This is a genomic window from Chromatiaceae bacterium, from assembly GCA_024235395.1.
Classification (GTDB): Bacteria; Pseudomonadota; Gammaproteobacteria; order Chromatiales; family Chromatiaceae; genus Thiosocius.
Genome location: JACKMK010000004.1, coordinates 230,687 through 288,357 on the forward strand (window position 1 = coordinate 230,687; position 57,671 = coordinate 288,357).

53 protein-coding genes and 1 other RNA gene (1 of these 54 cut by a window edge) are annotated in these 57,671 nt (G+C 63.2%); 28 read left to right on the plus strand and 26 right to left on the minus strand.

The window, feature by feature from the left end; translation table 11 throughout:
• From H6955_19565 to mobA, 6 genes are all read right to left on the minus strand, one after another.
• Positions 1-1,066 carry the 5' portion of a hypothetical protein gene (locus H6955_19565; GenBank protein ID MCP5315766.1) on the minus strand. It extends 404 nt beyond the left edge of the window, so the window shows 1,066 of its 1,470 coding nt (coding positions 1-1,066); its start codon is at positions 1,064-1,066; its stop codon lies beyond the left edge, outside the window.
• A 10-nt stretch (positions 1,067-1,076) separates the two neighbouring features.
• Positions 1,077-2,000 (minus strand): hypothetical protein, encoded by a 924-nt coding sequence (locus H6955_19570; GenBank protein ID MCP5315767.1) that lies wholly within the window; start codon positions 1,998-2,000, stop codon positions 1,077-1,079.
• The gene (locus tag H6955_19575) at positions 1,997-3,181 is read right to left on the minus strand and encodes a cell surface protein (GenBank protein MCP5315768.1); all 1,185 of its coding nucleotides are present in this window, start codon (positions 3,179-3,181) and stop codon (positions 1,997-1,999) included. Before H6955_19575 ends, H6955_19570 begins: the two co-directional genes overlap by 4 nt.
• A 152-nt stretch (positions 3,182-3,333) precedes the next feature.
• Positions 3,334-4,617 (minus strand): molybdopterin molybdenumtransferase MoeA, encoded by a 1,284-nt coding sequence (locus H6955_19580; protein ID MCP5315769.1) that lies wholly within the window; start codon positions 4,615-4,617, stop codon positions 3,334-3,336.
• A 13-nt stretch (positions 4,618-4,630) separates the two neighbouring features.
• Positions 4,631-5,206: a molybdopterin-guanine dinucleotide biosynthesis protein B gene (gene mobB / locus H6955_19585; GenBank protein ID MCP5315770.1), complete on the minus strand. Its 576-nt coding sequence runs from the start codon at positions 5,204-5,206 to the stop codon at positions 4,631-4,633.
• Between the two features lie 2 nt (positions 5,207-5,208).
• The gene (mobA, locus tag H6955_19590; protein ID MCP5315771.1) at positions 5,209-5,847 is read right to left on the minus strand and encodes a molybdenum cofactor guanylyltransferase; all 639 of its coding nucleotides are present in this window, start codon (positions 5,845-5,847) and stop codon (positions 5,209-5,211) included.
• A gap of 337 nt (positions 5,848-6,184) precedes the next feature.
• On the opposite strand from mobA, the gene H6955_19595 reads away from it, so the two are divergent.
• The 3 genes from H6955_19595 (at position 6,185) to moeB (ending at position 10,529) form a co-directional block, all read left to right on the plus strand.
• Positions 6,185-7,603, plus strand: a complete 1,419-nt coding sequence (locus H6955_19595; protein MCP5315772.1) for a sigma-54-dependent Fis family transcriptional regulator — start codon at positions 6,185-6,187, stop codon at positions 7,601-7,603.
• A gap of 42 nt (positions 7,604-7,645) precedes the next feature.
• Positions 7,646-9,727: a cache domain-containing protein gene (locus H6955_19600; protein ID MCP5315773.1), complete on the plus strand. Its 2,082-nt coding sequence runs from the start codon at positions 7,646-7,648 to the stop codon at positions 9,725-9,727.
• Positions 9,728-9,788: 61 nt separating this feature from the next.
• Positions 9,789-10,529: a molybdopterin-synthase adenylyltransferase MoeB gene (moeB, locus tag H6955_19605; GenBank protein MCP5315774.1), complete on the plus strand. Its 741-nt coding sequence runs from the start codon at positions 9,789-9,791 to the stop codon at positions 10,527-10,529.
• On the opposite strand, the gene H6955_19610 is transcribed toward moeB, so the two are convergent.
• Positions 10,526-11,188: a class I SAM-dependent methyltransferase gene (locus H6955_19610; GenBank protein MCP5315775.1), complete on the minus strand. Its 663-nt coding sequence runs from the start codon at positions 11,186-11,188 to the stop codon at positions 10,526-10,528. The genes moeB and H6955_19610 overlap by 4 nt on opposite strands.
• A 10-nt stretch (positions 11,189-11,198) precedes the next feature.
• Positions 11,199-12,950, minus strand: coding sequence for a nitroreductase family protein (locus tag H6955_19615; protein MCP5315776.1), 1,752 nt, complete (start codon positions 12,948-12,950; stop codon positions 11,199-11,201).
• Positions 12,951-13,139: 189 nt separating this feature from the next.
• Between H6955_19615 and H6955_19620 the strand changes: the two genes are divergently transcribed.
• The gene (locus H6955_19620) at positions 13,140-13,928 is read left to right on the plus strand and encodes a dioxygenase (protein ID MCP5315777.1); all 789 of its coding nucleotides are present in this window, start codon (positions 13,140-13,142) and stop codon (positions 13,926-13,928) included.
• A 5-nt stretch (positions 13,929-13,933) separates the two neighbouring features.
• Here H6955_19620 and H6955_19625 read toward each other — a convergent pair whose 3' ends face one another.
• Complete coding sequence (locus tag H6955_19625; protein MCP5315778.1) at positions 13,934-14,911, minus strand: alpha/beta hydrolase fold domain-containing protein; 978 nt, start codon at positions 14,909-14,911, stop codon at positions 13,934-13,936.
• A gap of 187 nt (positions 14,912-15,098) precedes the next feature.
• Here H6955_19625 and H6955_19630 point away from each other — a divergent pair, with 187 nt between their 5' ends.
• From H6955_19630 to H6955_19640, 3 genes are all read left to right on the plus strand, one after another.
• On the plus strand, positions 15,099-16,670 hold the full coding sequence (locus H6955_19630) for a sodium/solute symporter (GenBank protein MCP5315779.1): 1,572 nt from the start codon (positions 15,099-15,101) through the stop codon (positions 16,668-16,670).
• A 143-nt stretch (positions 16,671-16,813) separates the two neighbouring features.
• A complete protein-coding gene (locus tag H6955_19635) occupies positions 16,814-17,395 on the plus strand; it encodes a carbonic anhydrase (GenBank protein MCP5315780.1) in 582 nt (193 codons plus the stop codon).
• Between the two features lie 178 nt (positions 17,396-17,573).
• Positions 17,574-18,860, plus strand: a complete 1,287-nt coding sequence (locus H6955_19640; protein MCP5315781.1) for a hypothetical protein — start codon at positions 17,574-17,576, stop codon at positions 18,858-18,860.
• A gap of 43 nt (positions 18,861-18,903) precedes the next feature.
• Here the strand turns inward: H6955_19640 and H6955_19645 are convergent, their stop codons facing one another.
• The 3 genes from H6955_19645 to moaA are packed head-to-tail and all read right to left on the minus strand — an operon-like array spanning position 18,904 to position 21,794.
• Positions 18,904-19,815 carry a helix-turn-helix transcriptional regulator gene (locus H6955_19645; protein ID MCP5315782.1) on the minus strand — a complete coding sequence of 304 codons (912 nt, stop codon included), beginning with the start codon at positions 19,813-19,815 and terminating at the stop codon, positions 18,904-18,906.
• Positions 19,816-19,843: 28 nt separating this feature from the next.
• A complete protein-coding gene (locus H6955_19650) occupies positions 19,844-20,764 on the minus strand; it encodes a formate dehydrogenase accessory sulfurtransferase FdhD (GenBank protein ID MCP5315783.1) in 921 nt (306 codons plus the stop codon).
• A gap of 7 nt (positions 20,765-20,771) precedes the next feature.
• The gene (gene moaA / locus H6955_19655) at positions 20,772-21,794 is read right to left on the minus strand and encodes a GTP 3',8-cyclase MoaA (protein ID MCP5315784.1); all 1,023 of its coding nucleotides are present in this window, start codon (positions 21,792-21,794) and stop codon (positions 20,772-20,774) included.
• A gap of 292 nt (positions 21,795-22,086) precedes the next feature.
• On the opposite strand from moaA, the gene H6955_19660 reads away from it, so the two are divergent.
• The 12 genes from H6955_19660 to H6955_19715 all read left to right on the plus strand — a co-directional run bounded on the left by H6955_19660 (position 22,087) and on the right by H6955_19715 (position 35,140).
• A complete protein-coding gene (locus H6955_19660) occupies positions 22,087-22,599 on the plus strand; it encodes a DUF3305 domain-containing protein (GenBank protein MCP5315785.1) in 513 nt (170 codons plus the stop codon).
• Entirely contained in the window at positions 22,596-23,210 is a 615-nt protein-coding gene (locus H6955_19665; protein MCP5315786.1) for a DUF3306 domain-containing protein, read from the plus strand. The genes H6955_19660 and H6955_19665 overlap by 4 nt, the downstream gene beginning before the upstream one ends.
• Positions 23,207-24,847, plus strand: coding sequence for a 4Fe-4S binding protein (locus H6955_19670; protein MCP5315787.1), 1,641 nt, complete (start codon positions 23,207-23,209; stop codon positions 24,845-24,847). Before H6955_19665 ends, H6955_19670 begins: the two co-directional genes overlap by 4 nt.
• Positions 24,848-24,894: 47 nt before the next feature.
• Positions 24,895-25,485, plus strand: a complete 591-nt coding sequence (locus H6955_19675) for a molecular chaperone TorD family protein (GenBank protein MCP5315788.1) — start codon at positions 24,895-24,897, stop codon at positions 25,483-25,485.
• 191 nt (positions 25,486-25,676) lie between these two features.
• On the plus strand, positions 25,677-25,880 hold the full coding sequence (locus tag H6955_19680) for a twin-arginine translocation signal domain-containing protein (protein ID MCP5315789.1): 204 nt from the start codon (positions 25,677-25,679) through the stop codon (positions 25,878-25,880).
• 24 nt (positions 25,881-25,904) lie between these two features.
• Positions 25,905-28,859 carry a formate dehydrogenase subunit alpha gene (locus H6955_19685; GenBank protein ID MCP5315790.1) on the plus strand — a complete coding sequence of 985 codons (2,955 nt, stop codon included), beginning with the start codon at positions 25,905-25,907 and terminating at the stop codon, positions 28,857-28,859.
• A 13-nt stretch (positions 28,860-28,872) separates the two neighbouring features.
• Positions 28,873-29,502, plus strand: coding sequence for a 4Fe-4S dicluster domain-containing protein (locus H6955_19690; protein MCP5315791.1), 630 nt, complete (start codon positions 28,873-28,875; stop codon positions 29,500-29,502).
• 125 nt (positions 29,503-29,627) lie between these two features.
• Entirely contained in the window at positions 29,628-30,677 is a 1,050-nt protein-coding gene (locus tag H6955_19695; GenBank protein MCP5315792.1) for a formate dehydrogenase subunit gamma, read from the plus strand.
• Between the two features lie 115 nt (positions 30,678-30,792).
• Positions 30,793-31,437, plus strand: coding sequence for a hypothetical protein (locus H6955_19700; GenBank protein ID MCP5315793.1), 645 nt, complete (start codon positions 30,793-30,795; stop codon positions 31,435-31,437).
• A 34-nt stretch (positions 31,438-31,471) separates the two neighbouring features.
• Positions 31,472-32,803: a (Fe-S)-binding protein gene (locus H6955_19705; protein MCP5315794.1), complete on the plus strand. Its 1,332-nt coding sequence runs from the start codon at positions 31,472-31,474 to the stop codon at positions 32,801-32,803.
• A 154-nt stretch (positions 32,804-32,957) separates the two neighbouring features.
• Positions 32,958-34,022: a polysaccharide deacetylase family protein gene (locus H6955_19710; GenBank protein MCP5315795.1), complete on the plus strand. Its 1,065-nt coding sequence runs from the start codon at positions 32,958-32,960 to the stop codon at positions 34,020-34,022.
• 275 nt (positions 34,023-34,297) lie between these two features.
• The gene (locus tag H6955_19715) at positions 34,298-35,140 is read left to right on the plus strand and encodes a glucosaminidase domain-containing protein (protein MCP5315796.1); all 843 of its coding nucleotides are present in this window, start codon (positions 34,298-34,300) and stop codon (positions 35,138-35,140) included.
• A 15-nt stretch (positions 35,141-35,155) separates the two neighbouring features.
• On the opposite strand, the gene H6955_19720 is transcribed toward H6955_19715, so the two are convergent.
• The 5 genes from H6955_19720 to H6955_19740 all read right to left on the minus strand — a co-directional run bounded on the left by H6955_19720 (position 35,156) and on the right by H6955_19740 (position 38,892).
• A complete protein-coding gene (locus H6955_19720; GenBank protein MCP5315797.1) occupies positions 35,156-35,860 on the minus strand; it encodes a hypothetical protein in 705 nt (234 codons plus the stop codon).
• A complete protein-coding gene (locus tag H6955_19725; protein MCP5315798.1) occupies positions 35,847-36,275 on the minus strand; it encodes a gamma-glutamylcyclotransferase in 429 nt (142 codons plus the stop codon). Before H6955_19725 ends, H6955_19720 begins: the two co-directional genes overlap by 14 nt.
• Positions 36,276-36,366: 91 nt before the next feature.
• On the minus strand, positions 36,367-37,377 hold the full coding sequence (locus tag H6955_19730; GenBank protein MCP5315799.1) for a LysR family transcriptional regulator: 1,011 nt from the start codon (positions 37,375-37,377) through the stop codon (positions 36,367-36,369).
• Between the two features lie 294 nt (positions 37,378-37,671).
• The gene (gene phbB, locus H6955_19735; protein MCP5315800.1) at positions 37,672-38,418 is read right to left on the minus strand and encodes an acetoacetyl-CoA reductase; all 747 of its coding nucleotides are present in this window, start codon (positions 38,416-38,418) and stop codon (positions 37,672-37,674) included.
• A 96-nt stretch (positions 38,419-38,514) separates the two neighbouring features.
• Positions 38,515-38,892, minus strand: a complete 378-nt coding sequence (locus tag H6955_19740; protein MCP5315801.1) for a phasin family protein — start codon at positions 38,890-38,892, stop codon at positions 38,515-38,517.
• A 161-nt stretch (positions 38,893-39,053) separates the two neighbouring features.
• On the opposite strand from H6955_19740, the gene H6955_19745 reads away from it, so the two are divergent.
• The 5 genes from H6955_19745 (at position 39,054) to H6955_19765 (ending at position 45,441) form a co-directional block, all read left to right on the plus strand.
• Complete coding sequence (locus H6955_19745; GenBank protein MCP5315802.1) at positions 39,054-39,617, plus strand: DUF2889 domain-containing protein; 564 nt, start codon at positions 39,054-39,056, stop codon at positions 39,615-39,617.
• A gap of 77 nt (positions 39,618-39,694) precedes the next feature.
• Positions 39,695-40,186 carry a hypothetical protein gene (locus tag H6955_19750; protein MCP5315803.1) on the plus strand — a complete coding sequence of 164 codons (492 nt, stop codon included), beginning with the start codon at positions 39,695-39,697 and terminating at the stop codon, positions 40,184-40,186.
• Between the two features lie 84 nt (positions 40,187-40,270).
• Positions 40,271-41,014, plus strand: coding sequence for a protein-L-isoaspartate(D-aspartate) O-methyltransferase (locus H6955_19755; GenBank protein ID MCP5315804.1), 744 nt, complete (start codon positions 40,271-40,273; stop codon positions 41,012-41,014).
• A gap of 40 nt (positions 41,015-41,054) precedes the next feature.
• The gene (locus H6955_19760) at positions 41,055-43,463 is read left to right on the plus strand and encodes a hypothetical protein (GenBank protein MCP5315805.1); all 2,409 of its coding nucleotides are present in this window, start codon (positions 41,055-41,057) and stop codon (positions 43,461-43,463) included.
• A gap of 373 nt (positions 43,464-43,836) precedes the next feature.
• Positions 43,837-45,441: a hypothetical protein gene (locus H6955_19765; GenBank protein ID MCP5315806.1), complete on the plus strand. Its 1,605-nt coding sequence runs from the start codon at positions 43,837-43,839 to the stop codon at positions 45,439-45,441.
• 139 nt (positions 45,442-45,580) lie between these two features.
• Here H6955_19765 and H6955_19770 read toward each other — a convergent pair whose 3' ends face one another.
• Together H6955_19770 and H6955_19775 are read right to left on the minus strand one after the other, a co-directional pair.
• Positions 45,581-46,468 carry an NHL repeat-containing protein gene (locus H6955_19770; GenBank protein MCP5315807.1) on the minus strand — a complete coding sequence of 296 codons (888 nt, stop codon included), beginning with the start codon at positions 46,466-46,468 and terminating at the stop codon, positions 45,581-45,583.
• Between the two features lie 147 nt (positions 46,469-46,615).
• Positions 46,616-47,431 carry a transglycosylase SLT domain-containing protein gene (locus H6955_19775; protein MCP5315808.1) on the minus strand — a complete coding sequence of 272 codons (816 nt, stop codon included), beginning with the start codon at positions 47,429-47,431 and terminating at the stop codon, positions 46,616-46,618.
• 209 nt (positions 47,432-47,640) lie between these two features.
• On the opposite strand from H6955_19775, the gene H6955_19780 reads away from it, so the two are divergent.
• Positions 47,641-49,104, plus strand: a complete 1,464-nt coding sequence (locus tag H6955_19780; GenBank protein MCP5315809.1) for a lipase maturation factor family protein — start codon at positions 47,641-47,643, stop codon at positions 49,102-49,104.
• A 13-nt stretch (positions 49,105-49,117) separates the two neighbouring features.
• On the opposite strand, the gene nfsA is transcribed toward H6955_19780, so the two are convergent.
• From nfsA to fur, 4 genes are all read right to left on the minus strand, one after another.
• The gene (gene nfsA / locus H6955_19785) at positions 49,118-49,858 is read right to left on the minus strand and encodes an oxygen-insensitive NADPH nitroreductase (GenBank protein ID MCP5315810.1); all 741 of its coding nucleotides are present in this window, start codon (positions 49,856-49,858) and stop codon (positions 49,118-49,120) included.
• Positions 49,859-49,871: 13 nt separating this feature from the next.
• Positions 49,872-52,004, minus strand: coding sequence for a TRAP transporter fused permease subunit (locus H6955_19790; GenBank protein ID MCP5315811.1), 2,133 nt, complete (start codon positions 52,002-52,004; stop codon positions 49,872-49,874).
• A 39-nt stretch (positions 52,005-52,043) separates the two neighbouring features.
• Entirely contained in the window at positions 52,044-53,057 is a 1,014-nt protein-coding gene (locus H6955_19795) for a TAXI family TRAP transporter solute-binding subunit (GenBank protein MCP5315812.1), read from the minus strand.
• A 130-nt stretch (positions 53,058-53,187) separates the two neighbouring features.
• Positions 53,188-53,616 (minus strand): ferric iron uptake transcriptional regulator, encoded by a 429-nt coding sequence (gene fur / locus H6955_19800; protein MCP5315813.1) that lies wholly within the window; start codon positions 53,614-53,616, stop codon positions 53,188-53,190.
• A gap of 147 nt (positions 53,617-53,763) precedes the next feature.
• Here fur and H6955_19805 point away from each other — a divergent pair, with 147 nt between their 5' ends.
• Positions 53,764-54,192: an outer membrane protein assembly factor BamE gene (locus H6955_19805; GenBank protein ID MCP5315814.1), complete on the plus strand. Its 429-nt coding sequence runs from the start codon at positions 53,764-53,766 to the stop codon at positions 54,190-54,192.
• Here H6955_19805 and H6955_19810 read toward each other — a convergent pair whose 3' ends face one another.
• The 3 genes from H6955_19810 to H6955_19820 are packed head-to-tail and all read right to left on the minus strand — an operon-like array spanning position 54,193 to position 56,365.
• Complete coding sequence (locus tag H6955_19810; GenBank protein MCP5315815.1) at positions 54,193-54,531, minus strand: RnfH family protein; 339 nt, start codon at positions 54,529-54,531, stop codon at positions 54,193-54,195. It lies immediately after the preceding gene.
• Complete coding sequence (locus tag H6955_19815) at positions 54,524-54,958, minus strand: type II toxin-antitoxin system RatA family toxin (protein MCP5315816.1); 435 nt, start codon at positions 54,956-54,958, stop codon at positions 54,524-54,526. The genes H6955_19810 and H6955_19815 overlap by 8 nt, the downstream gene beginning before the upstream one ends.
• Positions 54,959-56,365 carry a sodium-dependent transporter gene (locus tag H6955_19820; protein ID MCP5315817.1) on the minus strand — a complete coding sequence of 469 codons (1,407 nt, stop codon included), beginning with the start codon at positions 56,363-56,365 and terminating at the stop codon, positions 54,959-54,961.
• A 95-nt stretch (positions 56,366-56,460) separates the two neighbouring features.
• Between H6955_19820 and smpB the strand changes: the two genes are divergently transcribed.
• Together smpB and ssrA are read left to right on the plus strand one after the other, a co-directional pair.
• Positions 56,461-56,949 carry an SsrA-binding protein SmpB gene (smpB, locus tag H6955_19825; GenBank protein MCP5315818.1) on the plus strand — a complete coding sequence of 163 codons (489 nt, stop codon included), beginning with the start codon at positions 56,461-56,463 and terminating at the stop codon, positions 56,947-56,949.
• A gap of 55 nt (positions 56,950-57,004) precedes the next feature.
• Positions 57,005-57,380, plus strand: a transfer-messenger RNA (tmRNA) gene (gene ssrA / locus H6955_19830).
• Positions 57,381-57,671 lie beyond the last annotated feature (291 nt).

A 57,671-nucleotide genomic window follows, 5' to 3' on the forward strand; every position in this document is an offset into this window, starting at 1 on the left:
TGTTGTGCTCGAGCTGCTGACGCTCGGCTTCGCGCTGCAACATCCGGCTGACGATCACGTCGTCCTCGGGGTACGGTGTGCGGATCGCATCGTCGCGCAAACCGGAGAGATCGTCTCTTCGAAACTCGTTGACCAGGTATTCGATCGCGCGCTGCGTGTGTTCGTCCTCGCCGACCGCGTGGCGCGCCTGCTCGGCCTGCAGTGCCTGCTGCTCCTGTTCGTTTTGTTCGATCTGCCGATCGATGTCGTCGACCCGCGCCTGCTGCGTCGCGACCTGTTGCTCGAGCGCCGGGATACCGTCTGCCTTCCGCGCGTCTTCGTCGAGCCCGCGCAGGCGTTCGAACTCGGTGTCCGCGAGCCCCTGTTGGTGCTGTGCATGCTCGCGCAGCCTTACCGGGATCTCGTTGAGCCGATCGAAGTTCGCGCGTGCATCGGCATACCCGATCAGCCGGGCGACCTTGCCGTCAAGCCAGCGCGCCAGTCCGCTGGCCGTGTACGCCGGCAGACCGTATTGACGCCGCCAGAGGTACATGAACAAGGGGTCGTCATGGTAGGCCTGGCCCTTGCTCGAGCGCTCCTCCTCGCTGCGGGTGGCCTTGTCGTTCGCGTGCGCCGCCATGCGGCCGGCCTCCTCGGCACGCTCTCGCTGGGCACGATAGTCCGGTTGCGCGTCGAGACGTACCTGGATCGCCGCTTCGGCCTCGTCGACCCGGGCGACTGCCTGATCGACCAGCGCCGCCTGCTGGGCACGTTGTGCTTCCAGGGCGCGGTGCCGCTGAACCGCGTCTTCCACCTTGCGGCGCAACGCCTCCAACGCCGCGTTGCGCTGCTGCAGCAGTGCCGTTGCCTGTCGTTCCGCGTGATCGAGATGCTCGAGCATTGCATCGCGTGCGAGTTGGTCCAGCCTGACCCGGGCCAACCCCCGATAGTCTTCTGTCTGGGCGTCGTTCAACGCCAGCATGCGCTCGCCGTTTGCAGCCATCTCGGATTGCAGGCGATCGGCCTGCTGATGTGCCTCGGTCAATGCCTGATCGATCGAACCGAGTGCCTGGCGTCCGGAGATCATCGTCGCACCCTCACCAACGCGTGATTGCGCCGCCACTGGTCGGCATTTCGTACTGCGGCTGAAGGTAACCAGTCGGCTTGTAACCGAAGCGATCGTTCTCGATGATCCCATCGTCCTGCTTGTCACGCCGAATCGCGTCGAAGGTCGCATCGTCGACCCGTACGCCCCAGGTATCGACCGTCTCGGTGTTCCCGGTCTCTTCGTTTTTCACCGGCACGCTCACCGGCCGCCCGGTCGAATCGAGTGCCTGGACGATCAGGTAATAGTTGCGCGCCTGCCGATTGATATCCGGCACACGCCAGACGCCCGACGGTTCGCCCGGACGGTTGACGATCCGCAGCACATACTCCTGTCGAAGCACGTCAGCGAGCTGATCGAGTTGCGTCAGCGCCTGTTTGGCGATTGTCGGATCGTCCGCGGCAAGCGCGGCGCTGCCGGTCTGGTAGATGCGCTGCGCCGCCTGGCGTGCATCGTCGGTCCGCGCAAGCGCCGCGACCTCTGTATGCCGCTCGGTGAGTTGGCCCGGCAATGCCGCGCGTGGCGCGACGAATGCGAAATGATTGATCCCGGCGGCCAGCGACAGCGCAGCGACCGCTCCGCCCAGCCATTTCCCCCAGCGGCCACGCTTCACGTAGACCAATGCCAGGCGACGCGCCCACCCGCCTTCGATCGGTTTGTAGGTGAATCGATCCTCGCGCAATGCGGCGACGCCCTGCTCGATCACATGGTCCGGGACATCGATACCCTGCTGCGCATAGATACGCTTGAGGCGGGCCTTCAGATCCTCTTCACGCCCCAGCTCGTCGAGTTCCCGCGACACCAGCCGCTCGCGCCGGCGCAGCGTGTCGACCACGTCCATCGCCAGCATGATGTCATCCAGCGGCGGACGCTCCGCGGACCCGCCAGGCGGTACCGCGGCTTGCGCTGCGTTCATGCACGCGTCTCGAGCGTCAGACCCTTGCCCTCTTCCGCGAGGCGCGCCAGGCGACGCTTTCCATCCTCGACGGCATCACGGATCTCGCCGGCATTCTGCGTCGCGAGCTTGCGCATTTCATCGATGATCTCGTGTGACCGCTCCTGCCACGTCACTACGGATTCGACGAGCTTTTTCACCGACTCGGCCCGGACCGTCGGCCCATACCCCGCTTTGACGGCTGCTTCCTGTACCTTGCCGCCAACATCGGCCAGATCTTCCAGCGATCGGCTGACGCCATCCTTCATCGCCTCGATCGTCTGGGTTCCCTCATGCAAGCCGAACATGCCGGTGAACGAGGCACTGAGTGCGGTCAACACGACCTCGTTGGTACCAAAGAACGTGGTGGCCTGGGCGTAGACCCGCTCCTTGGCCGTAGTGGTCTGCAACAGCCTGGCCATGACCACCTCGGAGGTGTTGTAGCTCACGGTCAGGTTGTCGGAGAGATCCTTCGCGATCTGGTAGCGCTTGTCGGCCTGCTGCAGCGCACGCACCCGTTCGTCGCGCGCCAGCTCCAGCTTGGCACGTTCGGCGGCGTCGTCTCCGGTGAATCCCTCGATGGTCTGCATTGCCTGACCGACCGCGGCCTTGGCCTCCTGGAGCGCCGCCTCCGCCTTGCTCAGCACCTCGAGCGCCAGCACCTCGGACTCCTTCAACGCGCCGCGGAAGTCCTGGTAGGCCTCCAGGATCTTGTTCTCGCGCTGGATCTGGTCGTTGGTCGCCGCGGTGACGTCGAGATACACGTCCTTGATCTTGTCGAAGCGGCTCGCGATATCGCCGCGCGTGACCTTCATCCAGACATTGCTGATGCGTTCGAAGGTGTCCAGGCGGCCATCTTCAATCTGCTCTACCATTTTCTTAGCATCATCCCTTATGCTATTGAATGAATTGGTTATTTCCTCATATCTCTGACCGATCTCCATGGCCTGCACCTGCTCGCGTACGACGTCGTTGAAAAGCGATGCCTTGTCCAAGGTACGCGCGATCGCCGCCACCCGCTCCTCGTCCAGACCGGAGATCTGATTCAGCAGTGCTGTGATCGGTGCCTCCTGCCCGCCCTGCTCGGCCGGCAACAGGCCGAGGTCGTGCAGCGAATTCATCGCCTTGTCGAGATACCGCATCGGGCTCGTCATGGTCGTCATCCCGGCTCTCCTTCGTGGTGATTCGATCCGGCGGCGCAGCGCCCGGCGCCGCACGCCCCGTGTTGTTGTCGGCACAGTTATAACCGAAATCGGACCGGGAACAGCAGCCGGAGGACGCCGCCGATGTGCCGCAGTCCACACCTCTGCGCTGGCTATGCGCCGGTTTGCAGGAGCGTGGTGAAAGGCTCGACCTTGACGATATCGCCTTCGGACACGCCGTCACAGTCTTCCGGTAGCAGGATGAAGCAGTTTGCACGACTCATCGACGTCAGAATCCCCGAGCCCTGTGCCCCGGATGGGCCCGCAGTGAGGCGCCCCTGCTCGTCATAGGCGAGGATGCCGCGCACGAATTCGAACCGCCCCGCGCGCTTGCGCAATGCGGTTCGCGCGCGCGCCTCGACCACCAAAGGGGTTGGCCAATGGCCGCTGGCCAGACATCTGAGCGCCGGACGTACGAACTGCTGGAAGGTCAGCATCACCGCCACCGGGTTGCCCGGCAGACCGAAGAACAAGGCGTCGCCGAGATGACCAAAGGTCAGCGGCCGACCGGGTTTCATCGCGATGGTCCAGAACGCGACCTCACCCTGACCGGCGAGGATCTCTTTCGTATAGTCGGCCTCGCCGACCGAGACACCGCCCGAAGTCACCACCACGTCGGCCAGCTTCGCGGCCCGCTGAAATGCGCTGTGCAGTGCCTCGCGGTCGTCGCGCACCACGCCCAGGTCATGGATCTCGACACCGAGTTCGGTCAGCAGGGCATGAAGGCTGTATCGATTGCTGTCGTAGATCTCGCCCTCACCGAGGACCTCACCGATCGAACGCAGTTCGTCACCGGTGGAGAAGAAAGCGACACGCGGCCGTCGCCGCACGCTGAGCTCGGCAAAGCCGAGCGACGACAACACGCCGACATCCGCCGCGCTCAACAGGCGACCGGCCGAAAACAGGCAGGCACCGGCCGCGATGTCCTCCCCGGCCTGACGGACATTCTGCCCGGCACGGTGACGCGCATCGATGCGTACCCGACCGTCGTCGAGCACCTCGACCTGTTCCTGCATCACGACGCTGTCGGTACCCGGAGGCATCGGCGCACCGGTCATGATGCGCACGCATTCACCCTTCCGGCATCGGACCCCGGTGGTCTGCCCGGCCATGACGGTCGCCACGACCCGGTATTCGCGGACCCCCTCGTCCGGCAGGTCGCGGCTGTCGAATGCGTAGCCGTCCATCGCCGAGTTGGTGTGGCTCGGGACATCGATCGGCGAGACACAGTCCGCGCCGAGCACACGTCCGAGTGCGGCGCGGATCGGCACCTGTTCGACATCGCTGATCGGTACGAGCGCGGCGTGAATCGCCTCGCGGGCCTGTCGCACCGTTAGCGCCAGCGGGTCGCTGGCATCGGCGCACGAGGGCTGCGGACTCACCTTGACGGTCGACATACTTCTCCCACCACTAACAGGCCAGGTTGGAGCGAAGTCTCGCCTCCTCGCCGATGAATTTCAAAACGAATGCCGCGACTTCCGCCGGATCGTCGAGCGCCAGCAGCGGCAGGGGACCCGGATCCAGGGCGAGCCCCTGCCCGTCGGTCGCAATCGCGACGATATTGGGGTCTTTCGGAAACAACAACGGCTTGCCGAGTGCAGCGCGATGCAATTCGATCTTGGGAAATGCCTCGGCCTTGAAGCCCTCGACCAGTATCAGATCGAGTCGCGAGGGATCCAGCATGTCGAGCAGTTCGCGCAGACCCGGCTCACCCCGAGTCTCATCGCATTCGCGGATCCAACCCACCCGGCAACGACCGGCGATCAGCATCTCGTCCGCCCCCGCCTCGCGCAAGCGGTAACTGTCCTTGCCGGGTTTATCCAACTGGAATGCATGATGCGCATGCTTGACCACCGCGATGCGCAGCCCCGTTGCCTTGAGGAGCGGCAACAGACCGAGCAGCAGCGTGGTCTTGCCGGTACCGCTGTATGCGGCGAAGCCCATCAGCGGAACCGGGAACTGAATCGTCGACAGCACGTCGCGCATCCTCAGACCTGTGAGCGCGTACCGCCGGCACTGGCATAGTCTTCCGGCGTGTTGATGTTGCTGAACTGCTCGGGGACGTCGCTGAAATCGGCAGTCACCCAGTTGTTGCGTGGATACCAGCGATCGATCTTGCGCTCCCCCTCGGCCAAGGCCTCGCGCAGGCCCGGCAATACTCGCCGGTGCAACAATGCATAGACCGGCTGTAGACGCTGGCCATCGTGAGCGACCGCGATATCGGCTCCGGCCGCTTCGAGCGCATCGGCCAGGCGCCGCACGAGATTGCCGACGACGACAGGACCGTCGCACGGCAATGTGAGCAGGTAATCCGTTCGCATATTTTCCAGGCCGGCAAGAAAACCCGCCAATGGCCCTTGAAATCCGTCGAGCGGATCGGCGACCACCGGGTAGCCGAACTGCGAATAGGCGTCCTGGTGGCGGTTGGCACTGATCAGCACCGCACCGACCTGCGGCACGACCGCATCCAGGACGTGACCGATCAGCAGACCCGTGCCGAACGGTAGCAGACCTTTGTCGCGCCCCCCCATCCGCCGGCTCTTGCCCCCGGCCAGCACCAGCGCGGTGATATCGCGCGATCCGATCAATTTGCTTCTCCTTACTGCGCAGCCGCGCGCTTGGCGCATCTTGCATAATCTGCAAGACCAGTGCCAGCAAACGGCGCCATCCAATGGTGCCGTGTCGCCGCTCCCGCACGGTCGCGGCAGACCGGTTTGACGTACGGTTGGCACCGGCCCGGGGCCGAGATTCCGGCCTGCGGGCGTCCTCCCCGTTTCCACCGCGGGAGCCTGGGCATCTGCGGGACAAAATGTACCAAAGTGCACTAGACTGGAAAGACAGTTTGGACCAGCTGCACGGCGGCATCGTGCCACTGTTCGGAAAATCGTTCTGCCATTTCCGTCGTTTTCCGTGACAGGCCAGCGCTGGGTCCAACACGATAATTATTAAACACAGACGACGAATATGGCTTGCCCGACAGAGACCCTACGCACCGCCATCTCCGAGGCGGCGGTGTCAACCAACCCGAAGAGCAACGGTACGCGGCTGAACTCGGTACTGGTCGTCGACGACGAACCGGGCATACTGAGCTTCCTGCAGAAAGGCCTCACGACGGAATTTGGCCTGGTCGAGGTCGCCGCCGACGCTGACGCCGCCGATGCACTCCTCGCGCGTTGCCACTTCGACCTGATCATCTCCGACATCCGCCTGCCGGGTCGTTCCGGAGTCGACTGGGTCACCCAACTGCGCGAGCAGGACCTGCTGACGCCGGTCATTTTCATGACTGCGCACGCCGACCTGCAGACCGCAATCACCGCGCTGCGTGCCGGGGCGTCGGACTTCATCCTCAAGCCGTTCCGCATGGAGCAGATGCAGACTGCGGTCAACCGCTGCATCGAGCGGCAGCGCCTGCAGAAAGAGAACTTCCTGCTGCGCCGCCAGGTGGCGCACATCCACGAAGGCAGCGGGATCATCGGTTCCTGTGATCTGATTCGAGGTGTTTGCGAAGTCATCAAACGCGTAGCGCCCATGCCGTCGACGGTCCTGATCCAGGGCGAATCGGGCACCGGCAAGGAACTCGCTGCACGTGCAATCCATCGTTTCAGCGGACGCAATGGCTCCTTTGTACCGATCAACTGCGGCGCGATGAACGCAGAGCTTCTCGAGAGCGAGTTGTTCGGTCATGCCAAGGGGGCATTCACCGGGGCGATAAAGGCCCGCGAAGGCCTGTTCTCTTATGCTGATGGCGGTACACTTTTTCTCGACGAGATCGGCGAGATGCCCCTGGCGATGCAGACCCGCCTGCTGCGCGTCATGGAGGACCGCGCGGTGCGCCCGGTCGGCGGCAACCGCGAGACACCTGTCGATGTGCGCATCATCGCGGCGACCAACCGCGATCTGAAGGCCGAAGTCGACAAGGGCAATTTCCGCGAAGACCTGTTCTATCGCCTAAACGTTCTGAGTATCCGGATGCCAGCGCTTCGCGAGCGCATCCAGGACCTGCGCGAACTCGTCGAACACTTCGCAAACAGCATCGCCACCGATCTGGGTGTGCAGGTGCCGACGATCGCCGACAGCGAGTTGCAACAGCTCGCGCGATACGATTGGCCCGGCAATATTCGCGAACTCAAGAACGTGATCGAGCGTTGCCTGCTGCTGAACCACCAGCTCGGACAGAACCTGCCCGGCTGCTCTCCGGCGGGCGCCGTCAGTGGCCACGCTGCCGATGATGAGGACGACCTCAGCCTTGAGGCGGTCGAGCGACGCCACATACTGCGCGTGCTCGAGATGCAGGGTGGCAACAAGTCGGCAGCAGCACGCATACTCGGCGTCTCCCGCAAAACGCTCGAGCGCAAGTGTCAAAGCTGGGGCGTCAACCCCTGATGGAGCGGATCGGCAGGAACGCCCCGACGACCGGATAACGGCATGCACCCCGTGCGATGGGTCGACCGCATGATTCGCAGCAGTGTGCGCCGCAAGCTGCTCGCGTTGACGCTGTTTCCGGTCGCGCTGGTGCTGCCGCTGGCGCTTGCCGGCCTCGCGCTGTGGGGCGCCTCGTTCACTTACGAACAGCTATACATCAAGGTCAACACCGACCTCGCGGTGGCCCACGACCTGTTCAAGCGCATCCAACAGGATCACCTGAATCAGCTTGCACGGCTCAGCGAATCCTATCGGTTTCGCGATGCGGTCGCCAACAGCGACCACGCCACCGTCGCGGGACTCATCGACCGTCTCAAGCGCGAATCGGCATTCAGTTTCCTGCGGGTGATGCCGGTCTCGGAGATCGAGTCGCTGGATGATCTCGAGCCGGGCGTCGGCATTCAGATCCTCGGCCCCGAGGCGCTGCGCCGGATCGATCCTGCGCTTGCCGATCAGGTACGTCTGCCACTCGTCCAGACACGCCGTGCGCGCCCCACCGATCGCACCCTCGAAGACCGCGGCATGCTGATCCGCGCCCGTCACCCGGTGGTGAACGCCGACGGCACGATCGACAAGGTGCTGGACGGTGGTGTGCTGCTGAACAACAACTTCACCTTCGTCGACGCGATTCGCGATCTGGTCTATGGCCCGGGCAGCCTGGCCGACGGCAGTATCGGCACGGTCACGGTGTTCCTCGACGATGTACGCATCTCGACCAATGTACCTCGACAGGCGGGTACACGGGCCCTCGGCACGCGCGTATCCGAGGAGGTCAGCCGCAGCGTACTCGACGAAGGGGAGCAATGGGTCAATCGCGCCTTCGTCGTCAACGACTGGTATATATCGGCCTACGAACCGATCGTCGACATGCACGGGCATCGTGTCGGCATCCTGTACGCCGGTTATCTCGAGACCCCTTATCGAACGGCGCTGTGGCGGGCGCTCGGACTGTTGCTGCTGCTGGTAATCGGCCTGCTCGCACTGTACGCCATGCTGGCCATCCGCGGTGCCAAATCGATCTTCCGACCGGTCGAGCAGATGTCCGCTGTGGTGCGCGCCACACGTCTGGGCGAATCGCAGCGCGTCGGTGAGGTGGCCGGCCAGGATGAATTGGCCGAGCTGGCGCATGAATTCGACGCAATGCTCGATCGCCTCGAAGACCAGGCCGCGGCACTGCAGAGCTGGGCAGCACAGCTCGAGGACAAAGTCGCCGAACGCACCGCCGAGTTGCAACAGCGAAACGACGAACTGCAACGCACCATCACGGTACTGCGCGAGACACGACGCAAGTTGGTGACCGCAGAAAAACTCGCCGCGCTCGGGGAGCTGACGGCCGGGGTCGCGCACGAGATCAACAATCCGACCCAGGTCATGCTCGGCAACCTGGACGTCCTGATCGCCGAACTTGGGGAACAACTTGATCCGGTACGGCCGGAGATCGACCTGGTCGTACAACAGATCTACCGTATCCAGGGGATCATCGAGAAACTGCTGAAATACGCGCGCCCCGACGAGTATGCCGGCTATCTCGCCGAGATCGACGTGAACCAAGTGATCCAGGACACCACGGCGCTGGTATCGCATATGCAGAAGCAGCACCCGTTCGAACTGAACCTCGATCTGCAGGCGACCCGGAGGATCACGATCAACGAGCAGGAACTGCAACAGGTGTTGGTCAATCTGGTCAGCAACGCCGTGCACGCGCTGCCGGCCACCGGCGGCGAGATCTCTATCGCTGCGAGCGATTGGGATTCACACGGCGTCTGCATCACGGTCTCCGACAACGGTAGCGGAATGACCGAAGACCAGTGCAGCCAGATATTCAATCCCTTCTACAGCACCAAGCGCCAGGGTCAGGGAACCGGGCTGGGCCTGTCGGTAAGCTACGGTCTGGTACGGCGCTACGGCGGTGACATCACGGTGACATCGCAACCCGGTGTCGGCACGCAGTTCAAGGTCTGGTTGCGTGCCGAACCGACGATCGTCGAGGATGCCGAGACGATTGCCGAGCAACTGCGCTCATTCGAGGCCGGTGAACCGGGTGCCGACAACCCGGAATCGGCCACCCCGGCCAATTGGCGCTGAAGCCGGCCGAAACCACACAGCGACGGATACCTAAATCCCTATTTTTGCAGGCTGCAACCCGATGACTCCTGAGCAACGCAAGCGTTATGCCCGACAGATTCGCCTGGACGCCGTCGGCGAGGCCGGCCAGCAGCGCCTGCTGGACGCCCGAGTGTTGATCGTAGGCCTTGGCGGTCTCGGTTCCCCGGCCGCGATGTATCTCGCGGCAAGTGGCGTCGGTACGCTGGTGCTGAGTGATTTCGACCGTGTCGAACCCTCCAATCTGCAACGCCAGATCATCCACCGCGAGGCCGATCTCGGCGAACTGAAGGCCGCGTCTGCAAAACGTACGTTGCATGACATCAACCCGCACTGCGAGGTGATCGCGCTCGATTGGGAACTGGACCAGACCGAGTTGCGCGAGCAGATCCGCGCCGCCGACCTGGTGCTCGACTGCACGGACAATTTCGCCTCTCGCTTCCTGCTCAACCGCATCGCGATGACCCAATCGACCCCGCTCGTGACCGGCGCGGCGATCCGACTGGAGGGACAGATCATGACCTCCCTGGGGGATCGGGGACCCTGTTACCAATGTCTCTACCCGGTCGAGCTGGAAAATCAGGAGACCTGTGCGATGGAGGGTGTGCTCGCACCGGTGGTCGGGATCATCGGCACATTGCAGGCATTACAGGCAATCCGGGTACTGACGGGCCACGGCGACGACCTGCGCGGCGTACTGCTGTTGTTCGATGCGGCCGCGATGGTTTGGCAACGCATCCGCGTGCCGGCAAATCCAACCTGCCCGGTTTGCGGCGGTCCTTAACGCTTGCGCGCCAGGGTCAGGCCGTCACCGATCGGGACCAGGCTGACGCTGACCCGCTGATCGACCAGCAGTAGTTCGTTCAGGGTGCGCAGCGCCAGGGTATCCTCATCGTGATCCTCCGGATCGGCGACCGCCCCGCCCCACAGCGTGTTGTCGAACATCAGCAGACCGCCCGGGCGCACCAGTCGCAAACAGCGCTCGAAATAGTTCCGATAGTTGGTCTTGTCGGCATCGATAAACGCCAGATCGTAGGAATCGCCACCACCGGCAGCGATCAACGTGTCCAGGGTCTGCAATGCCGGCGCGATACGCAGATCGATGCGCTCGCGAACCCCCGCACGTTCCCAGAATGGAATCCCGACATCAGTCCATTCCCTGCTGACATCGCAACACACCAGCCGACCGTCCTCCGGCAGCGACTGCGCCATACACAAGGCACTGTAGCCGGTGAAAGTGCCGACCTCGATGATCTGACGCGCCCCCATCAATTCGACCAGCAACGCCATGAACTGACCCTGTTCGGGAGCGATCTGCATCCGCGCGTGTTCGTGGTCGGCGGTCATCTCGCGCAACTGGCGCATCACCGGCGTCTCGCGCAGCGAGTAACGCAACAGGTAGTCGTAGAGACGATCGTCGAGTGTCACGGTACGGTTGCTCATCGGCGATACCCTAACATGCCGCCTCCCGGCGATGTCCTGGTTCCGCCTGCCGCATACCGGATGGCGCCGCGCCAGACGTCACTCGGGAAAGCTGGAAAGTGTTTCCATCGCTCGCCTCTGTTCGATCGAGATGGGCGTACGGGGGTTCGCTGCGCAGTCTCAGGTCCTCCACCGCACGACCAACCGTGAAGTGATACAGCGTCTGCCAGTGCGCTTCGGCGGTGGTGTCGATACCGAGCAGGCGGTGCACCTCATCGTCGAAAAAGCAGCCGATCCCGGTACCGCGCAGACCGACCGATTCGGCTTCGAGATACAGCACCTGGCCGATCATTCCGCATTCCCAGTGCAGTCGACGATATCCCCAGCCGCCGTCGGATGCCAACACGCCGCCCAGGTCGCCGAGCATCGCCACCGCAAAGGCCCCCTGAGCGGCGATATCCTGGTGACAGCTCACGCCGCTGGCGAGCATTTCCACATCCAGTGGCGCCTGGAGCCGAAACAGAGGCAGGGTGCTGTCATCGACCCTCGCCCAGTCGAATTGCGGCGAGGTACAGGCCCTTTTCAAGTCAGGGAAGCGCCCATGGTCGCGATCGAGCAGGTACAGCCCGGGCTCGAGGTCATCGACACGGTGTACGAACAACAGCAGGCTGACCGCCGGTTCAAACGGCAGGGCGTCGAACGGGGCACGATCCGATGCCGGCAAGGTACGTCGCAACGCGCGTTCAAAATCGGCGCGCCGCATCGCGCTGTGTCCGTCCATGCGTTGGGCGCTGCGACGCTGGCGGATCAGCACACAGGCATCACCGGCACCCGTCGTCGCCGCCGGTGCACCGGCGCCCTGCGACGACAGGCCAACGGCTGCAGCCGGCGTGTCCGATTTGTGGACCGCTGGCAGGACATTCGCTATCTGCGGCCACGCGACATGCGCACTGCTCAGACGGTTGGCATGTCCCCGCCAACCCTCCAGAGCGGTCGCCGACTCGTCCCACGGCACACGGCCGTGCGGCGTTGGGGCCGGGCCGAATACCGCCAACAAATCGGGATGTTCGGTTTCCGCATTGCTGAAATCGGCATCCCTGTCGATCCCCAGCAGCGCCGAGACGGTCTCGTCGGCGGGGGCATCATCCATCCGCAACCGCCAGCCCAGTACGCCGGCGGCAAGGCGGAATGCCGCCAGGGCATGACCGACGTCGTGTTGGCAGTACCGAAAGGCGCGTGCACCGTACTTCCATTCCTCCCGCCAGATGATCGATGAAAGTCCGATCGCCCCGTAGCCATCCACATGGGCCTCATCCAAACGATTCGCGGCCGCCTGCGGTAAGAACGCTCGACGTTCCAGCGCATGCATTTCGGGGACATAGTGGTAGAGGCCCGGGACCAGTACCTCCGAGACCGCGCGCCACAACAGCAGGTAGCCTTCCGTCGGATGCAGATTGCCGCTCGAGGGGTTGTTGCGCAATGCCCAGCGTGCCCCACCTGCTGCCTTCCATGCACTCAGTCCGAGCGAGAGCTCCAGCAGCAACCCGAGGCTCGACTCGGACAACCTCGAAGCCGATCGCCGGTCCACCCCATACAGCGCATCGTAGGTACAGCGTCCGCAACCGTCGACCAACGGAAGCGGCACCATCTCCGCCCCGCTGAATCGCCGAAACGGGTCGGGCTGCGTCGCCCAGTCCAGGTAAGCCGGACCGGGCGCGAAGGCGCGCAGATGGTGTTTGGTCGATTGATGGTAGGTACGAACCACCCGAATCGGAGTACTCATCATTTCTCGTGCCCGTCGCGTGTCACCTGCGCTCACCCACCGGTCGGCATAACGAAATATCGTACATCCACGTCGATCCGGCGGAATTCTCGATGTCGGTCGGACCAGGCACTCGACATGCTTGTTCCTGTTCGCCAGGATAGGCAAACGACCGGGCACCATGGCTGCCTGCTACGAGCGACATCAGCGATGCGATCGGTTGCCTTTATCTCGCATGGCGGTGGACCATTGCCACTGCTGCATGACCCCACCCATGCCGAACTGGTTGCGGTATTGCGAGATCTTCCCACGCGGATGGCTCGACCCGCGGCAATCGTGGTGATCAGTGCCCACTGGGAAGCCCCATGCGTCACGCTGACAGGATCCGCATCACCCGGGCTGATCTATGACTACGTCGGATTTCCCCCCGAATCCTATTCGGTCAGCTACCCGGCGCCCGGTGCACCACAGCTTGCACAGCGACTGCATGAACTGCTGCAGCAACAGGGCATCGTCTCCGACGTCGATGCGCAACGCGGATTTGATCACGGATTGTTCGTGCCGTTGAAGATCATGTATCCGGCGGCTGACATCCCCTGCGTCCAGCTATCGCTGGTCAACAATCTGGATCCCATGACACACCTGCGCATCGGTCAGGCATTGGCCAAGCTGGATGTTCCTGACCTGCTGTTCCTCGGTTCCGGGTTCTCGTTTCATAACCTGCGCGCGTTCTTCACGTCTCCGACGCCTGATACGCAGGCGATGAACGTGGCATTCGAGCACTGGCTGTCACAAACCTGCGGCGACCCTGGCCTGAGCGAGGCAGAGCGTGCGCAACGCCTGTTGCAATGGGAGGAGGCGCCGGCTGCCCGTTATTGCCATCCTCGCGCGGAGCATCTGTTGCCACTGCACCTGTGTTACGGCATCGCTGGCAGCCCGGTATCGGAGGCGTTCACCTTCCAGGTGATGGGAAGATGGGCCAGCGCCTATCTCTGGTAGCCGGATCAGAGGTTGCGCGAGAAAAACCTGACGACGCGCCTGCGTGATGCGTCGGCCTGTTCCACATCCGGGATGATATCCACCTGCGGAACCACCCCGGTCGCAAACACACTGCCTTCGTCACCAAACGGGTCGAACACCGTGATAGGTACCTCCAGTCGATCCCATGCATGGAAAGCACCCTCAACACCGACGACTTCGACCACCGCCCGGTCCGCGGGATCGAGCAGGTCGCCGACCAGTTCGGTACAGGGTGCTACACCGTTGTCGTAGTCGTCCTCGGTACCCACTTGTATCAACACCGGCGCACCGGTCAGATCAAGGAACTGAATGCCGAGGAGGTCGGGAGGACTGAGTGCCGGGATGTCGTAGTTGTTGAACGCATAGCAGACCGGATAGTGCGCTACATGGGCCGCAAACCGGAGCCCATTGCCAAACTGTCCGGCGTACAACTCCTCTGCCGCGGCCATGCTCACCACACCGCCCCATGAGAATCCCAGCACCCCGATACGCAGTGGATCAATACCTTCCTGTGAAGACAGGAAGTCCAGTGCGGCAAACGCATCCGCATAGGTAAATATCGGCAGCGGCGGTCTTTGCTCGGGCGTGGCCACGCCCCGCGCTTCCCACATGTCGATCTCCAGCGTCGCAATCCCGGCGGCATTCAGTGCACGCGCGTAGAAGTCCCCGCGTGCATCGACACCCGCCGATCCGTGCAGGATCAACACCGCCGGGACTTCGTGCTGCGGCGCGTTGCAGTGCTGCCGACGTGTCAGGTCGCCCGGCAGCTTCATCTTGCCTTTGACAGTCAGGGGCGTGGGCGGTGTCTGGGCAATGTCGTAGGATTGAAACTCGATGAACGAGATCGCCGGGCGCCGCTCCTTGAAACAACCATTCCCGAAACCACCTGTCGCATGTGCGGTATGAGGAACAATAGCGACGACCAGAAAAACAAAACAAAGGCTGCGGCACAGCATTTTCACTATCTTCTCCTCGCACGGGCGAGGTCGGCGAACCGACCGGACAGTTTTCCCTAAATAAAGCCGATCTCCCACGGAAGTCAACGCGATCGCGCGCGCAAGGGAAAGCCAACCGGACGGCAACACGTTGGCCGTGCAACGACCGGGTGCCGCCACGCACACGTGTCGACTGTGCTAGGGTTGGCTACCGATGCAATCCCCAGTTCTGAGTTCCGCAGACCTGACGGTCGTCGCCGTCTACCTCGCGCTGGTGCTGTTCATCGGCCTTCGGGTCGCACGACGCACGCATACCGGTGACGACCTGTTTCTTGCCGGACGCCGTCTGGGCTGGTTGCCGATCGGCTTCTCGCTTTTCGCTTCGAACATCTCCAGTACGACACTGGTCGGATTGTCCGGTGCCGCCTACACCTGGGGCATTGCGGTGTCCAACTACGAGTGGATGGCAGCATTCGTACTGATCGTGTTCGCGATGTTTTTCGTGCCTTACTACCTCAATGCCCGTATCACGACAGTGCCGGAGTTTCTTGAATGCCGCTTCGACCGCCGGTCGCGGCTGTATTTCTCGGCGATGACCTTGTTCTCCAACGTGGTCGTCGACACCGCCGGCACCTTGTTCGCGGGGGCGATGGTGTTGCAGGTATTCTTTCCCGACATCGACCTGTTTGCCGCCTGCCTCGGTCTGGCGCTGGTCGCCGGACTCTATACCGCGGCCGGCGGACTGGCCGCTGTGGTCTATACCGACGTACTGCAGGCGGTCGTGTTGTTGGTCGGCTCGTGCATCGTCGCCTGGCTCAGTTTCGCCGCGGTGGACTTTTCGTGGACGCGCGTGGTCGATGCGACACCCCCTGAACGCCTTTCGTTGATGTTGCCGCTGGACGATCCCAACCTGCCGTGGCTCGGCACGCTCATCGGGGTACCGGTCCTCGGTTTTTATTTTTGGTGCACCAACCAGTTCATCGTGCAACGCGTACTCGGTGCGCGCAGTGTCGCCCATGCACGCTGGGGAGCGTTGTTTGCGGGTTTCTTGAAACTTCCCGTGCTGTACCTGATGGTGATCCCCGGCGTGATCGCCGGGATCATATTGCCGCCGCTGGACAATGCCGATGCAGTCTTTCCTGCGCTGGTGACGACCCTGTTGCCGGCCGGAATCGCCGGGCTGGTCATGGCCGGCCTGCTTGCGGCCATCATGTCCAGCATCGACTCGACACTGAATTCGGCAGCGGCCTTGTTGACCATGGACTTCCTGCAGCCCGAGCGGCGTGCCTGGTCTGCGACCCGGATCGCATGGACCGGGCGCGCGTTCATCGTACTGTTCATGTTCGTAGCGGCATCGGTGTCACCGTTGATCGCCGACTTTCCGAGCCTGTTTCACTATCTGCAATCCGCCCTGGCCTACCTGGTGCCACCGGTCGCGGTCATCTTTGGGCTTGGACTTTTCTGGCGGCGCGCCGGTCCGAGCAGCGCATTCGTGACGCTGATCGGCGGACACATCGTGTCGGCCGTGTTGTTCGCGTTGTCGATGTTCGAGGTGCTGCAGTGGCACTTCACCGTGGTGGCCGGGGTCCTGACGCTGATCTCCGCCGGGCTGTTCGTTGCCACCGGTTTGCGCACGGCACGGCCCAGCGATGAGCAGATCGCCCGGTTCACCTACCACAGCGACGCCGCCAAGCGGCAACCGGGGCTCGCCTGGTGGCAGGACTACCGGCTGCACAGCGCCATCCTGCTGGCGTTGACCTGCACTATCGTGATCGTCCACTGGTAGCCCCTCCGGCATCACCGCCACTGTCCCCCATCGACATTCTCCAACCGACCGTCGACGTTGCAGCGAAGCTCTACTAGGCTTCCAGGGCCTGCCCCAGAACACCAACTTTGCCAAGTGCAGGCCACGCCAGAGGAGGAAAACCCATGAGCGATGTTGTTAAAGAAGTGATTGCCGCGAACGGCGCCTATGCGGCTGACTTCGGGGACAAGGGCGAACTGCCCATGCCACCGGGCAGACGCTTTGCCATTCTGACCTGCATGGATGCCCGACTCGACCCGGCAAAATACGCCGGACTCGCCGAGGGTGACGCGCACGTGATCCGCAATGCCGGAGGTCGAGCGAGCGACGATGCCATCCGATCGCTGGTGATTTCGCACAAGCTGCTCGGTACGCGTGAATGGTTCGTGATTCATCACACCGATTGCGGCATGCTCACCTTCACCAATGAGATCATGACCGATCTGCTGAACAACAGCCTGGAGACCGCGACCGTTGATGCGAACGGCTGGCACGACACGGGCAAGGGCCCCGGCTCACCGGAAGGACGTTACATCAACTGGCTGACGATTTCGGACAACGCGGCGAGCGTCGTCGAAGACGTGAAACGCATCAAGGCACACCCCCTGGTAGCCGGGTATATCCCGGTTTACGGTTACATCTACGACTGCAAGACCGGGCGACTGGTCGAGGTTCCGGAAGCCACCGCGGCCGGCCGACCGGACTGAACACCTGCTTTCTGATGCAGCAGCCGGTCAAGGACGATCGGCTGCACCTCACCAATCAGCCATGCCACCCGCATCGCGTCCCTGAAACGGTCCATCCCCCAGTATTGACTTGCAAGCCGCACCCGATCGCGGCAGATTAACCGCAGAATCCCAGCAGGACGCCGCGTGGAGGTACCCAATGCCGAGCAAGATCACCGTTTTCACCTGTGGGCTGCTGTTGCTCTTCGGCGTGGTCACCGCGCATGCGGCTGTCGGAATCGGGGTCTTCCTCAAGCGTTCCCCGGCATTTCTCGAACAGCAGACGGTCGACTTCTATATCTCGGGATTCAATACCGGGACCGTCGCCGAACAGGTCGACGTACACGTCGGGGTGATCGCCGAGAACGGTACGATCTACGAATACCCGAACTGGAATACCAGTTTGACCCCATGGTTGCGTGCTTTCTCGATCCCGGCCGGGTTCCGCCTGGGCGCGACTTATCTGGGCAACCTCGACAGCTTTCCCGGGGGCCTCACGCCGGGGGCGTACAAGCTGGCGGTCGCCCTGACCCGCCCGGGCACCTTGGACATTCTGGCGCTCGATGTCACGCCGTTTGTCGTACAAGGCGATGAAACCGTCTGGACCTCGAGTGGCATCTCGCTGGGCAAGGGTGAGTCGCCTTCGGGTGTCACGGCACCCGTGGTCAGCGGCGCCGGGTCGTTTTCCCGGGTAACGTTCGACCCCGGGACACTGATCACGCTGTTCAACCAGTCGACGCCGGATGTGGACCAGTGCATCTTCAACACGACGCCGCGTGTTCTCGAGGTACTGGTTGGCGAAAACAACATCACCTCGCTGGACGCCGGCGACCTGTTGCGGATCAGTGCACCCGCGTTGGGTAGCGTTGATCTCAACAAGGTCGTGCTGAGCGACGGCAGCATCACCTACGGCAACAGCACGATCGCCGAGAGTTTCTTTCGAAGCGGTACGAACTATACGGCCACGGGGTTTGGCGGTCCGGGTTTTGCGCCATTCAGTGCGAGCCGCACGGCGCCTTCGGCCATTGTCGTCAGCCAACCCGATCTGAGCAGCCTTCAGTCGATCAACAGTGGCCAGGACCTCGTTCTGCGATGGCTGGGCCGCAACGGCGTGGGCGAACTGTTAGTGACGATATCGGCCACGAACGGCACGCTCGCAGAGCCCATGGATGTGACCTGCCGTTTCGTCGATGACGGCCACGGCGTGGTGCCGTCCGCGCTCTTGGTGCAGCTGCGCGACGCGATCGCGGCGGCGGGGACACAGATTCCGGGAATCTCGGGCATCGACGGTTTCGATATCGCCGATATCCTCGGTGACAGCGTCGCACTACCGAATGCCTCGCTGGTGGTGTCCAGGCTGTACACCGAGGTCGTGTCAGCCAGCGCCGACGATCGGGTGACCTTCGCGGTAACCCGCGCCCTCGGTGTCTCGGTGAACCTGCAGTGACGTCGGTGAGACGACGCGGGCTGTGCCGGGTATTCCGCGGGTATCAGTCCTCGCCCCAGATCAGTTCACCGCTCTCGCTGAAATCGTAGCCGCCCAGCGTATCGGCGAGCAGCCGGCAATCGCCGGCCTGCAGGCGTCCCAGCAGGTCCTGAAAAAGGCGGCGAAACCAGATGTTGCGCGGCAACGCAAAATCGAACGCCTCGACACCGATCGGCAGGAACGCCAACCCGGCCTCGGTCGCCGCGGCCCGTGCGCCGGGTGCGACATCGGCCTGTCCCAGCACGATGGCAGTCGCCGCTTCGCGTTCCGACAACGCCGTGGCCGTTACATTGAGTGCATCCGCGGACGTCGAGCTACGCCGCAACTCCAGCAGAAAACGCTGTGCACCGGCGCCCGGTTGACGCTGCACCCAGCGATACTCAGCCTTCATCAGGGTCTCCGCGTCGTCGACGGCGTCCGCCAGCGACGGGCGCAACATCAGGCCCTGCTCGCGCGCGAACGCGCGAATCAATACCCAGTTCCGGCACATCGGGTGCTGGCGCAGCAGCGCCGGATGACGCAGCCGGCTCTCGGCCAGCGGCCCCCAGTGCAGCGCGCTGACATCGACGCGATTGGCCTGCAGCAGGTCGAGCCCTAGACGCGTGCCAGTGGGGGTATAGCTGATCTGTGCCATTGAGTGCATGTCGCGCGCAAACGCGCTCACCAGGCGATACAGCAGGGGATCGTCACTGCCCGCGATGACCAGCCGGTCCGCCAGCAGCCCACCGTGCGCGGAATCCATCATCCAACGGTCGATCAACTCGCGCGGGAACATCCATTTCCCGGTGACCTTGGTCGCCGGGATCTTGCCCTCGCTTACCAGCGCGTAGACTTTCTTTTCATTGAGCTGCAGGTAGGCCGCAACCTGCTTGGCGCTCATGAATGCATCGTGTTGCGGCATCGCTACGGCAGACATCGCGCAGAGCCCTCCTTGAACCGATCGCTCAGCCGGTGCGCCGGCCTCGCTGCGCGGAACCGATCGGGGCGGCCGGCGGTATCGCATCGAATGTGATCTGATCGGCACCGTTGTAGACCAGGAAATGCCGCCCCTTGGCGCGTGCGATCAGCACGACGCCGATCTTCTGCGCCAGTTCCAGGCCCCGGAAGGTGACGCCAGAGCGCGACAGCAGGATCGGGATCTGCATCTGCGCCACCTTGATCACCATCTCCGATGTCAGGCGCCCGGTCGTGTAGAACCACTTGTCTTTGCCATTGATGGCGTTGAGCCACATGTAGCCGCTGATCGCATCCGCCGCATTGTGTCGTCCGACATCTTCAACGAACAGATGAATGCGCGGGTCGGTCGATGCCGGGCAACTGCACAACGCGCAGCCATGCACCGCACCCGCACGCCTGTACACCTCGTTGTGCTGGCCGATCTGCGCGAGCAGGTCGTAGATCAACGACTGGGTGATCGGTACCCTTGGTACGCGGATCTTTTCGACCTGATCGCCGATTCGTCCAAACACCGTGCCCTGGCCGCACCCGGTCGTTACCGTGCGATGCTTGAGTTTATCGTCCAGGTCGGTGATGCGTTCGAACGTGGCGACGCGTACTTCGGCCTTGTCCCAATCGACCTGCACCGAGTCGACCGATTCGAGGCACGGTACCAGGCGCTGATTGAGCAGGTAACCGAGTGTCAGCATCTCGGGGTGGGTGCCGAGCGTCATCAGGGTGACGATCTCGCGATCATCGAGAAACAGGGTCAGCGCCCTTTCACCGGCGATGAAACCGCTGCGTGGCTGGCCATACTCGTCGACAGCCACCACTTCGTGCGCCGGACTCAGACCGGCATCGCTCATCTGCGGACGATACCGTCGCTGATCGTCGGAGGATGCCTTGTTGGGCGACGATACGCGGCGCATCGCTGCCCTAGCCCCCGGTATGGTTCATGTGCCGGAAGATCACCGGCTGGGCCTGTAGATCGAAGTCATGCCCGCGTGGTTTCAGCGCCATCGCGGCGACGATCGCGTGTCGCAATGCCTCGTCGTCGCCGGGGTTGCCACGCACCACCCGACGCAGATCCACGCTGTGCTCCTGGCCCAGACACAACAGAAGGCGACCTTCGGACGTCAGGCGCACCCGGTTGCAGGTTTCGCAGAAATTGTGGCTGTGCGGCGAGATGAAACCGATGCGCGTCTCCACGCCCGGCACACGAAAATAGCGCGAGGGGCCACCGGTGTTTTCCGCGGTCGGCACCAGGGTGTAGTGTGCGCCGAGATCCTCGCGGATCTGGTCGCTGGAGTAGTAGCACTCGGCACGGTCGTGATCACCGACCACGCCCAGAGGCATCTCTTCGATAAAGCTGATATCGATGCCGCGTTCGATGGCGAATGCGACCAGCTCATGGATTTCGTCGTGATTGCGGTTCTTCAATATCACCGCATTCAGTTTGATCCGCGAGAATCCGGCGTCCTGCGCTGCATCGAGCCCGGCAAACACCCGCTCGATCTTTCCGTTTCGCGTGATCGCGGTGTAGCGGTCCGGGCGCAGCGTATCGAGGCTGACATTGATGCGGCTCACGCCGGCTTCGCGCAGTTCACGGGCAAATTTCGGCAGCTGCGTACCATTGGTGGTCAACGCCAGTTCCCGCAGGCCTTCGAGCTCGCCGAGTTCGCGAAACACCTTCAGGATATCCCTGCGGTGCAAAGGCTCTCCGCCGGTGATGCGGATCTTATGCGCACCCAGATCAACGAAGCTGCGGCCGACCTGGATGATCTCCTCCAGGGTCAGCAGACTCTCTCGCGGCAGGAACTTCATGTTCTCCGACATGCAGTAGACGCAACGCAGATCGCAGCGGTCGGTAACCGAGATCCGCAGGTAGTTGACCTCGCGCTGAAAGCGGTCGACCAGGGGGCCGGTCGTGGACTGCGTGTTCTGCTGCTGTTCGCTCATGGCATCTCTCTGTCTGGCCGATCACAGCTGCAAGAAGCGTTCCGCCATCATCCGCTGCGGCGCAACCCGGCACGGGCACACGACCGCCGGTATCCACACACCCTCGCGGCATCGTTTCTCTCAGCCCGAAGCTGGGCACATTTGTCGCACAAGATTTGCTCTGACGCGACAAATTGCCGCAGTCAGTTCGACCGTTCCCGGCAATTTCTACCCGTTGACGGTGAAACCCGGCCGACCCCCGGATGGTACACAACTTGCTCGGAACGTTGAATGATCTGAGCGAGGTGAAGGGATGACGGAGAATGCTGACACCGCCGGCGAGGCCAGGGGCCGCTTCCCGGTCGCAGTGGTGCTGCAGCGGACACCCGCCACCAGTCCGTGGATCGAGCACGTCTGGGACGCCACCGGGATCGCGGTGAACGGGCAGTATCCGGACCGCGAACCACAGCTGGTGCGCGACGACGGCAAGACCGCGGTGTACCTGGTCGGTGGTCTTCAGGTATCGCTGCATGCCGACGAGTGCGAGAGCTACTACTACAACCTGGTCAGCGAAACGCCACGTGCCTATGTGGTGGCACACGCGACCGACGACAACGACCGGCCGCAGCCTTTCTGCGTGAGCATGAGCTTCGACGAAGCACACGCCTATCTGGAGGGGGATGACCGGATTTTCGCGGTCGAGGTGCCGCCCGAACTCTACCGCTGGACCGAGCAGTTCGTGATCGCCAACTACTTTCCGCAGAAGAAACTCAAGCGCAAGTTGCGCGACTGGTCGGCGGACACGACCGGGGAGTCCTCGGCGTGAGCCGCAACCCTCACGACAACCCGGTCGACGATGAACACCGTGTACCCGGCGAAAGCTTCCTGGAGCGGTTTCACCGTCGCAAGACCGAGGCCCGGCAACAGGCATCGTCCATGGAACCGGTCGACGCCACACCCGTCGTCGCGCCGGCCGAGGACGGGCCACCGGACCAGGCCGTGGAACTCACCGATGCGGATATGCCGCCGCTCGACACCCTGACCTTCGACTCGGACTACAGCGGCTTCCTGTCGCCAAAGGTCAGCGAGCACCTGCGCCGCGCGGCATTGCGCAAGCTGTTCCACAGCGCTGCGCTCAATGTCACCGACGGACTCGACGACTACGCCGAGGACTTCACCACTTTCAAGCCGCTCGGCGACTTGATCACCACTGACATGCGCCATCGTATCGAGGTAGAGGCACGCCGGCGCGCCGAGCAGCTCGGCGAGGCACTGGCCGACGAAGGAGATCGCCCAACCCGAGATCTCCGTCAGATCAAGGGCGAACAACCGTGCATGGCCGCGACCCCGACGACGCTTCCGGAAGACGCCGGGGCGAAGATCACCGGTGAAGACGTCGAGGTGCCGCCGACAACAGTGCCCAGAGGAGACGTATGAACGAAGCCAGTTCCAGCCTCGAGCAGAGCCGCAATCTGCGCGCCCGCGGCGCCGCCCAGGCGGCGGCGGAACGCCTCGCGGTCACGCCGACGGGCATCGTCCGTTACACCTCGCGCGGCCGCGTGCTGGTGATCGGCGGTGAAGCGGCGCAATGGTGCGCGGCGCGGCTGCAGACACCCTTGCATGCCGAACTCCTGCTCACCGACGGGGCCGAGGAATCCGGCGTCCCGGCGACCGCGGTCGGCGGCCGCGCACTGTCCATCAGTGGCCATCTCGGCGCGTTCAAGGTCGAACTCGGCGAGCAGGGCCGGCACAACTACCAGCGATTCGAGGCCGACCTGGTCGTGGATTTCTCCGCTCGACCGCTGTTCGACCGCGAACTGCCGCCACCGGGATACTGGCATTTCGGACGCGAGCCGCAGGATCTGGACGCCGCCTGGCTGGCGCTCGATGGCATGGTCGGCACCTTCGAGAAACCCCGCTTCTTCGACTACGACGCCAGCATCTGCGCACATGCGCGGTCCGGCCAGAGCGGTTGCCGCCGCTGCATCGACAGCTGTCCCGCCGAGGCGATTATCTCGATCGGTGAGCAGGTCGAAGTCAACCCGAACCTGTGCCAGGGTGGCGGCATCTGTGCCACCGTCTGCCCGACCGGCGCCATGCAGTACGCCTACCCTGGCCCCGGTGACACCGCCGAGCGTGTGCGTCTGCTGCTGCGGACCTACCAGCGCGACGGTGGCACGCAACCGTGGCTCGCGTTCGTCGCCGAGGCCGACGCGGCGGACCTCGCCGCCGTGCCGGCGAACGTGCTGTTGGTCGCCGTCGAGGAGTTGGCCAGTGTCGGCCACGAATTGTGGCTGGCGGCCATCGCCTGGGGCGCACGCCGGGTGCTGCTCGTCGAAGCCGGCTCGGTGCCGCCGAAGGCGCGCGAGGCCCTGTTGCGGCAGCTCACCTTCACCCACGAACTGCTGGCCGGGCTGGGTCTTCCCGGCGAGGTGTTGCAGCTGGTCGATGCGACGACGCTGGATGGGCTTGGCGAACTCGAAAGTACGCTGCCGGCGGCCAGCTTCGCGGCGCTCGACCGGAAACGCCAACTCGCCGGTCTGGCGCTCGATCACCTGTGGCAGCACGCGTCCGCCAGGCCATCGAGCATCGCACTGACGCCCGGCACCCCTTACGGCCGCGTACGCGTGGATACCGACCGATGCACCCTGTGCATGAGTTGCACCTCGGTCTGCCCGGCCCAGGCACTGAGCGCCGGCGAAGAGGTGCCGCGCCTGATGCTGTTCGAGAGCAACTGCGTGCAGTGCAGCATCTGTGCGAACAGTTGCCCGGAAAGGGCCATCACGCTGGAGTCCCGCTACCTGGCGGATCCCGAACGCCGTCGGCAGGCTGTCGTGCTCTACGAAGAACCGCCGTTCTGTTGCGTCAGCTGTGGCAAACCGTTCGCGACCCGGCGGACGATCGACAACATCCTGGAAAAGTTGAACGGTCATGCGATGTTTCAGTCCGAGCGCGCCCGTCGCCGGCTGCAGATGTGCGAAGACTGTCGCGTGGTCGATGCGGTCCAGGATGCGGAAGCGATGCAGTCGGGCGTGTTCGGCGCCACCAACCATTCGAGCAAAGGCAGAGCATGAGTAATCCACACGGGCCACAGGGCTCGATAGAAGAGGCCAGTCTGCAGATGGCCGTGACCCCACCGACGGAACAGCACTATCGCGCCGGGCTCTACGGCCTGCTGGGCGCCCTGATGCGCAGTGCGCCGGACGAAGGCACACTGCGACATACCGCCGCACTCGCCCCCGATGTCGACCGGGAGCACGCCGAACTTGCACTGGCGATGAACATGCTCGCACTTGCCGCAAGGCACAGTACGCCCATGGCGCTGCGCGAGGAGTATCACGACCTGTTCATCGGTCTGGGACGTGGGGAACTCGTGCCCTACGGCTCCTGGTACCAGACCGGTTTCCTGATGGAGAAGCCGCTCGGGCTGTTGCGCAATGATCTGCGCCGGCTCGGCTTCGAACGGGCCGACGACGTGCACGAGCCCGAAGATCACATCGCGGCCCTGTGCGAGGTCATGGCGCTGCTGATCCTCGACGACACCCCGTTGAACGAGCAACAGGCTTTCTTCGACACCCATATCGGCAGCTGGGCATCCGGGTTCTTCGCCGATCTGGCCAAGGCGGAATCCGCGGTGTTCTACCGCTCTGTTGCACGGCTCGGCACGGCGTTCATTGCGGTCGAAAAGTCCTATTTGTCCCTGACCAACTAGACAGATTGTCGCATGGGTGCGGATTGACACAGAACCCAGGCCGAGAGATGGCTGTCCAGTTCCCTTTCGGTCATTTTTCTCCAGGGTAATTTGGATCGCAGCTTGCAGCATGGATAACGATTCGAGGGGCTCGCGCCCCCGACGAACCAGACTCAACCCGCAATGCGGACCGCATCACAGGAGCAATCGCCATGAAGAATCCCAAGCAAGTGTCTGAGTCACGGCGCAAATTCTTGCGCGATGCGGGCGTCTCCGGGGGCATGGCGGCGGTCGCTGCAGCGATCCCGGGCGCCGTGATCGCGGAAACCGGCAACGATGCGGCCGAGCAGAAAGCCGCGCAGGGCTATCGCCTGACGCAGCACATCCTCGACTACTACAAAACCGCAGCCAGCTGAGCCGGCGCGACGAGGAACACCGAGATGAAACTCAAAAAGATTTCCGATCAGGTCGATCCGGCAACCACTGAGCAGACCGACGCCCAGGCAGCGACCGGGCAGCCAGCCAGCTCGAACCGCGCGGCCGGACGCAAGCTCAGCCGTCGTGATTTCCTGCGCCATTCCGGGATTCTTGCCGGCGGCGGCGCACTGGCCACCGGCCTTGCCCCCGGCATGATGCGCAGGGCCACGGCTGCCGAGGGTGCACAGACCGGTACTGCTAAAGAGATAAGGACCATCTGTACTCACTGCTCGGTCGGTTGCGGGATAATCGCCGAGGTGAAAAACGGCGTCTGGACCGGCCAGGAACCGGCCTTCGACCATCCGTTCAATCTCGGGGCACATTGCGCCAAGGGCGCGGCGGTGCGCGAGCACGGCCATGGCGAACGCCGCCTCAAGTATCCGACCAAGCTGGTCAACGGCAAGTGGCAGAAGGTCTCGTGGGACGAGGCACTGAACGACATCAGTGGCCAGCTGACCAAGATCCGCGAGCAATCCGGACCCGATTCGGTTTACTGGCTGGGCTCGGCAAAATTCAACAACGAGCAGGCCTACCTGTACCGCAAGTTCGCCGCGATGTGGGGCACCAACAACGTCGACCACCAGGCGCGCATCTGTCACTCGACCACGGTCGCGGGTGTTGCCAACACCTGGGGCTACGGTGCAATGACCAACAGCTACAACGACATCCACAAGTCGCGCGCGATCCTGCTGATTGGTTCCAACCCGGCCGAGGCGCACCCGGTATCGCTGCAGCACATCCTCAAGGCCAAGGAGGAAAACAATGCACCGGTGATCGTGATCGACCCGCGCTTCACCCGCACCGCAGCACACGCCAACCACTTCCTGCGCATCCGCCCCGGCACCGACGTGCCGATCATCTGGGGCATGATGTACCACATCTTCAAGAATGGCTGGGAAGACAAGGAGTACATCCGCCAGCGCGTCTACGGCATGGAAGAGGTCAAGGCCGAGGTCGCCAAGTGGACGCCTGACGAGGTCGAGCGCGTCACCGGGGTACCGGAGAACCAGGTGTACGCGGCCGCCAAGGCGATGGCCGACAACCGTCCCGGCACCTTCATCTGGTGCATGGGTGGCACGCAGCACACGATCGGCAACAACAACACCCGCGCCTACTGCGCGTTCCAGCTGGCACTCGGCAATATCGGTGTATCCGGTGGCGGCGCCAACATCTTCCGTGGTCATGACAACGTGCAGGGCGCGACCGACCTCGGCGTGCTCGCCGATACGCTGCCCGGCTACTACGGCCTGGCCCCCGGTTCCTGGGGACACTGGGCTCGGGTCTGGGATCTTGATCCGGCATGGCTCAAGGGCCGTTTCGATGACGTGGCCTACGACAAGGATGGCAAGGAGTACATCGGCGAACACGGTGAGAAGGACAAGGCCGAGCACGTGATGAACACCAAGGGCATCCCGGTCTCGCGCTGGATCGACGGCGTGCTCGAGAACAAGGATGCGATCGCCCAACGTGACAACGTGCGCGCGATGTTCATGTGGGGGCACGCACCCAACTCGCAGACACGTGGCCCGGAAATGAAAAAGGCCATGGAAAAGCTCGACCTGCTGGTCGTTGTCGATCCCTATCCGACCGTTTCGGCCGTCATGCACGATCGCACCGACGGCGTCTATCTGCTGCCCGCGTGTACGCAGTTCGAGACCTACGGATCGGTGACCGCCTCCAACCGCTCACTGCAATGGCGCGACAAGGTGATCGAGCCGCTGTTCGAATCCCTGCCCGATCACACCATTATGTACAAGCTGGCGAAGAAGCTCGGCTTTGCTGATGAGTTCACCAAGCACATCGCGGTCACCAACGACGAGCCGCTGATCGAGGACATCACGCGTGAGTTCAACCGCGGCATGTGGACCATCGGCTATACCGGCCAGAGCCCGGAACGGATGAAACTGCACCAGCAGAACTGGGGCACCTTCGACTACACCAGCCTCAAGGCCGAGGGCGGACCGGCCGACGGCGATTTCTATGGCATGCCCTGGCCGTGCTGGGGTACTGCAGAGATGAAACACCCCGGCACGCCCAACCTCTATGACACCAGTGTGCCGGTGGCCGAAGGCGGCCTGACCTTCCGCGCCCGCTTCGGTGTCGAGCGCAACGGTGTCAGCCTGCTTGCTGATGGTAGCTATTCGGCAGGCTCCGAGATCAAGGACGGCTATCCCGAGTTCACCGCCGACCTGCTGAAGAAGCTCGGGTGGTGGGACGACCTGACGGATGCCGAGAAACAGGCCGCCGAAGGCAAAAACTGGAAGAACGACCTGTCCGGCGGCATCCAGCGCGTCGCAATCAAGCATGGTTGCGCCCCGTTCGGCAATGCCAAGGCACGCACCGTGGTCTGGACCTTCCCCGACCCCGTGCCGGTGCACCGTGAGCCGTTGTACACCAACCGCCGCGACCTGGTGGAGAAGTACCCGACCTACGAAGACCGCAAATCGTTCTGGCGCCTGCCGACCCGCTATGGGTCGATCCAGGCCAAGGACTACTCGCAGGAGTTCCCGATCATCCTCACCTCGGGGCGGCTGGTCGAGTACGAGGGTGGCGGCGACGAGACCCGGTCGAACCCGTGGCTGGCCGAACTGCAGCAGGACATGTTCGTCGAGATACACCCGCGTGATGCCAACAATGCCGGCATCAAGGATGGCGAAGACGTGTGGATCGAGAGCACGGAGGGCGCCCGCATCAAGGTCAAGTCCCTGGTCACCCGACGCGTTGCCGCCGGGGTCGCGTTCACGCCTTTCCATTTCGGCGGTCACTTCCAGGGCAACGACCTGCGCAGCAAGTACCCTGCGGGTGCCGATCCCTTCGTACTGGGCGAGGCCTGCAACACCGCGTTCACCTATGGATACGACTCGGTGACGCAGATGCAGGAAACCAAGTGCACCCTTTGCCGCATCATCAAGGCTTGAGGAGAACCCAGACATGGCCAATATGAAGTTCTACTGCGACGCGGAACGCTGCATCGAGTGCAATGCCTGTGTCACCGCCTGCAAGAATGAAAACGAAGTCCCCTGGGGTGTGAACCGCCGCCGCGTGGTCACGATCAAGGACGGCGAACCCGGCGAACGCTCGCTGTCGGTTGCATGCATGCACTGCGCCGATGCGCCGTGTGCCGCTGTCTGCCCGGTCGACTGTTTCTACACCACGGAAGACGGCGTGGTGCTGCACGACAAGGACATCTGTATCGGGTGCGGTTACTGTTTTTATGCCTGCCCGTTCGGTGCGCCGCAGTTCCCGAAGGCCGGGGCATTCGCGTCGCGCGGCAAGATGGACAAATGCACCTTCTGCGCCGGTGGCCCGAAAGAGACCGGCAGCGCCGAGGAGCACCGCATGTACGGGTCCAACCGACTGGCGGAAGGCAAACTGCCGCTGTGTGCCGAGATGTGTTCGACCAAGGCACTGATCGCCGGTGACGCCGACGTGGTGTCGGATATCTACCGCAGACGCGTGGTCAACCGCGGCGCCTCGGTGCTCGATTGGGGGGTCAACTACGACAAGGCCAGCCTTCGCGCACCCCAGAGCGTGAAAGGCAAGGCGAGCAGCGACGGCTGATCGGCATGACAAAAACGGGTTGTCGGACGATGGGTGTCCGGCAACCCGTATTTCGAACCGACGCTTGCCTGTGGACCTTGCAGGTGACCGTTCGACAATCATCCGCCCAATCGAGGACCTAGGCGATGCGTGCAACTCAACCGCGCGGCATGATCGGGATAGTCACCACCCTGGTACTTCTCGGTTGCCTGTTCGTCGCGCTGCCGGTATCCGCTGCACCGGACACCCCCGCCAATCCGATCATGGTGCCGAATCCCGGCACCGACCTGTGGAACGCAGTGCGTCAACGCCAGGGTCAGATGGCGGGCAACACCCAGGCACGCGGCGTCGATGCGGGCGTGCTGATCAACCGTAGCGGCGAAGACTTCCGCCAGTACCGCCGGCACGAGTTCATCGGTGCCGCAGGCTGGTTCATTGCCGGAACCGTAGGTGTCATTCTGCTGTTCTTTCTGATCCGCGGCCGGGTGCGGATACCGGATGGACGGTCGGGACGCAAGATCCGGCGGTTCGTCGAGTACGAGCGCATCGTGCATTGGCTGACTGCGGCACTGTTCGTATTTCTCGCGGTGACCGGACTGACGCTGTTGTTTGGCCGCTTCGTGATCTTGCCGGTATTCGGTGCCGAGGCGTTCGGTGTGATCGCCAGCGCATGCAAGGAAGGCCACAACCTGTTCGGGCCACTGTTTCTCGTCTCCATTCTACTACTGTTGTTTCACTGGGCCGCGCAGAACCTGCCTGCCCGCGGCGACCTCAAGTGGCTGATCAAGGGCGGCGGCATCATCGGAAAGGCACATGTCACTGCCGGCTTCTTCAACGCGGGCGAAAAGATCTGGTTCTGGTCGGTCATGGTGCTGGGCCTGGCCGTCTCGATCAGCGGCCTGGTACTGATCTTCCCGACTCTCGGCCAGCCACGCGACATCATGCAGCTTGCCCTCTTCGTCCACGGTATCGCTGCGGTCCTGTTCATTGCCGGCTCGTTCGGCCATATCTACATCGGCACCATTGGCACCGAAGGCAGCCTCGAAAGCATGACCACCGGCTATGTGGATGAGAACTGGGCCGAGGCACACCACGACCGCTGGCATGCAGAGGTAAAGAACCAGCCGCAACCGCCGGCGCACGAAAGTGCCGGCTCTGACCGGGTCCCACTCCAGCCATCGACACGGAAGGCATGAAGAAGACACTGCATTTCCATCACCGCACCAGCGGCTCGCCGGCGTCGAACCGCTCCTGCCACGCGTTCGATCGGCACGGACCTTGGCACACAGCAAAACGAGAGGGAGATCGGACATGAGCTTTGCCGAGATCGTCGATGGTCCTTTCTGGTACTTTTCGGCAACGGTGTTCGTGATTGGCGTCCTGTGGCGCCTGGTCGGGATGCTGAACATGGGCAGCAAGACCGATTTCAGCACACCACGCAGCTCCGGGAGCGCCGCCGCGCTCAGCATCAACATCACGCGGTTCTTCCCACGCGCCGACTTCTGGTCACGTATCCGGTTACAGGTGGTTGCCGGCTACCTGTTCCATGTGGGCCTTTTTGCCCTGCTGTTCTTCGCCGCCCCGCACATCGAGTTCTACCGTGAGTACGTGACGGGTTTCGGTTGGGTCGCGCTACCCGAATGGGCCTTCATCCTGGTCTCGGAGATAGCCTTCCTTGGCCTGATGCTGCTGATCCTGCATCGGATGCTCAACCCGGTTACCCGCGCGATCTCGGACCGCGGCGACTATATCGGTTCGATTCTGATTTTTCTCGTGATGCTGACAGGCTGTCTCGCCCTGGCAAGGTCGCACGAGGTATTGCGCGTCACACATTTCTTTCTTGCAGAACTGCTGCTGGTGTATTTCCCTTTCAGTGCACTGATACATACCTTCACCTTCCCGTTCAGCCGTGGCTTCATGGGGGCACACTACGGCCGGCGTGGTGTCAAAGTCTGAGCACGACGAAGCATCAACCTAAAGGAACTGGATCATGGCCATCGATATGAATGTCTTCCGCGGGTTTGCCGAGCAGATCAAGATGCTCCCGCAGATGGCCAGACCGACGGACTGCCCGGACAATGAGCGGGTCAAGCATGCAAAGGCCATCTTCTCGACGAAGATCGATGCGTCCAATGCCACCCAGCTCGAGTCCTGTGTGCACTGCGGACTGTGCGCCGAGGCCTGCCAGTTCTACATCCAGACAGAAGACCCCGAGCTGACCCCGATCCACAAGCTCGACCTGCTGAAGCGTTACTACCGCCGCGAAAAGGCGCCGCTGCGCTGGTTGCATCGGCTGATCGAACCGGACATCACCGAGGCCGACCTCGAGGCCACCCAGCATCTGGTATACGAATCCTGTACCGAGTGTGGCCGCTGTGGTCTGGTCTGTCCGATGGGCATTGATATCGCCGCGATGGTGCACGTCACCCGCGAAGGGCTGGCTCACGCCGGCCTGATACCCGCCGGCCTGCGTGCCGTCGAGCAGGAACAGGGCAGTCGCGGGACGGTATTCGGTGTCGGACCCGACCAGCTGCGGCAGGCCGCAGACGAACTGCGCGCCAAGGGACACGAGGTGCCGATCGACAAGGACAAGGCCGACGTCCTGGTGCTCACATCGACGATCGATGTGTTGTTGTTCAAGGATGCGCTGGAGGCCACGGTCAAGGTGATGAACCACCTGGGTCTGGACTGGACCATTCACAGCTGCGCCTTCGAGGGCGCCAATTTCGGCCTGCTTTCAGGTTACTCCGAGGTCCAGAAGTCCGCGTCCGAACGCATCACCAGCCAGGCGATCGCCCTGGGTGCCAGGATGGTCATAGTGCCCGAGTGCGGACACGCCTATCCGGCATTGCGCTGGGCGGGCGCCAATGCGCATGGTGCCCCCCTGCCCTTTGAGGTGATGGCCCTTTCCGAGTTTCTCGGCCGCGAAGTCATGGCAGGACGTCTGCAGCTGAACCCGATCGGCGCCGACAAACATGTCACCTATCACGATCCCTGCAAGATCGGACGCCATGGCGGTGTGTTCGACGAACCGCGTGCAGTGCTGCAGGCGCTCGGCGTCGATATGCGCGAGATGCCCAGCAACCGGACGGCAAACTTCTGCTGTGGCGGTGGCGCCGGCCTGTTCGTGATGGAAAAGGCCGAGCCGATGCGCAATGCCGCCTTCGATCTCAAGCGCCAGCAGGTCGAGGCGACCGGCGCCGGCTCCGTGGTCACCGCCTGTGGCAGCTGCCGCATCAACCTGATGGCGGGCGCCGACCGCACGCATTGGGGTACCCGCATTGAGAGTTTGGTCGAGTTGGTTGGCGATAACCTAAAATAAGCCTCCGGGCATCTCGTCATTTTGCCTGGTGAGGCACGACGATCCATTTTGAGGGCGCTGCGGCGCCCTTTTTTGTGCATGCCCCCGTCCGATCGCATCGAAGGCGCAATGCCCGTAAGATGCGCCGTTCCAGTCAACCTCGTATGCCTATCCGATGTACCTTCGCTTCGCGTCGTTCGCCGCGCTCCTGCTCCTGGCAACATCCTCCAGGGCGGCCGATCACTGTGTCGTGCTGCAGTACCACCATATCGACGAACACACACCGGGCATCACGAGCGTGACGCCGGAACAGTTTCAACAACATCTCGACTACCTGCTGACCCACGATCATGTGGTCATGTCGTTGGACAAGGTGGTCGCCGCATTGCGCGACGACCTCCCCCTGCCCGACAGGTGTGTCGCGTTGACCATCGACGACGCCTACGTCTCCGCGTACACCGAGGCCTTGCCCCGGGTCGTCCGTTATGGTTACCCGTTGACGGTGTTTGTCGCCACCGAGCCTGTCGATCAGGGCCTGCCCGGCTACCTCAGCTGGGCGCAGATGCGCGAGATGCAGGCCAAAGGTATCCATTTCGCAAATCACAGTCACAGCCACGCTCACCTGATACGCCGGGGCGACGCCGAGCCGACGGACGACTGGGAACAACGCGTCGCCGCCGACATCCAACTGGCGCAGAACCGCCTGCGAGAAGAACTGGGCGAGACGCCTGCACTCTTTGTCTATCCCTACGGCGAATACAACAAGGCACTGAAACGGATCGTCACGTCGATGGGACTCACCGCGTTCGGGCAGCAGTCGGGACCTGTCTGGCGCCAGGCCGATTTTGCGGCACTGCCACGTTTTCCAATGGCCAGTCTGTACGCCGGGATGCGCACCTTCCCAAACAAGGTGGGGAGTCTGCCATTGCCGATCACCGGTGCCTTTCCCGACGAGCCGGTCGTGCCGCTCGACGAATGGCATCCACGGCTCACGCTGGTCTTTACACCGGACCTCGCCAACCCGCAGCAACTGAACTGCTTCTTCAACGGCAGCCCGGAAGTGAGTTATGAATGGTTGGACCAACCGCGCAATGCCGTGGTGGTCACCCCGCGAGGTCGGCTCAATGTCGGCCGAAATCGCATCAACTGCACCCTGCCGATCGGCACCGACGGACGCTTCGGTTGGTACAGCCATAACTGGATCCGACGACATCCGGACGGCAGTTGGTATAGCGAATAAACTTGAACAATATTCTCTAACATACTGTTTTTATGAACTCCAACAAGAATGAAGTTCACAAATCGGCATTAGTTTATTAGCTTTTTCTTATTTTCATGTACCATGCCTCGAACGATGACTGATCCTCGCGGGGCCCTATGCAACCGCTGTCCAATTTCGCGGTATGGCTGATCTTGCTCACGGGTGCCGGCGCGGCTTCCGCATTTTCTCCCTATTACGCCGGTGCGGCTCATGCACCTCGAGCCACGGCCCCTCTATACCGGTATCGCCATCCCATGCCACCGGCAGTACGGCCCACCCTGTACCCGGTGCCGGCCTATGCCCATCGTGGCTACGTGCCGCCGGCGGCCTATTTCGCGCCGCGGACACCAATGCCGGTCACCACACCGGCCAAGCCGCAGGTCCCATCGGCCGTATCGACGGAGGCGGCAGACGCGCCAACTGCGCCCCCCGGCGACAGTGCTGCGACCGGCGATGCGAAGTCGGCCTTCGTCGAGCGACTGCTCCCATTGATCGAGACCGAGAACCGCCGGCTGCTAAGACTGCGCGGGCGGCTCGTCCAACACTTCGCCAAGTTGGAACGCGGGCAATCGCCCACTGCCGAGGAGCGCGAGCACATCGACGAGTTGGCCACGGCCTATCGGGTGGACGGCGACCCTCTGGAGGATGCCGATGCGCGCAGCGCACTACTGGAACGGGTCGACGCATTGCCGGTCTCGCTGGCCCTGGCGCAGGCTGCCAACGAGAGTGCCTGGGGCAAATCCCGTTTTGCGCGCGAGGGTAACAACCTGTTCGGAATCTGGACCTACGACGAGACCAAGGGGATGGTGCCACGCAAGCGCGCTGCCGGGAAACGTCACCTGGTACGCCGATTCGACACCGAGGCCGAATCGGTGCGCTACTACATGCACACCCTCAACAGCCATCCCGCATACGCCGAACTGCGCGCGCTGCGTGCCGGTCAACGGGCCAAAGGGCAGCCACTCGACGGCGAACAACTGGCCGGTGGACTGGAGCGCTATTCGGCAAAGGGCGAGGAGTACGTACGTCTCATTCAGGCGATGATCCGTCGCTTCGACCTCGCGACCTACGACCAGGCCGCACGCACCAGTGCGTGAATCCCGGCACGCCCCTCATCCCTCGCCCGGCGCGCCGGCCTCGGTACACGCGAGAATGTCGTCCAGGTAGGCGAGCCGCCTCAGCGACAGCCCGATCTTCTCTTCGAGTTCATAGTCGCGCTCGCCTCCCAACAGGTGCAGCATGTCTTCGAAAAAGAACACGTAGAAACTGTCGATGAAACGCACCTGGCGCTGATTGTCCATCACCAGGTTGTCCAGGCCGTACAGATCGATCACACGCGGGTTTGGCCCTGAGCGCCAGCGTCGCGCAACATCGACGAAACGTGCGAGTTGTGCCCGGGCGAGCGGATACTCGCGCAACAGACCGATCGCCTCTTCACGGTTCGCGGGATTGGCGATGTTGAACCAGACATTCACGGCGCGCGCGAGCACGAACAGGTTTGGGCTGCCCTCGATGCAGGTCATAACGAACAGCGCCTCGGGGACGATCTCGCCGAGTGCATCTCGCAGCATACGGTATTGACGGGCGAGGATCCGCGCATCCGCGAAATCGTGTCCGTCTTTCGGATACTTGACGACGAACTCCGTGTAGCCGTCGGTGACCTCGGAGAGTGATTTGCGCGAACTGCGCCAGACCCGGCAGTGATTGCCGGTCGTCGAGATCAGCGCCGCACGCATGCCTTCGCCGTCGAGGCAGTCCACGGCGAGCGCCGGGCGGTCCTCCTCCTGTCCGGCCGCCAGCTGCTCAGCGTCGCTCATCGTCGACAGAGATCGCGCGGAACCCGGCATAGTCGGTCAGGAAGCGGCCTTTGGCACGCTCCGCGAACGCCTGCAGCGACCATTCCTCGGTACTCAACAGGTGCGTGAATGCGGGGTCCAGGACATAGGTTTCGGCAGGGCACGAGCGCGCGCCGACCTGCACTTCAACCGCCATGCGTCGATAGAAATCGCCCTCGAACGCATCCAGTGCCGCGATCTGCGCAGGCTGCAGGCCACGGTGCAGCAGGCCTTCGACCTGGCCACGGACGTCCGGAACGATCGCCGGATAGACTTCGCCTCGCAGCCGCCACCGCCGGTAGTCGCGCAGCACGGCCGATTGGGGTCGGCCGGTGTGCCCACAAACCCGATGCATCACCTCGGCCACCATCAGCGTGCCATACACAAACAGGTCCATCAGCGCACCACGCCACGCACCACCCGTGTTTGTCCACCACGCCGCCATGATGCCACGCCGCCGGTGCGGCCGCACGGCACCCGTCCGCACCTTAGTCGAGATCGTCGATGTTCCTCGGCACGTGGCGCGGATCGAGCTCGTTCGGATCCACGACCTCTTCGCGACTGTGCGCCACCGCGAGCTTGTACGGGAGCTTGCACTCCAGGGTCGACATCGCATCGAGGAACGCCTGTGCCGGCGGCGTCAGGTAGCGCCCCTTGCGGGTGACCGCACCATAGGTCCTTCGTGGAAAGTAATCCTCCAACGGAATCACGGCGAGTCGCTCCTTGCCGGTCAGGCAGATCTCGTTGACGATCGAGATCCCCATCCCCTGCTCGACGTAGCGCTTGATCACCTCCCAGCCACCGGCTTCGAGCACCACGCTGTACGGCACGCCGTGTTGTTCGAATACCAGATCGACCGTGCGCCAGTGGTTGAGCTGGCGAGGTGGCAGGATCAATCCGTGCGGACTGATCTCTTCCAGCGTGACCTTGGCGCGTCGTGCCAGCGGGTGATCGAGCGGAACGATCAACACCTGCTCGAACGAAAACAAGGGCTTGTACTCGAGGTCGGCCTGTCCCTCGACCATCGGTCCGACGGCAAAATCCGCCGCGTCCGACCGCAGCTTCGCGAGGCCGTCGCGGCCGGTCTCGTTCAGCAGTTTGATGTGAATGCCGGGGTGACGTTCCTTGAAACAGGATACGAACTCCGGCAGCAGGTAGAGGATCGTCGATTCTCCGGCGACGATCGTCAGCTCGCCGGTATCCAGGCGACCGCTCTTGCTGGCGAAGGTCTGCGCGAGGTTGTCGATGCCTTCCAGCAAGGGCTTGGCAATCTCGTACAACAACTCACCATCCGGGGTGATGCGAATCTGCGGTCCGTGGCGTTCGAACACGATGATATCGAGTTCACGCTCCAGCGCCTTGATCTGCAGGGAAATCGTCGGCTGGGTCAGAAACAGCTTCTCCGCGGCACGCGAGATGTTCTTGGTCTCGACGGTCTTGCAGAACGCGCGCAGCTGTTTCAGGCGGTTCTGTTTGTAACTCGGGGGTGAAATGCTCATAAACACTCCGTCCTCGTCGGGTGCCGGGAGCCATTGTGTCCTTACAGCAACGCTGTGCTCAGCGAGGGACCCCGGCGCCGGGTGCAGTTTTTATACGCGGCTCACAGCATTGAGAACCACGGGTATCTGCGTCGTCTTACCATACCCTAGTCGAAAAAAACCGCAGGACTCCGCGAACTTCGACGATTTTCGATGCGCGCGATCGCAACGAAAAAAAACGGGCGCCGATGAGGGCGCCCAAGCTTGAAGCAGAGGGGGCAGAATCCTCTGCCAGGAGGGTATGGGGGCACGCTTTCAATGGCTGGTGAAAAGACCGCCATTGACCGGGATATTGGCGCCCGTGGTGTAGCTGTTGCCTTCGCTCGCCAGCCAGGCGACCACGTTCGCAATCTCCTCAGGCGTACCCATGCGACGCATCGGCACGCTGTTGACGATCGACTTCAGTACGTCTTCCGGCATCGCTTCCGTCATCGCGGTCGAGATGTAACCCGGTGACACCGTGTTCACAGTGATCCCCTTGGCTGCCGTCTCCAACGCCACGGCCATGGTGAAACCGTGCATGCCGGCCTTGGCCGCCGAGTAGTTCGATTGGCCGAACTGGCCACGCTGGCCATTGACCGAGGCGATATTGACGATACGTCCCCAACCCTTGTCCAGCATGCCGTTGATCACGTGCCGCGTTACGTTGAACGCGCTGTCCAGGTTGGTCGAAAGCACCGCTTTCCAGTTCGCTTCCGACATCTTTTTCAACGTACCGTCGCGGGTGATCCCGGCGCAGTTCACCAGGATGTCGACCGCGCCATGTTCGGACACAATGTCCGCGACCGCGCGTTCGCAGTCCTCGAAGCTGGTGACGTCGACCGGCATCAGCCCGATCGCGCAGCCATCGGCTTTCATCTGTTGCTGCCACGCCTCGGCGGCGTCCTTCTCGGGCGGGAAATACCCGGCGACAACGGTATGTCCCTGATTGGCCAGTTCGCGGCAGATCGCGGATCCGATCCCGCCGTTACCGCCGGTGACAAAAGCAACGCGTTTGGTCATTCAATTGCTCCGCTATGGTGGTTGTTCTGTTAATCGTATGGCGAGCAAGAGCCATCGACGGGGCGGCAGCGCATGCCACCCCGCCAGAGGACGGCCTCAGGCCGCCTTTTTCTTCGCTACCTGGCCGGCTTTTTCGACGCTCGCGGTGGTGTACTTGACGGCCTCTTCCACCATACCGGTCAGCTCTTCACGTACGCTGGACAGCATCTCCGCGGTATCGCGCAGGTTCGCCAGGAACTTCTCGTTGCAGCCCTTGACCAGCTCGCTCTGTGCGGCCATCGCGGACTTGTAGTCCTTTGCCGAGGCCAGCACTTCGTACTGTTTGGCGCTCGATTCCATGCACTCGTTCAGAACGGCGGCCTGCTTGTTGGCCAGCTGTTCGAAGGTGCGCATGTTCAGTTCACCCAGGCGCTTGGCCGAGGCGAAGAAGTTTGCATTGAACTGATTTACCATTTCGAGAATTTCGTTTTGCATGACAGTATCTCCGGGTTGTTGGGGGGCACTGGATTTGTGCGGTGCAGCATTGTTGCACTGCACAATATCGGTCATTTGAGGGGTTTGTCAAGGCCTTCGACCGAAAAATTTTGTGCATCGCAGCAATTTTCGCATATCCATTTGATTACCAGCAGGTTTTTATGCCACTTCCACCCCCGGAAAAGCGCCATCTGGTGCATACGCGAGAGATCGTGTGCCGCGGCTACCGCCGCGACGACGAACTCTGGGACATCGAAGGCAGCCTGGTCGATACGCGCACCGAGGAGATGGAGACCTTCGGTCGGGGGCGGATCGAGCCCGGTGAGCATCTGCACGAGATGTGGCTGCGCATGACGGTCGATTCGGAACTGACGGTGCATGCGATCGAGGCCAAGACGGTGCACGCCCCCTACCCGCCCTGTCCGCATTTCCCGAACCGGTTCGGCAAGCTCGTCGGCGAGCGCATCGAGCCCGGGTGGACCGCCAAGGTCCGTTTGCTGCTCGGCGGACGCTGGGGCTGCACGCACCTGGTCGAATTGCTGGGGCCGCTTGCGACTACCGCGGTCCAGACCGTGTATGCGTGGCGCGGCGAAGCCGGGGCCCACATCGACGACAGCGTCGCCCCGCCACCCGATTTCATCAACACCTGCCACACCTTCGCCGAAGGCAGCGAGGTCGTGCGCCGACTCTGGCCACAGCTGAAGTCGAAAAAAGATCAAGACTGATCAGCGGCTGCACCGCCGCGTCGACAGGGAGCTGCACGCGATGGGGCTGTGCAGCGATGCCGGCCGGGTGCAAACTGGTGTCGCGCGACGATGCATCTGCGTTCGGCAGGGTTCGGCGAGAGGTCAGCGACGTGACACCGGGGTTTCTTGCGATCGAGACACACAAGCGTCACGCCGGACTCGTGCGGCTGACGATCAGTGACCGTGTGCCGCAAACCGGGCCGACGGCCGACCCGACGCAGCGGACGCGCTACATCGCTCGGTTCGACGATAGCGATGCCGCGCTGATGCATGCCCATGAACGGATGAAACGGCGCCTGGTCGACGCCGACAGCCATCTGTACCGGGTGCCGCTCGAACGAGCGGTTGCGGCGATCGAGTCGATCGACCTGCGTCACCGTCAGATCTATCTCGATCCCACGTTGGAGCGCGAGCAACTCGCGACGATCGAACAACTCGCCGTCCGTTATCGAAACCGTCGGCGGCGTCTGGACCGGCTATTCCGGACCCTCGGTTACATCGGCGTCGGCATACTGATACTCAATCTGTTGACGTTCTCACTTGCCTGAGCCCTTGCCGCCCCCATCGCGCGCTTATCGCTGCATCGAAAGCGATGCATAATGAATGCACAAGGTTGAACGAGCGGGATCCCGATGCGCTTTGGAAATGTTCTGTGGCGCGTGTGGGTCGCGTGGTTGATCGGGCTGATCAGCCACACTGCGGCGTACGGCGAATCGCCGCAGGCACAGGCCGCGCGCGCATTGTGGGCCGGGGTCGAACAGCAGATCGCAGCCGGCCGCGACGAATTCGGTATCGACAGCCTGTCGCCTGCAGTGCGTGCCGCTTTGGGGGCCGTGCCGCGCGATCAGTTCGTGCCTCCGGATCAGCGTCGCTTCGCCTACGAGAACCGCCCGCTGCCGATCGGCTACGGTCAGACCATTTCGCAACCGCTGATCGTCGCATTGATGACCGAGCTGCTGCAGGTCGAGGACGGTGATCGCGTCTTTGAACTCGGTACCGGCTCCGGCTACCAGGCAGCGGTCCTGGATGCCTTGGGCGCGCGGGTCTACTCTGTCGAAATCGTCCCCGAGCTGGGAAAGCGTGCGCGTGCCACGTTGGACCAACAGGGCCACTCGGCGGTCGAGACGCGCATCGGTGACGGTTATTTCGGTTGGGAGGAAGCGGCCCCGTTCGATGCGATCATCGTCACTGCGGCCAGCGACCATATACCACCGCCGTTGATTCGCCAGCTCAAGCCCGGCGGTCGTATGCTGATTCCGGTCGGCAGCCGTTTCGTCACTCAAAAGCTGGTTTTGGTGACACGTGACAGCGGCGGAATGGTGCGGACCCGCGAGCTCCTGCCGGTCGTGTTCGTGCCACTCACCGGGAGCCATTGAACCCATCGACACGCCGCTGCACGAACAGACCGGTCGCGATTTGCCGCCGACCGCCGTCCCACTGGCCGCGATCGCGCTGATCTCGGCCAGTGCCCTGGCCTACGAGATCCTCCTGACGCGCATTTTCGCGATCGTGCACTGGCATCATCTGGTTGCCATCGCGATCAGCCTCGCCCTGCTCGGTTACGGCGCGAGTGGTTCTGTGCTCGCGGTCGCGGGCGCCCGACTCAGAGTGCATTTCGCCGCCGCATTTGTCGGCAACGCCCTATTGTTCGCGGTGAGCACGTTGGCTTGCGTGACCATTGCGCAGCAGCTGCCATTCGATCCGCAGGCGCTTGCCTGGGACTATCGTCAGATCTTCTATCTGGCCGCCCTGTTCGCGGTGCTCGCGTTGCCTCTGTTTGCCGCGGCGAACTGTATAGGCCTCGCGCTGTGGCGGTTCCCGGAACGCATCCCGCAGCTGTACGCCTACGACTTGATCGGCGCCGGGGCCGGCGCGGTCGTGCTGCTGGTCATTCTGGCGATGCTGCAACCCGCGACGGCCTTGTTCGTCACCTGTGTCGGCGGACTGCTGACCGCCGTGGGCGCGGCCATCCGACTGCGCTGGTACCCCGGCCCGGTCACACTGGTGGCCACAGCGATCGCCGGCGGTGTGTTGCTCAATGGACTGCCCGACGTCCAACCGGCGCCTTACAAAGACCTCGCGCGCAGTCTCGACGCCTACGGCGCCGAGTTGGACAGTACCTCAGCCGGTGTCGCCGGAGTCGTGCAGGTGGTACGCAACGAGCAGGTTCCATTGCGCCATGCACCGGGCATGAGTCTGCAGGCAGTTCAGCTTCCCCCGCCGCAGCAGGCGGTCTTTGTCGATGGCGATGCGGCGGGCGTGCTCGGCGATTACCGCGACGAGTTCGGTACCCAGGCGTATTTCCGGCAGCTCGCGGCCGCGCTGCCGTTCACGCTGCGCGAGGGCCCCATCACCGCCGTGTTCAATGCAGGGGTCGGCGAAGGCGTCGCGCGCGCACTTGCGCTGGGTGCCTCGAAAGTGACGGCTGTGGAGCCCAACCCGCAGTTGCCAACGCTGGCCTGTGGTACCTACCGACTCGATTCGGCCGCCGTCTGTGGGGATCGCCTGGTCGACTGGCAGACACAGTCGCCGCGTGCCTACCTGGCGGGCGAGGCAGGGACCTTCGATCTGATTGTGCAGAGTGTCGACGCAGACGCCAGCGGGGTTGCGGCATTCAAGGTCGATTTTGACCTCACGACCGAGGCCTTCGTGACCTATCTGCGCCATCTCACGCCGCGCGGCGTACTCTCGATAGATGGCCCGACCCGGGTACCGCCGCGCCTGTCGCTGCGGCTGCTGTCGACTGCACGCGATGCCCTGCTGGCTTCCGGCGTACGCCAGCCCGCTCGACACCTGGCGATGATCCGTGCCTGGCAGCGCTTCGTGCTGCTGGTCTCTCAGGCGCCGTTGAGTGCCGCCGACCAACAAGGGATCCGTCACTTCGCCGCGACACGCGGTTTCGACCTGGTCTGGTTGCCGGACATGCATGCCACCGAGGCCAACCGCTTCCAGGTGTTGAATGAGCCCCAGTTCTTCAACGGTGCCGCAGCGATCCTCGACCCGGCGCGGGCGACCAAAGCCCTGCCGGACCGGTTTCGCATTGAACCCGCCACCGACAACCGTCCCTATCCACTGCGTTTCACGCGCTGGTCAGAGGCATTGGTGGCGATACGCGACGGCGGCGGTGAGCAGCTTGCGAGTGTCGACACCGCGCTGCTGATCGGCATGGTGACCCTGTTGCTCGCAGCGGTCGCGAGCTCGCTGCTGATCCTGCTGCCGTTGTCCCTGTTGCCCCGTCCGGCGTCGGGCCGTGCCACGACCTGGCTGCGTGTGCGCACGGTGTTGTACTTCGGCGTCCTCGGGTTCGCCTTCCTGTTTCTCGAACTCGCCTGGATCGAACGCCTGCAGCTGTTCCTCGGGCATCCGGTCTACGCCACCACCGCGGTGCTCGCCGCGCTGCTGGTATTCGCCGGTCTGGGCAGCCGCTGGTCGCAACGACGCAGAGACGCAGACCACGGTCGGACATTGCACATCGCGGTATTTGCGATCCTGGCGATCAACATCGCGTTCCTCGGCTGGCTGCCGACGGTGCTGGAGCAGTTCGCCGGGGCATCGATCGCGGCACGCATCGCCATCGTGTTGGTCATGCTGGCGCCGATCGCGTTCGCGATGGGGATCCCGTTCCCGATCGGCCTTCGCCATCTCGCTGGCACGGCCGATGCACTGGTGCCCTGGGCCTGGGGAATCAACGGCTGCGCCTCGGTCATCAGCGCCGCCGCCGCACCGTTGCTGGCACAAGAAATCGGTTTCACCGGTCTCAGCATCGTGGCGACTGCGGGGTACCTGTCGCTGCCGCTGCTGCGCGGTCGGGACCGCGAAGATTGAATGCGCAACCACTCTGGCTGCGACATGGATTTGGAATGACGCACGTCAAGTTGCCGAACTGTTACACCCCTGAAACATTCGGGAAACATTATGCTTACCTATAGGAGGCGTGCGGCCGGCCACCCCTTTGTTGGGCAGACTGCGTTGTACCGCCATGGAGTTTATGGCAACTGCCTATCCGGCTCCCGCCGTATCGGATCCGGGCTAACCCGGCGGCCGGCACGCCGTCTCCTTTCGATCCGGGGACGACCGCGGATCGGAGATCAAGAAGAATACCGATGCCCGTTCGGTGAGACCCGAACGGCTCCGCTGCCGAGGACTCAAGACATAGGCCACGGAAGCACCCGGCAGTTTCTGCAGGGAGGGCGGTGTCATGTTAGTCAAGACATTCCTAATTCCCATCACGTTGCTGTGCGCTGTGAGCGCGAGCTTGGCGCTGGCGGCACGACCACCGGATGTAGGGCCGGGGGATCACGGCAACGAAACGCCGGACTACGGTGATCTGTTCATCCTGTACCGGGACCCGTCCGGTATCCCGATCCTCGACCTCAACGACTGTCAGCAACCGATCGCGTCACCGGCGCTGTCGTCAAGCGACTGCCCGGAATGTACCGTGCTCGGTGATGGCAGCTTGTTGTTGCCGGTCGATCCTGCGACCTGCGCCGTGGTCGGCGAATACGCACCCTTCACCCAGGAAGTCGACTTCGGTCGCATCAACGAGGTGCGTGCGCCGGATTCGGTGCTCGAACAGCAACTGGACGACGTGACCATCAAGCTGGCTACAGCGGGTTGTGTCACGCTCGACCCGGCCGGTCGGCTGGTCACCAGCAGCCTGGTCGACGGTGTGATAGTGAACAGCGAGATCGACTCGCCACTACAGAACATCGCGATCTATGAAAAGCTGATGCGTGAAGGCAGTCTGGGAGATGGACTGGCGTTGCCGGCCAGCTGGATCGACATGGCCGCACGGTCACTCGGTGCAGCAGCAGACAAGACCGGTGCCATCGGCGTCGACATGGTCGTCTACCTGAACGACTTCCTCGGTCTGACCGACGAATCACGACCGGCGATGCTCGACAGAGTCTGCATCAACGTACGACAGGAGGTCACCGGTGAGGTCCGGTATGTGCGCAAGTGCTTCCTCGACTACAGCCTGTACGGCTATGACCGAGGGCAGAACTTCATGACGCTCCCGGCCCCGCCGTACATCCCTGGCAACACGCCGCAGGCTGGCTGGTTCGAGTACCTGGCGGTGGTGTTCAACACCGATCCGGTGTTGTTCGAGATCGCACAGGGACCGATCGTCGATGCCGTACCGGCGCTCTGGTCGCCGGGCCCGCCGACGAGCGACATCGGGGCATTCGCCACGGCAGCCGACGACACACGTGCGGTGATCGAGTTCATGCACAACTGGCCGGTCCCGGGTGACTACGCGACATTGGTTCCGTGTGGCGCGGTCGAGGTCGATTACTACGACGTTTCGATCAGCGCAGAATCCGGCCTGCAGGTGCCCAAGCGCATGGTCGCCGGCACCGAGGGTCGCGAAGGCACCGTGACCGTGCAGAACAGCGGTCCGGCCGAGGCCTCCGGGACCGTGATGGTGGTCGGTGTCGATTCGGACGGTAACCGGATCGGGCCGCTGTATGCGATGCAGAGCGGCGTTCCGACAACCACCGAGCTGTTTGTCATGCCCGAGCCGTTCACGCTGCAGGCGGGTTACAGCATGAGCTGGACCTTCTTCTTCAGCATGGACTATGCGACCGAGATCACCTGGACCGCCACGGTTCAGGCTCCGCTCGATGCCAACACTGGCAACAACCAGGTCACTTCAGTGACCACCGTTACCGGCTCGAAAGGCGGTGGTGGTGGCGGTGGTGGCCACAGCGTTGACGGTGACGGCGAGTCGACCGGTGACCACACCGGTGGAAGTGGCGGCGGTCGCGGTAGTGGAAATGGCAACGGAGGCGGCAGACGTTGATCGACCGATGACGTTTGCCTGGTAACCGGGTCAGGGGTGGCCGCAGGGTTGCCCCTGACCGTCGTCGCAGCGCGCAGCGGTGCGCACCTGAGCCGTCCCAACCCGTCCTTACAGCGGACGTCTCGGCGCGTCGTCGCGGCTATTGCGCGGATCCAGCCTCATCCGGCACCTCGAACCCGTAGACGACGACCCTGTCGTTGCCGGAGTCCGACAGCCACAGCGTATCGCCGCGGCTCTCGACCCCCTCCGGCGTCGTGAACACACCGGGCCCCCGTCCCCGTCTGCCATCGCCGATCCGCCCCAGCAACCGGCCACCGGCACCGATCAACTTCACCGAATGGTTGTTCTTGTCGGCGGCAACAATACTGCCATCGGGTAGCACGTCGAGGTAACGGACACCGCTGAAGTCGTACGGCGGACCGCGCAACTCCGCGACGATCTCGAGTGCCTGGTTGAGTCGCAACAGGCGATCATTGCCGGCGTCCGCCAGCCAGATATCACCGTTTGGCGCGAGTTCCAGATCGTGCGGTGCCGACAGGCCGCGCAGTTCGTGCACCACCCGTCCGTCGCGGAACGCGACCACGTTGTTCGACCACGCACCCGCGGCATACAGCATGCCGTTCGGATGCACCAGAACGCCCTCAGGTCCCGCCAGGCGTTCACGCAACTCGCCGACGAGCGTCCCGCGCGTGCCCTGCATCGAGAAGATAGCGATCCGGCCGTTGTGGGTGTCGGCCACGTACAAGCGGCCATCGTCATCGAAATCCAGATCGTGCGTACCGTCCAGTTGGTCATCGCCAAATGCATCGACCAGCGCGAGGGTCTGCGCGTCGAGTACCACGACGCGCCCGGTACCGACATCGGCGACGTACAGATGGCGTCCATCAGGGGACAGCTTGATGTCGTGCGGATTGGACAGCGGGGTGGTACTCGCCTGCCGCATCTGGTATCGCCAATCGGCACCGTCCGCGTCACAACGCGGTACCGGCACGGCGAACGCCAGAACAAGGAGGATCAGACTCGTCAATCGGTACCCGGACACGGCCACACCCCGCTCATCGCCACGCACAGGCGATGCTGCAAACCTAGTCCATCGGACGCTCTGGTAGGTGCGGATTACGCCTGGAATCTGCGCGGGAAAACGGACGGCCTGGGCGACGCTGTCCGGCCCTTGTCAGGCCGCCGCACCGGTGTAGCGGGCCAGGATCCGCCGTACGTACTGAACGGTCTCGGCGAAAGGTGGTACGCCACCGTGCCGCTCCACAGCGCCCTCTCCGGCGTTGTACCCGGCCAACGTAAGGCGGATATCACCATCGAAGCGCTGCAGCAGCCAGCGCAGATAGGCCATGCCGCCGCGCAGATTCTGGATCGGCTCGAACGGGTCCTTCACACCGAAGCGGCGCGCGGTGGCCGGAATCAGCTGCATCAGTCCCAGCGCGCCCTTGTGCGATCGCGCCCGCGGATTGAAATTCGACTCGGCCCGCACCACCTCGAGCACCAGTGCCGGATCCAGGTCGTACTGAGGCGCCATCTCATAGATCGCGGCGATCAGTTCGCCGCGCTTGGCATCGGTGATCTGCAGATCGGTATCGTCACGGCCCACACAGCTCGGCGGCTCGCGTCGGACCTCGGCCAGGCTCTCGACCAGTCGCGCCGGAGGTTGTTCGCCCAGGCGCAGCGCGCGATCCAGCCACCCCGCCGCGAGACCGTCGTTGCGCGTCACGTCACGGCCCTGGAAATACAGCCACGCCAGCTCGTAGGCGGCGCGACCGTCGCGGCGATGCGCCGCGGCGCACAGATAGACCACCGCGCGGTCGGCGTCGCGCGTGACGCCCTCGCCGTGCAGATAGTTGAGACCAAGCTCGGTCAATTGCGCAGCGGTCAGACGCTCAGCAGCCACACCCTGCGACACCGAGAGCGCGACTGTCAGGCACAGCAGCAGGTAAAGAACCGGGCCGCCTGACTTTTTTCCTTGATTTCTCGGCAACATGCAAGATGTCGAGCAGGTTGTATGCCAAGCACTCAAACCGCGTTGAATCTCAGGCAGTTAGCACCGACCAGAGTTAAAGTGAAGTATCAAGATGTAAATTTCATGGACACCCGCTGCGCGAAACAAGCTGGCATCTCGGGAAAACCCTAGCTTGATTAGTGTTTAATCAACTGGTTCTATTCCAATATCGCCCCAACCGACGATCCGCCGTGCGCCTGCTGCGTCCCGTTGAATGGTTTACCTGGCTCCTGGAGCCGGACGATCGCTACCTGGCCACGAGCAGGCTGTTCCTGCGCCTGATGGCGCTGATCTACCTCGCCGCGTTCGTCTCCGCCGCACTCGAGATCACGGGACTCGTCGGCCAGGACGGCATCCTTCCGGCCGGTGATTACCTCGCACAACTTGAGCAACGCTTTGGCACGGCGGCCTGGGTACGTTTCCCGACCCTGTTCTGGCTCGATCACAGCGACATGGCCCTGTCCGCGGCGAGCTACGCCGGATGCCTGTTCGCGGTGTTGCTGTTGATCGGCTGGCGGCCACTGCTGACGAGCATCGTGCTGTTCGTGCTCTACCTGTCGCTGTTTCGCACCGGGCAGCTGTTTTTCAACTTCCAATGGGACTACCTGCTGCTGGAGGCGGGCTTCCTGGCGATCTTCCTCACCGGCGGTCCGAACCGCCTGCTGGTGTTTCTGTTTCACTGGCTGCTGTTCCGTCTGCGCTTCCTGTCGGGACTGTCGAAGCTGCTGAGTGGCGACCCGAGCTGGGCCGACCTCACGACCCTGCGCTATTACTTCGAAACTCAGCCGCTGCCGCACATCGGTGGCTGGTACGCGCACCAGTTGCCGGACTGGCTGCTGCGCGCCGGCACCGGTTTGACCCTGTTCGTCGAGCTCGTGGTGCCGTTCTTCATCTTCCTGCCACGGCCGTTCCGCCTGTTCGCCGCGTTTGCGACCATCCTGATCCAGCTGCTGATCATCGCTACCAGCAACCACAACTTCATCAATCTGTTGACCATCGCGCTGTGCCTGTTCCTGCTCGACGACCGGGCGTTGCGGCGTTTCGTGCCGGCCTGGCTGAGCGGCACTGCGGCGCTGGCCTCGGCGCGCGGCCTAATGACGGCGCTGTTGCCGTTCGTCGCCGCGGCCCTGGTGCTGGCCGGCGGTGCCTCGGCCTACGACCTGATCAGCGACAGCCGCGCGCAACGCGCATGGAATGCCCCGCTCGGGTGGGTGCAGGGATGGGGCCTGGGCAACGTCTATCACGTGTTTCCCACGATGCAGACCGAGCGACAGGAGCTCATCGTGCAGGGCAGCAACGACGGCCGGGAATGGCGTACCTACACCTTCCGGTACAAGCCGGACAGTCCCAGCGACTACCCACGTTTCATCGTTCCGCTACACCCGAGGCTCGACTGGATGATCTGGTTCGTGCCGTCACAGAACCCGGCGATGCGTCCCTGGTTCGAGCGCTTCCTGTGGCAGCTAGGCCGCAACTCGCCCAGTGTCACCGGATTGCTGGCGCACAACCCGTTCCCGGATGCCGGACCGCGTTACCTGCGCGTGCTCGCGTACCGCTACCGCTTCAGCACCCCGCAGCAGCGCGCCCGGACCGGGCAGGTCTGGCAGGCCGAGTACCTTGGCCTATTCCCTGCGGTGCCACCGCGGATACCCTGAACTGGCCCGCCCATCAGCGCAGGAAGAAGCCGCGTTCGCGCAGGAATGCCAACATGTGTTCGCGTTTCTTGCCCTGCATTGCGCCTGCGACCGCCGTACTCCAGTCACTGAGTTTGACGTTGCTGCCGCGGCCCGCGTAGTAGGCCGCCATCTGCGCATCGTATTGCGCGACGCGCTGCGGCGGCGGATCGCGGTAGCTGTCCTGATGCAGCACCAGGTCGACCGGCATGCGCGGCTTAACCGGGTTGTCTTCGTCGGGCCACCCCAGGCACATCCCGAATACCGGCACGACCCGATGCGGCAGCGCGAGCTGCTCCACGACCACCTGCGGATCGTTGCGGATGCCGCCGATGAAAACACCACCGAGTCCCTGCGACTCCGCGGCGAGCAATACGTTCTGCGCCATCAATGCCACGTCCACGATCGCTGCCAGCGCGTGCTCGCTGAACCCTTCGAGTTCGCCCTTGCCGGCACGTTCGCAGGCGGCATTGATGCGCCGCAGATCGGCGCAGTACACCAGGAACTCGGCCGCCTGCTCGATCCACGCCTGTCCACCGGCCGCAGCGGCGATTGCCGCGCGGGCTGCCGGCCGGGTCACGCGGATCACCGAATAGGCCTGGATGAAACTCGACGTCGCGGCCGCCTGACCGCAGCTGATCAGGGATTCCAGTTGCCCCGGCTCAAGGGGCCTCTGCTGGAACCGGCGCACCGAACGGTGGTGTCGCTGCAATTGTTGTGTCGGGGTGTCCTGCATCGTTAGCCTGCGTTCAATCGTCAGCCAATGGTCGGCGCGCCATCAGTCGGTCCCAGACCAGCACCACGCCGAACGCGGCCAGGGCACACCAGTGCAGCAGCGGCTGCTGCGGAAAGATCAGGGCGGTCGCCATCGCCCCCAGAAGCAGCCGCATCATCAACCCGTGATCGCGTTCCAGGTGGCCCTGGAACGCCGCTGCAAACGCATACAGCCCGACCAGGGTGAACGCGAAGATCTCCAGCGCGACGCCCCAGTCGGCGTATAGAAAGGGCGTGTAGGCGAACAGCACCGGCATGATGTACAGCCCCTTGGCCAGCTTCCAGGCGGTAAACCCGGTGCGGATCTGCGGCGTTCCGGCGATGGCGGCGGCGGCAAACGCAGTCAGGCAGACCGGTGGCGTGACATTGCTGTCCTGGCTCAGCCAGAAGATGATCATGTGCGCCGACAACAGGATGCCGAGCACGATCGTCGGATCCAGTGCCTGTTCGTACAGACCGGTGACCAGTGAAGGATCGATGCTGCGCAGGGCGTCGAGGATCGAGCGCGCCTCATCGAGCGTCATCGACTGCCCGAGCATGCCGACCTTGTCGGGCGCGGCGAGCATCAGCATCGCTCCGGCCGCCTCCGGCAACTGCCGACCCGCGGCGATGAGATCGACCAGCTGGGCATCGGCAATCAGGTTGTACAGCGCCGGCGCGGACAGCGTCGCCAGCACGATGTACGCGGCAGTGACCGGCAGCCCCATGCCGAGCACCAGGGACGCCAGTGCGACCAGGAACAGCGCGACGATCAGGCTGCCACCCGCCCACTGCTGGATCATCAACGACAGCGTGTTGCCTACCCCGGTCATCGCGATCACGTTGACCACGAGGCCGACCGCAACCAGCAACAGACCGGTCGTGATCATGTTGCGGCTGCCCAGCGCCAGCGCATCGAGGATGTCGCGTATCCCCATGCGGCGCGGCGTCAGCCAGCTCGAGCCGATCACCGTGAGGATCGCGACCCCGGCCGCGTAGGTCGGGGTGAATCCCATCACCAGCATGACGATCAGCACGATGATCGGCGATACGAACACCACCCCACCCTCGCGCATCACCGTGCCGATCCTGGGCTGGTCTTCGCCGGACTCGGTCTCAAACCCCAGGCGCTTCGCCTCGAGGCGCACGAAGAACGCCACCGACAGGAAGTACAGCAGCGCCGGAAGGAACGAGACCGCGACGATGTGCGTATACGGGATCTGTGTATAGCTCGCCATCACGAACGCGCCCGCACCCATGATCGGTGGCATCAGCTGACCGCCGGTGCTGGCCGCCGACTCGACGCCGGCGGCGAAGCGCGCCGGAAACCCCGCGCGTTTCATCAGCGGGATCGTGATCACGCCGGTCGATACAGTGTTGGCGATCGACGAGCCCGAGATGGTCCCGGTCAATCCGGACGAGACCACGGCGACCAACCCCGGGCCTCCGACCACCCTTCCGGCCACCACGCGCGCCATCGCGATCACGAAGTCGCCGGCGCCCGAACGCACCAGGAAGGCACCGAACAGGATGAACATGAAGACGAACGAGACCGAGATCTGCGCAATACTGCCGAACAGGGCATCGTCGCCGTAGATGCTGCGAAACAGCAGCGTCTCGTTGCTCAGCCCGGCGAACTTGAACACATTGTCGAGCCACGCCCCCCAGCCGACGACATAGGTCAGCGCGAGCACGATCAGTACCGGGATCACCAGACCCGTGGTACGCCGGGTCAGTTCGATGGCGGCAACGATCGTCAACAGCGCGAGCACCTGCTCCCAACCCGTCATGTTGACGCCGCGCTCATAGATGGCGTCCTCGGCGCCGACGATCCAGGCGGTCGCGGCGACGAAGCCCACCGCCAGGCCGACATCCAAAGCCAGGAGCACGCGTGACCGCGCGAGCCGCTCGCTGCGCAGTGGCGGATACAGCAGAAACGCGAGAACGCCCAGGCCGACGAAATGCAGGGTCGCCTGCCACTGGGTCGAAAACAACGTGGTGAAATTCATCACCAGATGCAGCGCCGCGATCGCGGCGCCGAGCCAGTACACCGCGGTACGGACCCAGGGCTGCGTACGCAGCCCAGCCTCGAGTGAACCGGCGTCGGGCTGACCGGCGGGTTGCGTCATGACATCGATGCGGCCGCCTGCCCGCGGCCGCAAGAGCCGTTACTGGGCGATCAGGCGCGCAGGGATCTCCAGGCCGGCCTCTTTGAAGTACCGCGCCGCACCCGGATGCAGAGGCATCGGCAGGCCCGATATCGCCTTGTCCAGGGCCATCGCGTTGGTCGCCTTGTGGATCGACTGCAGGAAGCCCAGGTTTTCGTAGATCGTCTTGGTGATCTTGTAGACGTCATCGTCCGGGACATCGGCACGCACCGCGAGGAAGTTCGGCTGGGCGATCGTCGTGATGTCCGCCTGTTGCCCCGGATAGGTACCGGCCGGGATCAGGTAAGGCGTCCACAACTCCATGCCACCATCGGCCTTGGCGGCCTGGTCGGCGGTGAACCCGAGCAGGCGAACGGCGTCGCCCTTGGCGGCGAGCAACTTGGTCACCGCGCCGACCGGCACACCGGCCGGCGTACCGATCAGATCGGCCTTGCCGTCCTGCATCGCGTCGGCCAGCGCCCCGTATCCGCCATAGAAAAGGTCGAACTGCTTGTCGATGTCGATGCCGAGGTTGCCGAAGATGGTCCTGCTCGAACCGAGCGAACCGGAGTTCTTCTTGCCGAAGCCGGCCACGCTTTGGATGTTGGAGGCGTCGGCGATGGTCCCGGTCTTTGCATACTCCGCCTTGACCAGGAAATGCTCGACGTTCTGCCACAGCATGGTGACCGCCCGCAGACCCTTCTGCGGCCCGTCTTTTTCGAGCGGACCGCTACCGTTCCACGCGTAGGCGCCGTACAGGCCCTGCAGGATCGCAAACTGGGTTTCGTTCTCGCGCAGCAGCTTGATGTTTTCACCCGAGCCGGCCGAATTGATCGCCGACATGTTGATCTTGTCTTTGGGCTGCAGCTTGACCTTGACCAGGGTCGACAATGCGACACCGACCGGGTAGTAGGTGCCGCCCGTACTGGCGGTGGCCAGCAGATAGTCGCCTTCGGCGGCGGCTTGAGTGGACAGTCCCGCTGTGCACAGCGCGAACGTCAGCGCGGCTACGCCGCTGGTGAACCTCTTGAGCATGGTCTCTCCTCCAGAATCTCGTTTTTTTATCGCGCGGACGACCGGCCGGTCCGCGATTTTTAGCTTAGCCGAGCCTCCCCGGCTGAACAGCCTGGAAAAGACGGGTATTGCGCAGACCGCGCCGGGCGGCTCAGGCCCCTTCCAGGTAAGGACAGTGTTCGCGGGTGCAGCGGCCGTAGATGATCAGCGAATGATCGGTGATCTCGAAGCCCTTTTTCGCAGCGATCTCGCGCTGGCACTTCTCGATCGTTTCGTCGACGAACTCCTCCACGCGCCCGCATTGCGCGCACACGATGTGGTCGTGGTGACGCCCGCGGTCGAGCTCGAACACCGCCTGGCCACCTTCGAAATGGTGTTTTTCGGCCAGACCGGCATTCACGAACTGGGTCAGCACCCGGTACACGGTCGCCAGGCCGATCTCTTCGCCACGCTCCAGCAGCGCCTTGTAGACGTCTTCGGCGGTCATGTGCCGGGCGTCGCTCGACTCGAGAATCTCGAGGATCTTGACCCTCGGCAGCGTGACCTTCAGGCCGGCCTTGCGGATATCCTGGTTCTCCACCGTCACCTCCGTCGCATGTATTCTTGACGTGCGATTCGTTATCATCCGGCATCCATCGGAACCCGAAGGCCGATCGCAAAATATATGCGCAAGCTTCTCATTTTCATTGTCTCGTCCGCAACCTGGCTGACGGCGGGTTGCAGCTCGATGAGCGGCATCACCGACGCGATCCCGAATGCGCTGGACCGCGTGCCGCTCGTGTATCGCCCGCAGATCGTCCAGGGCAATGTCGTGAACCAGGAGCTGATCAACCAGCTCGAGCCTGGGATGACCAAGCGGCAGGTACGGTTTCTGCTGGGTTCACCGATGCTGTCGGACGTATTCCACGTGGATCGCTGGGACTACGCCTACACCAGTGGAGAGGGCAGCCGACCGGACGAGATCCTGCACACCACCGTGTACTTCGAGAACGACCGCCTGGTGAGGATCACCGGTCACCTGCGCCCGCAACCGGAGCACGAGCGCGAGACCAAACCGAAAGAGGTCGTGGTCACGGTCCCCGACTGGGAACCCGAAAAGAAGTCGTTGCTGGGGCGTGCCATGCAGGCCGTCGGCGTCGACTACGACGTCGACTGATCACTCGTCGCCCGACGGTTCGCCGGTCGCATCCCGCGCACCCTTTTTCATCGCCTTGCCCTCGGCTGCACGCTTCTTGCGCGCTTCCTTGGGATCGGCGATCAGCGGACGATAGATCTCGATCCGGTCGCCTTCGTTCAAGGTCGCATCGAGTTTCGTGAGTTTGCCGAACACGCCGACCTTGGCCTGGGCCATATCGATCTCGGGGAATCGCTCGAGAAAGCCCGACTGACGGATCACGTCCTCGACGGTCGCGTCGGCCGCCACCCGGAACTGTTCCAGCGCCTGTTCGCCCGGCCTCGCAAACACCACCTCGACGCTGATCTGCGGCTCAGCCACCGTACACCTCTTGTGCCCGCTTGACGAACGAATCGACCAGCGAGTTTGCCACCTGGTTGAACACCTTGCCAAACGCCGCGTCGATCAGGCGTCCGGCGAATTCGAACTCGAGCACCAGCATCACCTTGCACGCGGAGTCGCCGAGCGCGACGAAACGCCACTCGCCGTGCAGGCGCTTGAACGGACCCTCATGCAGACGTATACCCATCCGCCCGGGCGGATCGAGTTCATTGCAGGTCGAGAATGCCTGCGTGATGCCGACCCGTGACACCTCGATCCAGCCACACAGCTCGTCATCACCGCGCGACACCAGGCGCGAGTCGCTGCACCAGGGCAGGAACTCCTTGTAGCGCTCTACGTCGGCGACCAGATCGAACATCGTCTGGGGCGGGAACCGTACCAGCGCGGACTTTTCGACGCGTGCCAATTACAGCACCCCGATCGAGTTCAGGAACACGACCGCGATCGCGACCGGCGACACATAGCGGATCACGAACCACCAGGCGTCGAACAGCCGCTGACGACTGATCGCCAGTTCGTCCAACGCCATGTGACGGCCGGCACCGTAGGCAACGAACAGCGCAATCAGCAGACCACCCAGCGGCAGCATGATGTTCGACGCCAGGAAATCCTTGAGGTCGAACAGTGTCTTGCCAAACAGGGTGTACCCCGACCAGATGTTGAACGACAGTACTGAACCGATCCCCAGGGTCCAGGCCAGGCCGCCGACCAGCAAGGCCGCGTTCGACCTGCGCCATCCCCGGCTATCGACCAGCCACGCGACCGCGGGCTCGGCGATCGAGATCGACGACGACCAGGCCGCAAACACCAGAAGGACAAAAAACACCGTGCCGAACCACTGCCCGCCCGGCATGTTGCCGAACGCGATCGGCAGGGTCTGGAAGATCAGCCCGGGACCGGCCGAGGGTTCCAGTCCGCTGGCGAACACGATCGGGAAGATCGCCATCCCGGCGAGCAGCGCCACGATGGTGTCGGCCAGTGCGATCGTGATGGTCGCACCGGTGATCGAGGCATGCGCCGGCACATAGGCGCCGTAGGCCATGATCGCGCCCATGCCGAGACTGAGGGTGAAGAACGCATGGCCCATCGCCACCAGCACCGGTTCGCCGCTAAACCCGCACTCCAGCTGTTCCGCGCTACCGGTGCATAGCGTAAAGACCTTGTCGAAATCGAAGTTGAACATGAACGCAAACCCGCGTGCGAAATCCCCCTCCACGTAGGCATAGCCCACCATGATCACCAGCATGACGAACAGCGCCGGCATGAGCAGGGTCACGGCCCGCTCCAGGCCTTCGCGTACGCCGCGCGCGACCACCAGAACCGTCATCAGCATGAACACCGTATGCCAGACCAGCAGCTGCCAGGGCGACCCGACCAGGTCGCTGAACAGCTTCGTCGCCCCGTCAGCCGACACGCCGTTGAGACCCCCGCTGGCCGCCTGGAACACATAGGCGAGCGCCCACCCGGCGATCACGCTGTAGAACGACAGGATCAGGAAGCCCGCGACCACGCCCGAGTACCCGACCATGGCCCAGGCGGGTGACGAATTCTCCTCGCGGGCGAGGCGCCGCATGGTGCTGATCGGGCTGGAGCGTCCACGCCTGCCGAGCAGGATCTCTGCCATCATCACCGGCACCCCGATCAGGGTGATGCACACCAGATAGACCGCGACGAAGGCCCCGCCGCCGTATTCACCGCTGATGTAGGGGAATTTCCAGATGTTGCCGAGACCCACAGCGGAACCGACCGTGGCCATGATGAAAGCCGCCCGGGACGACCACATGCCATGTACCGACGCCTGACCGTTACTCATCCGGTTTCTCTCACTATTGCCACTTTCTCTGTCAAATCATGCATTTTCCCGGATCGATCAGCGACAAACAAGGCACCGTGCTACACTCGCGCGCCATGGCAAAAGCGGCGAAAAAGGCAAACGACAAGGGCAGCGGGAGCGCCACGATCGCGCTCAATCGCAAGGCACGCCACGAGTATTTCATCGAGGACCGGTACGAGGCCGGGGTCTCGCTCGAGGGCTGGGAGGTCAAGAGCCTGCGCGCCGGCAAGATCAACATCACCGAGGCCTACGTGACGATCAAGGGCAACGAGGCGTTCCTGTTCGGTGCGAACATCTCCCCGCTGCCGACCGCTTCGACCCATGTCCACCCCGACCCGACGCGCACCCGAAAGCTGCTGCTGCACCGCGAAGAACTGAACAAACTCATCGGCCTGACCGAGCGAAAGGGCTACACCCTGGTACCGCTGGCGATGTACTGGAAGCGCGGTCGCGCCAAGGTCGAGGTCGGGCTCGCCAAAGGCAAGAAGCTGCACGACAAACGTGCCGACGCCAAGGAACGCGACTGGCAGCGCGAAAAACAGCGCAACTTCAAGATCGGTTAGCGGTAGAATCTGCGGAACTTATTACGATCGGTGGCGGTCGTATGGGTTGACTTTAGGGGGCGACACGGCATTCGACGTGGGTCGCGAAACCTGAGGTGCATGCCGAGGTGCGAATCACCTCGTAAAACAATTCGCAAACTTATAGTTGCCAACGACGACAACTACGCACTCGCCGCTTAATACCCGGTAGGGTGCCGTCAGACTGGGGCCGTGCTTGTGCGCCCAGGCTCCTCGGAGCACTCTGGCGTCATATCTCACAAGATCGCGATGAGGCTTGTCCGGGGCTGATTTGCTAAAACCTACCGGAATCGCCGTGCTGTATGCCCTGTCGGTCGGGCGGCACGCGGTTAAAAAAAATCGACACGACTAAGCATGTAGAGCCGAAGGCAGAGGACTTGCGGACGCGGGTTCAACTCCCGCCGCCTCCACCAAACGATGAAGGGTCGCCCTTGTGGCGGCCCTTCGGCGTTTCTGGCCGCGCATGGGAATAACGAACCCGCGGAGCGGGTTCACCAGGCACCAGAGGTGCCGCAGAACGCCGTCGCGATGCGACGGCGGCCCGAAGGGTGAGGCCGAAGGCCGAATAACTCCCGCCGCCCCCACCAATTTTACTTTATTGTTCAGTTAATTATACGCGCATTTTTAGAACTTCCCGGAAGTTTCTTATTAGCTCGATGTGATTCCCAATCGGGGAGTTTTTGAACCCCCCTCGACAGCCGCAT

Coding starts and splice junctions, on each gene's coding strand:
- H6955_19630 (MCP5315779.1), top strand. CDS start 15,099: ATGCAATCCCCAGTTCTGAGTTCCGCAGACCTGACGGTCGTCGCCGTC.
- H6955_19615 (MCP5315776.1), bottom strand. CDS start 12,950: ATGAGTACTCCGATTCGGGTGGTTCGTACCTACCATCAATCGACCAAA.
- H6955_19805 (MCP5315814.1), top strand. CDS start 53,764: ATGAGCGGCATCACCGACGCGATCCCGAATGCGCTGGACCGCGTGCCG.
- mobA (MCP5315771.1), bottom strand. CDS start 5,847: ATGCGCCAAGCGCGCGGCTGCGCAGTAAGGAGAAGCAAATTGATCGGA.
- H6955_19705 (MCP5315794.1), top strand. CDS start 31,472: ATGGCCATCGATATGAATGTCTTCCGCGGGTTTGCCGAGCAGATCAAG.
- H6955_19690 (MCP5315791.1), top strand. CDS start 28,873: ATGGCCAATATGAAGTTCTACTGCGACGCGGAACGCTGCATCGAGTGC.
- phbB (MCP5315800.1), bottom strand. CDS start 38,418: ATGACCAAACGCGTTGCTTTTGTCACCGGCGGTAACGGCGGGATCGGA.
- H6955_19660 (MCP5315785.1), top strand. CDS start 22,087: ATGACGGAGAATGCTGACACCGCCGGCGAGGCCAGGGGCCGCTTCCCG.
- H6955_19670 (MCP5315787.1), top strand. CDS start 23,207: ATGAACGAAGCCAGTTCCAGCCTCGAGCAGAGCCGCAATCTGCGCGCC.
- H6955_19620 (MCP5315777.1), top strand. CDS start 13,140: ATGCGATCGGTTGCCTTTATCTCGCATGGCGGTGGACCATTGCCACTG.
- H6955_19685 (MCP5315790.1), top strand. CDS start 25,905: ATGAAACTCAAAAAGATTTCCGATCAGGTCGATCCGGCAACCACTGAG.
- H6955_19600 (MCP5315773.1), top strand. CDS start 7,646: ATGCACCCCGTGCGATGGGTCGACCGCATGATTCGCAGCAGTGTGCGC.
- H6955_19635 (MCP5315780.1), top strand. CDS start 16,814: ATGAGCGATGTTGTTAAAGAAGTGATTGCCGCGAACGGCGCCTATGCG.
- moaA (MCP5315784.1), bottom strand. CDS start 21,794: ATGAGCGAACAGCAGCAGAACACGCAGTCCACGACCGGCCCCCTGGTC.
- H6955_19790 (MCP5315811.1), bottom strand. CDS start 52,004: ATGACGCAACCCGCCGGTCAGCCCGACGCCGGTTCACTCGAGGCTGGG.
- H6955_19765 (MCP5315806.1), top strand. CDS start 43,837: ATGTTAGTCAAGACATTCCTAATTCCCATCACGTTGCTGTGCGCTGTG.
- H6955_19715 (MCP5315796.1), top strand. CDS start 34,298: ATGCCACCGGCAGTACGGCCCACCCTGTACCCGGTGCCGGCCTATGCC.
- H6955_19675 (MCP5315788.1), top strand. CDS start 24,895: ATGGCCGTGACCCCACCGACGGAACAGCACTATCGCGCCGGGCTCTAC.
- H6955_19795 (MCP5315812.1), bottom strand. CDS start 53,057: ATGCTCAAGAGGTTCACCAGCGGCGTAGCCGCGCTGACGTTCGCGCTG.
- moeB (MCP5315774.1), top strand. CDS start 9,789: ATGACTCCTGAGCAACGCAAGCGTTATGCCCGACAGATTCGCCTGGAC.
- smpB (MCP5315818.1), top strand. CDS start 56,461: ATGGCAAAAGCGGCGAAAAAGGCAAACGACAAGGGCAGCGGGAGCGCC.
- H6955_19820 (MCP5315817.1), bottom strand. CDS start 56,365: ATGAGTAACGGTCAGGCGTCGGTACATGGCATGTGGTCGTCCCGGGCG.
- H6955_19725 (MCP5315798.1), bottom strand. CDS start 36,275: ATGGACCTGTTTGTGTATGGCACGCTGATGGTGGCCGAGGTGATGCAT.
- H6955_19575 (MCP5315768.1), bottom strand. CDS start 3,181: ATGACGACCATGACGAGCCCGATGCGGTATCTCGACAAGGCGATGAAT.
- H6955_19610 (MCP5315775.1), bottom strand. CDS start 11,188: ATGAGCAACCGTACCGTGACACTCGACGATCGTCTCTACGACTACCTG.
- H6955_19650 (MCP5315783.1), bottom strand. CDS start 20,764: ATGCGCCGCGTATCGTCGCCCAACAAGGCATCCTCCGACGATCAGCGA.
- H6955_19580 (MCP5315769.1), bottom strand. CDS start 4,617: ATGTCGACCGTCAAGGTGAGTCCGCAGCCCTCGTGCGCCGATGCCAGC.
- nfsA (MCP5315810.1), bottom strand. CDS start 49,858: ATGCAGGACACCCCGACACAACAATTGCAGCGACACCACCGTTCGGTG.
- H6955_19570 (MCP5315767.1), bottom strand. CDS start 2,000: ATGAACGCAGCGCAAGCCGCGGTACCGCCTGGCGGGTCCGCGGAGCGT.
- H6955_19680 (MCP5315789.1), top strand. CDS start 25,677: ATGAAGAATCCCAAGCAAGTGTCTGAGTCACGGCGCAAATTCTTGCGC.
- H6955_19710 (MCP5315795.1), top strand. CDS start 32,958: ATGTACCTTCGCTTCGCGTCGTTCGCCGCGCTCCTGCTCCTGGCAACA.
- H6955_19730 (MCP5315799.1), bottom strand. CDS start 37,377: ATGAGCATTTCACCCCCGAGTTACAAACAGAACCGCCTGAAACAGCTG.
- mobB (MCP5315770.1), bottom strand. CDS start 5,206: ATGCGCGACGTGCTGTCGACGATTCAGTTCCCGGTTCCGCTGATGGGC.
- H6955_19720 (MCP5315797.1), bottom strand. CDS start 35,860: ATGAGCGACGCTGAGCAGCTGGCGGCCGGACAGGAGGAGGACCGCCCG.
- H6955_19695 (MCP5315792.1), top strand. CDS start 29,628: ATGCGTGCAACTCAACCGCGCGGCATGATCGGGATAGTCACCACCCTG.
- H6955_19645 (MCP5315782.1), bottom strand. CDS start 19,815: ATGTCTGCCGTAGCGATGCCGCAACACGATGCATTCATGAGCGCCAAG.
- H6955_19595 (MCP5315772.1), top strand. CDS start 6,185: ATGGCTTGCCCGACAGAGACCCTACGCACCGCCATCTCCGAGGCGGCG.
- H6955_19740 (MCP5315801.1), bottom strand. CDS start 38,892: ATGCAAAACGAAATTCTCGAAATGGTAAATCAGTTCAATGCAAACTTC.
- H6955_19700 (MCP5315793.1), top strand. CDS start 30,793: ATGAGCTTTGCCGAGATCGTCGATGGTCCTTTCTGGTACTTTTCGGCA.
- H6955_19755 (MCP5315804.1), top strand. CDS start 40,271: ATGCGCTTTGGAAATGTTCTGTGGCGCGTGTGGGTCGCGTGGTTGATC.
- H6955_19775 (MCP5315808.1), bottom strand. CDS start 47,431: ATGTTGCCGAGAAATCAAGGAAAAAAGTCAGGCGGCCCGGTTCTTTAC.
- H6955_19745 (MCP5315802.1), top strand. CDS start 39,054: ATGCCACTTCCACCCCCGGAAAAGCGCCATCTGGTGCATACGCGAGAG.
- H6955_19640 (MCP5315781.1), top strand. CDS start 17,574: ATGCCGAGCAAGATCACCGTTTTCACCTGTGGGCTGCTGTTGCTCTTC.